At 70.4% G+C, this 52,094-nt stretch carries 46 protein-coding genes; 22 read left to right on the plus strand and 24 right to left on the minus strand.

Features of this window, described 5'->3' with window-relative positions:
- The coding region (locus ACWDX9_RS20035) for a cation diffusion facilitator family transporter (RefSeq protein WP_449955891.1) at nucleotides 1–981 on the plus strand (981 nt) is incomplete at its 5' end.
- Between the two features lie 54 nt (nucleotides 982–1,035).
- Nucleotides 1,036–1,425, plus strand: coding sequence for an ArsR/SmtB family transcription factor (locus tag ACWDX9_RS20040; protein WP_449955894.1), 390 nt, complete (start codon nucleotides 1,036–1,038; stop codon nucleotides 1,423–1,425).
- Between the two features lie 139 nt (nucleotides 1,426–1,564).
- On the opposite strand, the gene ACWDX9_RS20045 is transcribed toward ACWDX9_RS20040, so the two are convergent.
- Nucleotides 1,565–3,103 (minus strand): pectate lyase family protein, encoded by a 1,539-nt coding sequence (locus ACWDX9_RS20045; protein WP_449955896.1) that lies wholly within the window; start codon nucleotides 3,101–3,103, stop codon nucleotides 1,565–1,567.
- Between the two features lie 668 nt (nucleotides 3,104–3,771).
- Here ACWDX9_RS20045 and ACWDX9_RS20050 point away from each other — a divergent pair.
- The gene (locus ACWDX9_RS20050; RefSeq protein WP_449955899.1) at nucleotides 3,772–4,644 is read left to right on the plus strand and encodes an alpha/beta hydrolase; all 873 of its coding nucleotides are present in this window, start codon (nucleotides 3,772–3,774) and stop codon (nucleotides 4,642–4,644) included.
- A 191-nt stretch (nucleotides 4,645–4,835) separates the two neighbouring features.
- On the opposite strand, the gene cysC is transcribed toward ACWDX9_RS20050, so the two are convergent.
- The gene (cysC, locus tag ACWDX9_RS20055; RefSeq protein ID WP_449955902.1) at nucleotides 4,836–6,671 is read right to left on the minus strand and encodes an adenylyl-sulfate kinase; all 1,836 of its coding nucleotides are present in this window, start codon (nucleotides 6,669–6,671) and stop codon (nucleotides 4,836–4,838) included.
- A gap of 8 nt (nucleotides 6,672–6,679) precedes the next feature.
- Nucleotides 6,680–7,570 carry a sulfate adenylyltransferase subunit CysD gene (gene cysD / locus ACWDX9_RS20060; protein WP_449955905.1) on the minus strand — a complete coding sequence of 297 codons (891 nt, stop codon included), beginning with the start codon at nucleotides 7,568–7,570 and terminating at the stop codon, nucleotides 6,680–6,682.
- Nucleotides 7,571–7,737: 167 nt separating this feature from the next.
- Between cysD and ACWDX9_RS20065 the strand changes: the two genes are divergently transcribed.
- The gene (locus ACWDX9_RS20065; protein ID WP_449955907.1) at nucleotides 7,738–8,316 is read left to right on the plus strand and encodes an N-acetyltransferase family protein; all 579 of its coding nucleotides are present in this window, start codon (nucleotides 7,738–7,740) and stop codon (nucleotides 8,314–8,316) included.
- Nucleotides 8,317–8,328: 12 nt separating this feature from the next.
- Here the strand turns inward: ACWDX9_RS20065 and ACWDX9_RS20070 are convergent, their stop codons facing one another.
- Genes ACWDX9_RS20070 through ACWDX9_RS20110 form a run of 9 tightly spaced genes read right to left on the minus strand, consistent with a single transcriptional unit; the run spans nucleotide 8,329 to nucleotide 21,137 of the window.
- Nucleotides 8,329–8,934, minus strand: a complete 606-nt coding sequence (locus tag ACWDX9_RS20070; protein ID WP_449955909.1) for a CGNR zinc finger domain-containing protein — start codon at nucleotides 8,932–8,934, stop codon at nucleotides 8,329–8,331.
- A 55-nt stretch (nucleotides 8,935–8,989) separates the two neighbouring features.
- Nucleotides 8,990–10,417 (minus strand): MFS transporter, encoded by a 1,428-nt coding sequence (locus ACWDX9_RS20075; RefSeq protein WP_449955912.1) that lies wholly within the window; start codon nucleotides 10,415–10,417, stop codon nucleotides 8,990–8,992.
- A 1-nt stretch (nucleotide 10,418) separates the two neighbouring features.
- The gene (locus ACWDX9_RS20080; RefSeq protein WP_449955915.1) at nucleotides 10,419–11,633 is read right to left on the minus strand and encodes an aspartate kinase; all 1,215 of its coding nucleotides are present in this window, start codon (nucleotides 11,631–11,633) and stop codon (nucleotides 10,419–10,421) included.
- Between the two features lie 51 nt (nucleotides 11,634–11,684).
- Nucleotides 11,685–12,635 carry an acyl-CoA dehydrogenase family protein gene (locus ACWDX9_RS20085; RefSeq protein WP_449955918.1) on the minus strand — a complete coding sequence of 317 codons (951 nt, stop codon included), beginning with the start codon at nucleotides 12,633–12,635 and terminating at the stop codon, nucleotides 11,685–11,687.
- The gene (locus ACWDX9_RS20090) at nucleotides 12,632–13,768 is read right to left on the minus strand and encodes an acyl-CoA dehydrogenase family protein (RefSeq protein ID WP_449955921.1); all 1,137 of its coding nucleotides are present in this window, start codon (nucleotides 13,766–13,768) and stop codon (nucleotides 12,632–12,634) included. The genes ACWDX9_RS20085 and ACWDX9_RS20090 overlap by 4 nt, the downstream gene beginning before the upstream one ends.
- On the minus strand, nucleotides 13,765–14,562 hold the full coding sequence (locus ACWDX9_RS20095) for a thioesterase domain-containing protein (RefSeq protein WP_449955924.1): 798 nt from the start codon (nucleotides 14,560–14,562) through the stop codon (nucleotides 13,765–13,767). The genes ACWDX9_RS20090 and ACWDX9_RS20095 overlap by 4 nt, the downstream gene beginning before the upstream one ends.
- Nucleotides 14,562–17,855 (minus strand): non-ribosomal peptide synthetase, encoded by a 3,294-nt coding sequence (locus ACWDX9_RS20100; protein WP_449955927.1) that lies wholly within the window; start codon nucleotides 17,853–17,855, stop codon nucleotides 14,562–14,564. The genes ACWDX9_RS20095 and ACWDX9_RS20100 overlap by 1 nt, the downstream gene beginning before the upstream one ends.
- A gap of 17 nt (nucleotides 17,856–17,872) precedes the next feature.
- Nucleotides 17,873–18,049 carry an MbtH family protein gene (locus tag ACWDX9_RS20105; protein WP_449955929.1) on the minus strand — a complete coding sequence of 59 codons (177 nt, stop codon included), beginning with the start codon at nucleotides 18,047–18,049 and terminating at the stop codon, nucleotides 17,873–17,875.
- Nucleotides 18,050–18,053: 4 nt separating this feature from the next.
- Entirely contained in the window at nucleotides 18,054–21,137 is a 3,084-nt protein-coding gene (locus ACWDX9_RS20110; protein WP_449955931.1) for an amino acid adenylation domain-containing protein, read from the minus strand.
- Nucleotides 21,138–21,926: 789 nt separating this feature from the next.
- Here ACWDX9_RS20110 and ACWDX9_RS20115 point away from each other — a divergent pair.
- The 4 genes from ACWDX9_RS20115 to ACWDX9_RS20130 are packed head-to-tail and all read left to right on the plus strand — an operon-like array spanning nucleotide 21,927 to nucleotide 25,120.
- A complete protein-coding gene (locus tag ACWDX9_RS20115; protein WP_449955934.1) occupies nucleotides 21,927–23,072 on the plus strand; it encodes an argininosuccinate synthase domain-containing protein in 1,146 nt (381 codons plus the stop codon).
- Nucleotides 23,073–23,105: 33 nt separating this feature from the next.
- The gene (locus ACWDX9_RS20120) at nucleotides 23,106–24,089 is read left to right on the plus strand and encodes an aldo/keto reductase (RefSeq protein WP_449955937.1); all 984 of its coding nucleotides are present in this window, start codon (nucleotides 23,106–23,108) and stop codon (nucleotides 24,087–24,089) included.
- Nucleotides 24,086–24,817 (plus strand): sulfotransferase-like domain-containing protein, encoded by a 732-nt coding sequence (locus tag ACWDX9_RS20125; protein ID WP_449955940.1) that lies wholly within the window; start codon nucleotides 24,086–24,088, stop codon nucleotides 24,815–24,817. The genes ACWDX9_RS20120 and ACWDX9_RS20125 overlap by 4 nt, the downstream gene beginning before the upstream one ends.
- A gap of 51 nt (nucleotides 24,818–24,868) precedes the next feature.
- A complete protein-coding gene (locus tag ACWDX9_RS20130) occupies nucleotides 24,869–25,120 on the plus strand; it encodes an SDR family oxidoreductase (RefSeq protein ID WP_449955943.1) in 252 nt (83 codons plus the stop codon).
- A gap of 55 nt (nucleotides 25,121–25,175) precedes the next feature.
- Here the strand turns inward: ACWDX9_RS20130 and ACWDX9_RS20135 are convergent, their stop codons facing one another.
- Entirely contained in the window at nucleotides 25,176–26,078 is a 903-nt protein-coding gene (locus ACWDX9_RS20135) for a helix-turn-helix domain-containing protein (RefSeq protein ID WP_449955946.1), read from the minus strand.
- Nucleotides 26,079–26,180: 102 nt separating this feature from the next.
- Between ACWDX9_RS20135 and ACWDX9_RS20140 the strand changes: the two genes are divergently transcribed.
- From ACWDX9_RS20140 to ACWDX9_RS20150, 3 genes are all read left to right on the plus strand, one after another.
- Nucleotides 26,181–26,972 (plus strand): phytanoyl-CoA dioxygenase family protein, encoded by a 792-nt coding sequence (locus ACWDX9_RS20140; protein WP_449955949.1) that lies wholly within the window; start codon nucleotides 26,181–26,183, stop codon nucleotides 26,970–26,972.
- A 102-nt stretch (nucleotides 26,973–27,074) separates the two neighbouring features.
- Entirely contained in the window at nucleotides 27,075–28,175 is a 1,101-nt protein-coding gene (locus tag ACWDX9_RS20145; protein ID WP_449955952.1) for a hypothetical protein, read from the plus strand.
- 123 nt (nucleotides 28,176–28,298) lie between these two features.
- A complete protein-coding gene (locus ACWDX9_RS20150; protein WP_449955954.1) occupies nucleotides 28,299–29,309 on the plus strand; it encodes an STM4015 family protein in 1,011 nt (336 codons plus the stop codon).
- 29 nt (nucleotides 29,310–29,338) lie between these two features.
- Here the strand turns inward: ACWDX9_RS20150 and ACWDX9_RS20155 are convergent, their stop codons facing one another.
- On the minus strand, nucleotides 29,339–30,253 hold the full coding sequence (locus tag ACWDX9_RS20155; protein ID WP_449955957.1) for an ADP-ribosylglycohydrolase family protein: 915 nt from the start codon (nucleotides 30,251–30,253) through the stop codon (nucleotides 29,339–29,341).
- Between the two features lie 228 nt (nucleotides 30,254–30,481).
- On the opposite strand from ACWDX9_RS20155, the gene ACWDX9_RS20160 reads away from it, so the two are divergent.
- The 6 genes from ACWDX9_RS20160 (at nucleotide 30,482) to ACWDX9_RS20185 (ending at nucleotide 37,639) form a co-directional block, all read left to right on the plus strand.
- A complete protein-coding gene (locus ACWDX9_RS20160) occupies nucleotides 30,482–31,822 on the plus strand; it encodes a cation:dicarboxylate symporter family transporter (protein ID WP_449956015.1) in 1,341 nt (446 codons plus the stop codon).
- Complete coding sequence (locus ACWDX9_RS20165) at nucleotides 31,819–32,718, plus strand: LysR family transcriptional regulator (RefSeq protein ID WP_449955960.1); 900 nt, start codon at nucleotides 31,819–31,821, stop codon at nucleotides 32,716–32,718. The genes ACWDX9_RS20160 and ACWDX9_RS20165 overlap by 4 nt, the downstream gene beginning before the upstream one ends.
- A complete protein-coding gene (locus tag ACWDX9_RS20170) occupies nucleotides 32,715–33,941 on the plus strand; it encodes an alkaline phosphatase family protein (protein ID WP_449955963.1) in 1,227 nt (408 codons plus the stop codon). The genes ACWDX9_RS20165 and ACWDX9_RS20170 overlap by 4 nt, the downstream gene beginning before the upstream one ends.
- 205 nt (nucleotides 33,942–34,146) lie before the next feature.
- Complete coding sequence (locus ACWDX9_RS20175; protein WP_449955966.1) at nucleotides 34,147–34,707, plus strand: ABC transporter ATP-binding protein; 561 nt, start codon at nucleotides 34,147–34,149, stop codon at nucleotides 34,705–34,707.
- On the plus strand, nucleotides 34,704–37,019 hold the full coding sequence (locus tag ACWDX9_RS20180) for a YhgE/Pip family protein (RefSeq protein WP_449955969.1): 2,316 nt from the start codon (nucleotides 34,704–34,706) through the stop codon (nucleotides 37,017–37,019). Before ACWDX9_RS20175 ends, ACWDX9_RS20180 begins: the two co-directional genes overlap by 4 nt.
- Entirely contained in the window at nucleotides 37,016–37,639 is a 624-nt protein-coding gene (locus ACWDX9_RS20185; RefSeq protein ID WP_449955972.1) for a TetR/AcrR family transcriptional regulator, read from the plus strand. The genes ACWDX9_RS20180 and ACWDX9_RS20185 overlap by 4 nt, the downstream gene beginning before the upstream one ends.
- A 180-nt stretch (nucleotides 37,640–37,819) precedes the next feature.
- On the opposite strand, the gene ACWDX9_RS20190 is transcribed toward ACWDX9_RS20185, so the two are convergent.
- From ACWDX9_RS20190 to ACWDX9_RS20225, 8 genes are all read right to left on the minus strand, one after another.
- Entirely contained in the window at nucleotides 37,820–38,392 is a 573-nt protein-coding gene (locus tag ACWDX9_RS20190; protein ID WP_449955975.1) for a cysteine hydrolase, read from the minus strand.
- A gap of 95 nt (nucleotides 38,393–38,487) precedes the next feature.
- On the minus strand, nucleotides 38,488–39,384 hold the full coding sequence (locus ACWDX9_RS20195) for a DUF4097 family beta strand repeat-containing protein (protein ID WP_449955978.1): 897 nt from the start codon (nucleotides 39,382–39,384) through the stop codon (nucleotides 38,488–38,490).
- A gap of 34 nt (nucleotides 39,385–39,418) precedes the next feature.
- A complete protein-coding gene (locus tag ACWDX9_RS20200) occupies nucleotides 39,419–39,940 on the minus strand; it encodes a histidine kinase (protein ID WP_449955981.1) in 522 nt (173 codons plus the stop codon).
- A 46-nt stretch (nucleotides 39,941–39,986) separates the two neighbouring features.
- Nucleotides 39,987–41,483, minus strand: a complete 1,497-nt coding sequence (locus ACWDX9_RS20205) for an acyl-CoA synthetase (protein WP_449955984.1) — start codon at nucleotides 41,481–41,483, stop codon at nucleotides 39,987–39,989.
- A 14-nt stretch (nucleotides 41,484–41,497) separates the two neighbouring features.
- Nucleotides 41,498–41,953, minus strand: a complete 456-nt coding sequence (locus tag ACWDX9_RS20210) for a MaoC family dehydratase (protein ID WP_350735003.1) — start codon at nucleotides 41,951–41,953, stop codon at nucleotides 41,498–41,500.
- Nucleotides 41,950–42,822, minus strand: coding sequence for an amidohydrolase family protein (locus ACWDX9_RS20215; protein WP_449955986.1), 873 nt, complete (start codon nucleotides 42,820–42,822; stop codon nucleotides 41,950–41,952). The genes ACWDX9_RS20210 and ACWDX9_RS20215 overlap by 4 nt, the downstream gene beginning before the upstream one ends.
- Nucleotides 42,819–43,730, minus strand: a complete 912-nt coding sequence (locus ACWDX9_RS20220; RefSeq protein ID WP_449955989.1) for an SDR family oxidoreductase — start codon at nucleotides 43,728–43,730, stop codon at nucleotides 42,819–42,821. The genes ACWDX9_RS20215 and ACWDX9_RS20220 overlap by 4 nt, the downstream gene beginning before the upstream one ends.
- A gap of 442 nt (nucleotides 43,731–44,172) precedes the next feature.
- The gene (locus ACWDX9_RS20225) at nucleotides 44,173–44,352 is read right to left on the minus strand and encodes a hypothetical protein (protein WP_449955992.1); all 180 of its coding nucleotides are present in this window, start codon (nucleotides 44,350–44,352) and stop codon (nucleotides 44,173–44,175) included.
- 368 nt (nucleotides 44,353–44,720) lie between these two features.
- Here ACWDX9_RS20225 and ACWDX9_RS20230 point away from each other — a divergent pair, with 368 nt between their 5' ends.
- From ACWDX9_RS20230 to ACWDX9_RS20240, 3 genes are all read left to right on the plus strand, one after another.
- Nucleotides 44,721–45,179, plus strand: coding sequence for a MarR family winged helix-turn-helix transcriptional regulator (locus ACWDX9_RS20230; protein ID WP_449955995.1), 459 nt, complete (start codon nucleotides 44,721–44,723; stop codon nucleotides 45,177–45,179).
- Between the two features lie 110 nt (nucleotides 45,180–45,289).
- The gene (locus ACWDX9_RS20235; protein WP_449955998.1) at nucleotides 45,290–46,810 is read left to right on the plus strand and encodes an alpha/beta hydrolase family protein; all 1,521 of its coding nucleotides are present in this window, start codon (nucleotides 45,290–45,292) and stop codon (nucleotides 46,808–46,810) included.
- Between the two features lie 108 nt (nucleotides 46,811–46,918).
- Nucleotides 46,919–47,473, plus strand: coding sequence for a hypothetical protein (locus tag ACWDX9_RS20240; RefSeq protein WP_449956001.1), 555 nt, complete (start codon nucleotides 46,919–46,921; stop codon nucleotides 47,471–47,473).
- A gap of 393 nt (nucleotides 47,474–47,866) precedes the next feature.
- On the opposite strand, the gene ACWDX9_RS20245 is transcribed toward ACWDX9_RS20240, so the two are convergent.
- Nucleotides 47,867–48,844, minus strand: a complete 978-nt coding sequence (locus ACWDX9_RS20245; RefSeq protein ID WP_449956004.1) for a helix-turn-helix domain-containing protein — start codon at nucleotides 48,842–48,844, stop codon at nucleotides 47,867–47,869.
- Between the two features lie 96 nt (nucleotides 48,845–48,940).
- Between ACWDX9_RS20245 and ACWDX9_RS20250 the strand changes: the two genes are divergently transcribed.
- Nucleotides 48,941–50,017: a saccharopine dehydrogenase family protein gene (locus tag ACWDX9_RS20250; protein ID WP_449956007.1), complete on the plus strand. Its 1,077-nt coding sequence runs from the start codon at nucleotides 48,941–48,943 to the stop codon at nucleotides 50,015–50,017.
- 465 nt (nucleotides 50,018–50,482) lie between these two features.
- Here the strand turns inward: ACWDX9_RS20250 and ACWDX9_RS20255 are convergent, their stop codons facing one another.
- Complete coding sequence (locus ACWDX9_RS20255; protein ID WP_449956010.1) at nucleotides 50,483–51,262, minus strand: hypothetical protein; 780 nt, start codon at nucleotides 51,260–51,262, stop codon at nucleotides 50,483–50,485.
- A 254-nt stretch (nucleotides 51,263–51,516) separates the two neighbouring features.
- Between ACWDX9_RS20255 and ACWDX9_RS20260 the strand changes: the two genes are divergently transcribed.
- Nucleotides 51,517–51,921: a hypothetical protein gene (locus tag ACWDX9_RS20260; protein ID WP_449956013.1), complete on the plus strand. Its 405-nt coding sequence runs from the start codon at nucleotides 51,517–51,519 to the stop codon at nucleotides 51,919–51,921.
- The last annotated feature ends 173 nt before the right edge of the window (nucleotides 51,922–52,094 follow it).

The raw sequence follows: 52,094 nt of genomic DNA on the forward strand, positions 1-52,094 counted from the left end.
CAGTCGCTGGCGCTGATCTCCGATGCCGGCCACATGCTCACCGACGCGATGGCGATCGTGCTGGCCCTGATCGCGATGCGCATCGCGGCCCGCCCGCCGCGCGGCGGCTTCACCTACGGGCTGAAGCGCGCCGAGATCATCTCAGCCCAGGTCAACGGCATCACCCTGCTCCTGCTCGCGGCCTACTTCAGCTTCGAGGGCATCCGCCGTCTGATCGAGCCGCCCCAGGTCGAGGGCTTGTTCGTGGTGTTCACCGGACTGGCCGGCATCGTCGTCAACGTCGCCGCCACCTGGCTCCTGTCCAAGGCCAACCGCTCCAGCCTCAACGTCGAAGGCGCCTTCCAGCACATCCTCAACGACCTGTACGCCTTCATCGCCACCACCCTGGCCGGCCTGGTCGTCTGGCTCACCGACTGGACCCGCGCCGACGCCATCGCCGCCCTGATCGTCGCCGCCCTCATGCTCAAAGCCGGATGGGGCCTGGTCCGCGACGCCGGACGGGTGTTCATGGAAGCCGCCCCGGCCGACATGAACCCCACCGAGGTCGGCCGCCAGATCGCCGCCCTCGACACCATCGTCGAGGTACACGACCTCCACATCTGGGAGGTCACCTCCGGATACGCCGCCCTGTCGGCGCACGTGCTGGTCACCCCGGGGGCCGACTGCCACGCCGCACGTCTTGCAGTTGAGAGCCTGCTGCAGGACCGGCACGGCATCGAGCACACCACCTTGCAGGTCGACCATGCCTCGCCCGACAGCCACGCCTTCGACGACGACGGTGCCCTACGTCGGCTCGTACAGCACTGCGCCGACCCGCACGGCCCCACCCATCACTCCCTCCGACCTGATGAGACGGCCGGTGGCGACAGTGGCACGGCCGAGCCCGCGACGCCGGCTTCCTCCTGTCATGACCCCGAAGGTCCGGACATGAACTCACGACCGCCCCACGCAGTGTCACCTGCTCGAACATGGCGTCATTGACATTTGCCGCAATGCCGACAGACTATTCATGTGAACGGTTCTTCAGATGATGGCGTGTTGGCAATAGACGGTTGCACGGTCAAGGTGGTCGACGGTGAACGGGTGGCCGCCGTATACGAGCGGATGCCGGCCGCCGAGGACCTCACTGACACCGCGGACATCTTCGGGCTGCTGTCGGATCCGAACCGGTTGAGGCTGCTGGTGGCGCTGCTGGACGGCGAGTTGTGCGTGTGCGATCTGGCCGCGGTGACCGGCCAGAGCGAGTCGGCCGTCTCCCATGCGTTGCGGTTGTTGCGCGCGCACCGCATCGTGGCCGCCCGCCGTGCCGGCCGGATGGCCTACTACCGGCTGGAAGACCCGCACGTACGGATGCTGCTCGACCTGGCGCTCGCCCACACCGAGCACACTGACGCCATCCACCCCGAACGCGACGGGAACGCGTGATCGGCACCGGAGCGACAACCACTCCGTGCCGGATCGAACCCGCGACCTGCTGCACCAGCCGGCACCTTCGCAAGGAGACGGGGCGGGGTCGTCCGTCTGACGGCCCCGCCTTCGTCCCCGGGCGGACGGAGCGGAGCCGCTACCCCGCGTAGGTCTCGAACTCGGCGACCTTCGGCGTGCCCGCCGAGCTGGTGATCCTCAAAGTGATCTTGCTGAGCGAGGTCGGCGTGAAGGTGATGGCGCCCGCGCCGCTGCCGGACTTCAGGACCGCTCCGGTGCCGGCGTTGATGAGCTGCCAGGCTCCGATGCCGCCTTCGGAGCCGGACGCCTCACGGATGACGACCCTGGAGACCGTGGTGGCGGAGCCCCACTTGATCGAGATGTCACCGGTCGAGCCGGCCGGTGACCAGAAGGTGCTCATGTTGCCGTCCCGCACGTTGCCGTAGCTGGTCCCGTCGGCCTTGCTGGAGCCGTCGGAGCCGGCTCCAAGGCTGAGGTTGGTCCCGCCGGGCGGAGGGGTGGGTGACGGCGTGGGGCTGACGGTCGGCGTCGGTGTGGCCGTCGGTGTCTGCGGCGTGCAGCTGCCGTTCGACTCCTGCAGACCCTTGTTGGCGCCGGCCGTCTGGAGGACGAGGCTCGGCACGCAGCTCGCTCCGTCGAGGCTGTAGGAGTAGGGGATGCTGACGGTGGTGTTGGATTGCGGGTTGGGTCCGGCGGGGTTGTTCTCGCTGCCCGGGGCGGACCAGGTCACGTTGTCGAAGATGTTGCCGCCGACCTGCCAGTAGCCGGCCTCGCTGGTGTAGAAGGTGCCCAGGACGTCTTTGGAGTTCTTGAAGTAGTTGTTCTCCACTTTGGCGCGAGCGCCGGCCCGGGAGTTGATGCCTGACTCGTGGAGGCTCACGTAGGAGTTGTTGTAGATGTGGGCGATGCCACCACGCAGCAGGGGCGTGCGGGAGTCGATGTTCTCGTACAGGTTGTGGTGGAAGGTGATGTAGCCGTTCGAGCGGTCGCTCTCGCTGGATCCGATGAGCCCGCCGCGGCCGGAGTTGCGCAGGATGCTGTAGGACAGGGTCACGTACTGGGTGTCGTTCTTCATGTCGAAGAGGCCGTCGAAGCCCTCTGCCTCCCCGCCCGAGGCCTCCAGGGTGACGTGATCGACCCAGACGTTGCGGACGCTGCTCTCCATGCCGATGGCGTCACCGCCGTTGGACGTGGGCGAGCCCGACTTCTTGACGTTGCGGACGGTCACGTTGCGGATGATGATGTTGCGGGCTTCGCGGATGTGGATGCCCAGCTGGTCGAAGACGGCCCCGCTGCCGACCCCGATGATCGTGACGTTGCTGATCTGCTTGAGTTCGATCACGTCGGCGGCGGTGTTGCAGCTTCCGCCCGAGACCTTGGTGGTGTTGCCGTGGTTGATGGTCCCTGAGACCTCGATGATGATCGGGGTGCTGCTGCTGGCCCGGTTGCACAGGGCCGCATGAATCGCGGTCCCCGTGGTGGCCCTCACCGTCTGCCCGCCTGCGCCACCGGTGGTTCCGCCGTTGACGCTCGCGTAGCCGCTGGCGCCGCCGGCCGCCGCTGATGCCTGCAGCATGGGTAAGGCCACACCGGCCGCGGCCGCGATGGCCACCGCGGCCAGCACCGCCTGGAGTCGTAACGCGACTGCTCGTCTCATCCTCGTTCCACCTTCTCCTTCGAACAACGGGTGCGATCTTCTCTGCGCGGTCGCCGCCGCGGCATCGGGCTTGTTGCAGGGTCAGGTCGGCCGCTGGGGTCCGGCTCCGGCCTCCGAGCTGGGATGACCCACACCGTAGGAAAGCGCTTTCCGGGTGTCAATGCGGCGTGAAACTTTCAAATCGCCACCCGGTGGCGCCTCACGAAACTCTCGGTTGGCTGCGTCTGGCGACGGCGTGAAGAACCGGAACCGCCCTACGTCGCCCCAAGACGCGGACACCGGTGACCGCCGTCGCTCCCGCGGTCACCGTACGGGCACCAGCGTCGCCGCGCAGGTGAACGGGGCCCGATCGTGGACGAGCCGTCCGCTGGCGGGATGGCGCTGCGGCAACGCCTCCAGCTCAGCCCGAGACGTATGCGCGGCGTCGCTCCCTGCTACGCTGCCAGGCATGATCCAGAAGTTCATCCGGCTTCGTAACAGCTGAAGCGGTCCGCCAGTTGAGGCGATCCCGCAGATAGGCGCTGTGGCACAAGCGGCGCACCCACGGGTTTCGCCCGCAGGCTTCATTTCAAGGCTTGTCCTGCCGTGTTCTCGCCCGGCAGCCGCACGCCGCCTTCGGCAAATGCAGGCATGTTCACCGTGCCTTCCATCGAAACGGACTGTTCTTCATGAGATCAAACTCCAACCGCTCGTCGTCGCCTACGTTCGTGCTGGTCCACGGCTCCGGCTCCAGTTCTTTCATGTGGGCTCCCGTCCAGCGCGAGCTGGCGTTGCGCGGTCACCGCAGCTTCGCCGTCGATCTGCCGGGGCATGGCCTCGACGCGCAGTACCCGCTCGCCTACCAGGCCCCCCAGGACCTCGGCACGTGGGCGGTCGAACCGTCCACGCTGGCCGGGGTCACCCTGCAGCACAACGTCGACACGGTCGTCGACGTGGTCCGACGCGTGGCGGAGCACGGGCCCGTGGTGCTGGTGGGGGCCAGCCTCGGCGGCGTGACCATCACCGGCGTGGGCAACGCGATCCCCGAGCTGGTGAACCGGCTCGTCTACATCTCCGCCTGGTCGTGCGTGCGGCGCTCCAACCCGATCGAGTACATGCAGGAGCCCGAGTTCGCCGACAACCTGATGGGCCCGCTGGCCGCGTTCAACGTCGGCGACCCCGCTCAGCTCGGTGTCGGCCGGGCCAACTACCGCACCGCGGACGTGAAACTGCTCGACGCGCTCAAGGCCGCGACCATGGCGGACGTCAGCGACGAGCGGTTCCGTGCTTTCCTCAACATCCTGCAGCCGGACGAATCGATCGCGGTGATGACGGCCGACGCCCGCGTCCAGGCCGGCACCTGGGGCACGATCGCCCGCACCTACATCCGCCTCACCGGCGACCGGTCCCTCCCGATCGCCATGCAGGACCGGCTGATCGCCGAAGCGGACGCCCTGACGCCCGGCAACCCGTACGAGGTGCACACGCTGGACACGTCACACGTGGGGTTCCTGTTCAGGGCCGATGAGGTGGCCGCCATTCTGGACAAGGCCGCAATCTAGCAGGGCCGGGGACGGCTTGGGGATCGGGTGAAATGCCGGGGGTTCTCCTGATTCCCAGGCCCGGAGGGCGGCGGCTCGTTACCGACCAACGTGCGAATCGAGGGGCGTCGTCGTCGCGTCCCCACGGGAGCACGCTCGTAGGGCCGAAGGGCTCTGAAGGTGCCTGTGGCGGCTGAGCTGCCCGAGCAGGCTCAATCGCGCAGAAGAGCGCACAGCTCGTCTGTCGCGTCATCGAGCGAACCGGAGCCGTCGACCACCAGGTCGGCGTACTCCGGCGGCTCGTAGGCCTGGCCGAGGCCGGTCAGGTTGGGCAGCGTGCCGGCCTTCGCCTGGGCGTACAGGCCCTTCGGGTCCCGGCGCGCGCACACCTCGGCCGGGGTGTCCACCCAGACCTCCGCGAAGTCGCCCGGCTGGAACAGGCTCTTGGCCACCGCCCGGTCCGTCCGGAACGGCGAGACCAGCGCGACGATCACGATCAGCCCGGCGTCCAGCAGGATGCGGGTCAGCTCGGCGACGCGGCGCACGTTCTCCGCGCGATCCTCCGGGGTGAACCCGAGGTCCTTGTTCAGCCCGCTTCGGACGTTGTCGCCGTCGAGCACGTACGTGTGCAGTCCCATGGCGTGGAGCCGCCGCTCCAGCGCGTTGGCGATCGTCGACTTGCCGGCGCCCGGCAGGCCGGTCAGCCACAGCACCTTGGCCCGCTGCCCCTTCAGCCGCTGCCTGGCGTCGCGGTCGACGGTGTAGGCGTGTGGAACGACGTTGCGGCCCCGCCGCAGCGCGTGCCGGACCATGCCGGCCGCCACGGTCTCCTTGCTGACCCGGTCCACGAGCAGGAAGCTGCCCGTGTCCCGGCACGTCCGGTAGCCGTCCAGGCAGATCGGGGTGTCGGTGGTCAGCTCGACCGTGCCGATGTCGTTGAGGCCGAGTGTACGCGCGGCGAACTGCTTGCCGGACACCACGTCCATCCGGCCGCGCACGGTCGTGACCACGGCGGGCACGGCCCGGGACCCGGCCAGCAGCAGGTAGGAGCGGCCGTGCCGGGCCGGCTCCTCGGCGGTCCAGACCAGCGTGGCCGAGTACGCCGTGGCAGGGGAGAGCCCGTCGCCGAGGGCGGCCGGCGTGGTCAGCAGGTCACCGCGACAGACGTCGACGTCGCCGGCCAGCGTCACCGTCACCGGGGTGCCGGGGGCGGCCCGGTCGAGGTCGCCGCCGCCGGGGCCGAGCACCCGGTCGATCCTCGACTCCATGTCGCTGCCGGCGACCGCGACGGTGTCGCCCGGTCGGACCGGGCCGCCGACCACCGTGCCCGCGAAACCGCGGAAGTCGTCCGCCCGGATCACGTACTGGACGGGCAGCCGGTAGCCGTCGGCGCCGTCCGGTCGCGGCCGGTCGGGCGGCTCCCAGGCGGACAGCGCGCCGAGCAGCGTCGGCCCGTCGTACCAGGGGAGGTTCGGTGACGGGTCGACGACGTTGTCCCCATCGAGTGCGCTGGCCGGGATCACGCTCGCCGCCATGTCGAGGCCGTTCGCCGCCGACAGCACCTCGCTCGCGAGCTGCTCGAACGCCGCCCGGTCGTAGCCCACCGCGTCGAGCTTGTTGACCACCGCGATGACGGCCCGCACGCCCATCAGCGCGCAGATCGCCAGGTGCCGATGGGTCTGCTCGCGGACGCCTTTGGTGGCGTCGACGAGTAACACGGCGACGTCCGCGGTGGACGCCGCGACCGCCATGTTGCGCGTGTACTGCTCGTGTCCCGGCGCGTCGGCGATGATCACCCGGCGCCCGGACGGCAGGTCCAGGAAGAGGTGGGCGACGTCGATGGTGATGCCCTGCTCGTGCTCCGCCTCCAACCCGTCGGTCAGCAGCGAATAGTCGACCGCTCCGGGCGGAATCGTGGAACCGCCGCGCCTGGTCCGCCGCGCGTAGTCGAGCCGGTCCTCGGTGGCGCTGCCGGTGTTGGCGAGCAGCCGACCGATGAGGGTGGACTTGCCGTCGTCGACCGAGCCACAGGCGACCACTCGAAGCACCGAAATCATCAGAAGTACCCCTCCGACTTCTTGCTCTCAATGGATGTGCCGCCCTCGCCGTCGATGAGCCGGCCGGCGCGTTCGGACCTCCGGTCGAGCCGCATCTCGTCGATGACCTCGTCGAGGTTCTCGGCCTTCGACTCGACGGCCGCGGTCAGCGGGTAGCAGCCGAGGGTGCGGAAGCGTACCTGGCGCAGCAGCGGCCGCTCGCCGGGCGACAGCGGGAAGCGATCGTCGTCCACCATGATCAGCGAGCCGTTCCGCTCGACGACCGGGCGTGGTGCGCTGAAGTACAGCGGCACCACGGGGATGCCCTCCCGCCTGATGTAGCGCCAGACGTCCAGCTCCGTCCAGTTCGACAGCGGGAACACCCGCATCGACTGGCCGTCGGCCAGCTCGGTGTTCGCCCACCACCAGAACTCCGGACGCTGCGAGCGCGGCTCCCAGCGATGGCCGGGCTCGCGCAGCGAGAAGATCCTTTCCTTCGCCCGCGACCGCTCCTCGTCCCGCCGCGCGCCGCCGATCGCCGCGTCGAACCCGCTGTCGTCGAGCGCCTGGCGCAGCGCGACGGTCTTCATGATCCGCGTGTACTCGTGCGCGCCGTGGGTGAACGGCGTCACCCGCTCCGGGTTGGTGTGCACCCGCAGGTCGAGCTCCAGCCGCCTGGCCGTGTCATCCCGGAAGGCGATCATCTCGCGGAACTTCCAGCGGGTGTCGATGTGCAGCACGGGAAACGGCATCCGGCCGGGCGCGAACGCCTTGGTCGCCAGGTGCAGCAGCACCGAGGAGTCCTTGCCGATCGAATACAGCAACACCGGCCGGCGAAAGGCTCCGGCGACCTCGCGCAGCACGTGGATCGCCTCGGCTTCGAGCATGTCCAGGACGTCTTCTTCGGCCACGTATCGGCCCTCCGTCGTCGCTAACCGTTCTTCGGTGGGCCGGCCGCCGGTCGTGGTGTCGAGCGACCTCAAGGGCGGCCGGCGGATCGGTCTCCGCGGCCATGCTCTTCTATAGTAACCTATAAAAGCGTTATACAGGTTATTGGAGCCAGATCGGCGGTGCGGCGATGAATACCCTGACGGTCAAAGAGCTGTCCGAGAAGACCTGGGACAACTTCGAGGCGGTTCTCGGGACGAACGGAGGCGCCCGCGGGTGCTGGTGCATGCACTGGCGGCTGTCCATCGCGGAGTGGACGGAAGGAAAGGGCGAGGGAAACAAGCAGGCCATGAGGCGCCTCGCCCGGCGCGAGCCGGTGCCCGGCGTCGTCGTCTACGAGAACGACACGCCGGTGGCATGGTGCTCACTCGGGCCGCGTTCGTCGTTTCCGAGGCTTGAGCGTTCGCCGCTGCTCGCGAACATCGACGACGAGCCGGTCTGCGCGATCACGTGCGTCTTCGTGCGGAGAAAGCACCGCGGCTCCGGGCTGCTGCCGAAGATTCTCGAAGCCGTCTGCGAGTACGCGGCCTCCGCGGGTTACCCGACCGCCGAGGGCTATCCGATCGAACCTCGCGACGGGAAACGCGCGGGCGCGGACACGGCGATGACCGGGATGGCCAGCGCCTTCCTCGGCGCCGGATTCTCCGAGGTGGCCCGCCCGCGTGGCGATCGGCCGATCATGCGACGCAAGCTCCACGCCGCCGGATGACGCGAGAAGCGATCAGTGGTGCGTTCGGCCCTGCCGGTGGCGGCGCGCCTTCTCGCGATTGCCGCAGATGTTCATGCTGCACCAGCGGCGGCGTCCGCCCCGCGAGGAATCCAGGAACAGCCAACCGCATCTCCCGCAGGCCCTGATCCGCTCGCGCGGAAGGGTGAACAGCGCCTGGACCACCAGCAAGGACAGGGCCGCGGGAATCGCTCCCGGCGCCGTCCAGTCCACGGTGAAGCGGTCGAGCGCGGCATCGATCTGCTGAACGTGCTCGGCCCGCACGCCCGTACCGGCCCGTTCGAGCAGCGCGCCGAAAGGTTCGGCCGGCACCGCCTCGCCGTGCGCGACCGCGCTGAACACGGCCCACGCCTGTTCGCGAACGGCCTGAACCTCCGGCACGAGGCCGCTCGCGGACGCCTCCGTCAAGGACGGCACCTCCTCGAACAGCCCCGCGGACGCGCACCACGTCAAGACGTCCGAGGGTGCTTTCAGCAGCTCGCCGTCCTCGGCCGGATGTGTGCGATCGAAGACGGTGTTCGTGAGGTCCAGGACCGGGTGGCCGCCGATGAAGTGGGCGTCCTGCCAGGGTGACCGGGCCTTGGGAGCAAAAGTAACCATTATAAGGAGTATATATGGTTCTCGCCCGCAGGCCAGGGCACACCGGGAGCCCGATCTACGTGACCTCTCCCTTGAAGCGTCTCCGGAGAAGGACGGTCGTGATGACCGCCGCGACCGCGAACCCGACCGAGCACCAGAGAGACCAGCGCCAGCCCGCGAGGACGGCATCGGATCCACCGGTGACCCTGGCGAAGTGGGCCGCCACCGACGTCACGACTCCGACGCCCACGGCCAGCCCCAACTGCTGGGAGACGTTGATCAGAGCGCCGGCCGTGGCCCGCCGTCCCTCGTCGGCGCCGTTCGTGCCGGCGATGCTGGTCGTGATCAGCGCGAGGATGTGGCCGAAGGCGTTCACGGAGGTGCCGATCAGGACGAGAGCGAGTCCGTAACCTTCCGGCAGGCCCACCATGATCAGGATGCCGAACGTCTCGATGACGATTCCGCAAAGGAGAACGCGGTAAAGCCCGAAGCGCTCGACAAGTCTGCCCGCGTAGATTCCGGTGACGATCGCGATCGCGCCCGAGACCGCGAACGTCAAGCCGGTCATGAGCGCGCCCAGACCGAGATGCGTCTGAAGGTAGAGGGTGAGAATGAACAGCATTCCGCCGTAGGAGCAGATCAGCAGGACGTTGACCAGGTTGGCCGCGCCGATGGCGGACGTGCGGAAGATGGAGATCGGCACGAGGGCGTTGTCCTTCCGCGACTCCACCCAGACGAACAGGGCCACGGCAGGCACCGCGATCCCGGCGGAGAGCAGGATCGGAGCCGACAGCCAGCCGTACTTCTCCCCGTCGGTGAGGGCGAACACCAGCGCGACCATGCCCGTGGTCGCCAAGGCGACCCCGATGAGATCGAGATGGCGGGACGCGTGCGTATCCCGGCTCTCATCGAGATAGGCCCTCGCGAGCAGCCCGGCGACCAGGACGACGGGTACGTTGATCAGGAAGACGGACCGCCAACCGGCGTACTCGGTGAGAACACCCCCGAGCACCATGCCGGAGACGAACCCCGCCGACAGCGCCGACCCGTAGATGCCGAGAGCGCGTTCGCGTTGCGCTCCTTCCGGGACGGCCGCCTGGAGCAGCCCCAGACCCGCCGGGGCGATGAACGCGGCGGCGACCCCCTGCAGGGCGCGGCCCGCGATGAGAGCCGCCGGCGACCAGGCGAGGCCCGCAAGGAGCGAAGCGAGAACGAAGCCGGCCATGCTCCAGATGAACACCCGCTTTCTCCCGAACAGATCGGCGATCCTTCCCCCGAGGAGGAGGAAGGCGCAGAAGGCGAGGGGATAGGCGGAAAGAACCCAGGCGATGCCGCCTCCGGTGAAGTGCATGCCCTCGCGAATGCTCGGGGCGGCGACGTTGATGATCGAATAGTCGAGGGCGACCAGGAACTGGGTGCCGCAGATGACGGTGAGCTGCCAGAACTGCCGGGACTGGAATCCGCTCTCCACCCTTCCGGTCGCGTGCGACGATGCTTGGCTCATTTCACATCCCTTTCGCGGGAGTCGGGTCGAGGAACAGCCGGTGAAGGTGCGTCACCGCGTCGAGCACGTCGTGCTCGGCGCAGGTGATGGAGATCCGCCGGGCATGGACGCTCATGTCCCGCACCGCGACGCCGTGGGCCTTGAGCGTGTCGAGAAGGAGCCCCACCTGGGGATGGCGGGTACGGAACCCGCGGCCCACCAACGACACCTTCCCCACGGGCCCGGACCAGTGGCACCCGATGAACGCGTCGCGCAGGTCGGCGAGCACCCCGTCGACCTGGTCCCGGTCGGCGGCGTTCACGACGAACCGCAGCGAACAAGGGGTGTCGGCGAAGCCGAGCAGGTCCACGAGCAGCAGCGGATCGGCCAGCGCGGCGGCGATCGCGGTCAGGGCAGTGGGGTCGACTCCGTCGAGCCGGCAGCGGAGCTGACCGGTCCGGTGGGCGACGCCGACGGCGGTGAACCGCTCGCCGTCGAGCGGGGCGGCCGAGCGCAGGCCGGTCACCCAGGTGCCGGCCGTCTCGGTCGTGCTGGATCGGACGTGAACGGGGACGCGATGGGTGCTGGCGTACTCCACGCTGGAATGCGCGAGCACCGTGGCGCCGCCGGCGGCCAGCTCGGCCATGTCCTCGTAGGAGAGGTGGTCCAGCTTGCGGGCGTCGGCGATGAGTCGCGGATCGGCGGTGAACACGCCCTCGACGTCGGTGAATATCTCGCACGCCTCGGCCCGCAGCGCCGCGGCCAGGGCCACGGCGGTGGTGTCGGAGCCGCCTCGGCTCAGCGTGGTGAGCTCGCCGCTGTCCGCGGCGATGCCCTGGAAACCGGTCACCACGGGGACATGGCCGGTCGCGACGCATTCGCGGATCCGCACCGGGTCGACGCTGACGATGCGCGCGCACCCGTGCACTCCGTCGGTGATGATGCCGCCGTCGCGGGCGCTGAACGAGCGGGCAGGCACGCCCAGTTCGTGCAGCGCCAGGGCGAGCGCGGCCGCGGAGGCCTGCTCACCGGTGCTGAGCAGGAGGTCCAGCTCCCGGGCGTGTGGCGTGGCCGTGAGGTTACGCGCCAGGTCGAGCATGGTGTCGGTGGCACCGCCCATCGCGGAGACCACGGCGACCACGGACCCGTCCGCGGCGGCTATGCGCTTGGCCGCGTGACTGATCTTGCTCACGTCACCCAGTGATGTTCCGCCGTACTTCTGTATCACCAGGTCCATCGGTCTACTCCTGCGCCACGTCGTCTTCCGCAGGCTTCCCGGCCGCCGTCATCACGTCCTCCGGCTTTCGCGGCGCAGCTGGGACGGCGTGCCGAGCCGCACCGACTCGGCCGCCGCCCGCCTGTAGTACAACTGCGCGTCGTTGTCGGACCGCATGCCGGCGGCACCGTGGATCTGCATGGTCCGCGTCGTGACGGTGCGGGCCAGATCCGAGGCCGCCGCGAGGTTGGCCGCCGCGTGCGCGGCCGCGTCGCGGTCGTGCACCAGCAGGCGCGTCGCGTCGATGTGCATCGACAGCTCGCTCAGCCGGAACGCCAGTCCCTGGAACTTGCCGATGGGCTGGCCGAACTGGCGGCGCGTCTTGGCGTGGTCGACGGCGTGATCGAGCGCCGCCTGGGCCAGGCCCACCAGGTACGCCGCCTGGCGCACCCGCGCGCCGGCCAGCGCCGCCTCCCACTCGGTGGCGGAGCCGGCCCGCGCGGCCACGGGCGTGCCCGCGAACTCGACCTCGTACGCCTCGCCGCGGCTCGTCTCCTCGTACCGCCGCATCGTGATGGACGGATGGCCAGCACGTACGAGCGCCAGGCGCAGCCCGGCGACGTCGTCGACGCCGCCCACGACGAAGTGGTCCACTTCCGCCGCGAACCCGACGAAGGCCCGCCGCGCGGAGATCACCCCGTCCTGATCGGACCACGGCTCGGCCGCGACCGCCAGCGCCACCGGCGCCTGGCCGAGGTCGTGGTCCCGCAGCAGCTCCCGAGCGGTGAGGGTGTCGAGCAGCGGCCCCTGATACAGCACCGAGCCGAGCAGTTCGGCCAGCCGTACGGTGTCGGAGGCGCGGAGCGCGCCGAGCCCGACCAGCCCCTCCCACACCATCGCGCGGATCTCGCGACTGTCGTCGCCGCCGCCCTCGGCGCGTGGCCGATCGGCCATCCGTCGCACCAGCGGCGCCAGATCCTCGTCGAAGAAGTCGGCGATCGCCGTGGTCTCCACTGCGGTCATGACGGCAACCCCAATTTCGATGTGGCGACAAAGAACAGCATGATCTCCGAAGAACCCTGGGCGAGCGTGAGCCCGGGAGCCTCCCGGAGCGCGGCGTCGAAGACGCCTTCGGCGATCGCGTCGGGATCGCGTGCGTCCAGCAGCGCCCGCGGCCCGAGCAGCTCGACCGCCGCCACCGACACTTCCTTGGCCGTCTCCGACGTGTACCACTTGGCGGTCGCCGAGTGCACCTCGTCGGGCCGCCTGTCGTGCAGGTTGGCCACGCACCGCCAGGCCAGCAGCCGCGCCGCGCGTACCCGCGTCTCCAATTGCACCAGCCGCTGCTCGCACCCGGGCGGCGCGTGCTCGCGCAGCGCGGCCAGCGTGCGTTCCGCCTTGGCGGAGTGGTCCAGCCCGGTGCGCTCCAGCGGAAGCACCTTGCCCAGCACCTGCCACCCGTCGTCGACCTCGCCGAGCACGTCCTCGCGCCCGACCCGGATCCCGTCGAGCGTCACCAGGTCGAACCGCTCCTCGGACAGGTTCCACACCGGCTCGATGACCACGCCTATGCTCTGCAGCGGGACCAGGAACAGCGTGATCCCGAAGAAGTTCACCGGGCCGGTCGAGGTGCGGGCCGCGCACAGCGCGAAATCGCTGTGCTGCGCCTTCATGTTGTAGATCTTCCGGCCGTACAGGCGCCAGCCGTCGCCGTCCGGCTCGGCGCGCGTGGCCAGCGACGCCAGGTCGGATCCGACGTCCGGCTCGCTGAACAGCACGTTGGCCGTGATCTCGCCGCGCGCGAGGCCCGGCAGGAGCCGTTCCTTCTGCTCCTGCGTGCCGAACAGGTGGATGGCCATCCCGACGATGTCGATGCCCAGGGAGTGCACGTTGTCGGGCACGCCGTGGCGGATCATCTCCTCGGTGAGGATCGCCTTCTCGACGATCGTGGCGTCAGCTCCGCCGTAACGCTCGGGCCAGTTGACCGCGAGCCAGCCGAGCTTGCCCAGCCGCTGGTGCACGTCGAGCAGCCCGCTCTCCTGTCCGTACGGCATCCGCCGGGACCGTGCGATCTCGGCGCGCACCGCGTCCTCGCACAGCAGCCTGCAGACCTCTTCCCGGAAGCCGTCCTGCTCCGGCGTGAAGGCCGGCATCATCGGACACTCACCTCGCTCAGTCTGTCGCGCATCGCTTCCGCCAGCGCTTCGATGTGTGGGGATTGCAGCATGGTGTAGTGGTCGCCCCGCACCACCTGGATCTCATCGGCGTAGGCACGCCATCGGTCGAGCCTTCCTGGCTCCGAGTCCTCGGCGGACAGCAGCACCACCCGGCTGTCCACCCGCGACGGACAGAACGCCAGGAGCGCGCGCACGTTCGCGGCGAACACCGGGAACCGCTCGGCCAGCTCGGCCTCGCCCGGCTCGGCGCCCATCGCCGCGACGTCGGCGGCGAACCACGCGCTCAGCTCGTCGTCGCCGGGACGGGGTGGCGCGTCGTCCGGGATGGCGGTGTCGAGCACGAACGTCACCGCGACGTCGCCGTCCTGGCGCGCCATTTCGAGCGCCACCGCCCCGCCGACCGACCAGCCGCCCACGTGCAGCGGCCCGTCCGGTTGGACCTCGCGGACCGCGGCCAGATAGGTGGCCGCGAGGCCGGGCAGCCGCCGTTCCCCGATCGTGGCGCCGTGCAGGCCCGGATCCTCCAGCGCGTAAACGGGCCGGTCGTCGCCCAGCAGCGCGGCCAGCGCGGCGTAGGGCGCCACCGATCCGCCCGCCGCGTGCACGAGGAACAGCGGGGGCTTCGCGCCCGCGGGGCTGAGCGGCACCAGCGGGGACATCGTCCGCCCCTCCGGCGGGGCGGAAGCGAGGGCTTCCTCCCGTTTGTGCCGTAACCGGAGTTGCAGCAGCGCGCGTCGTTTCTCCTCCAGCGTGGAGGGAGGCGAACCGGCCATCAGCCCGACTCCTTCAGCAGCCGATCGAGCTCGTCCTCGGGCAGGTCGGCGACCTGGGCCTCCAGCCGCGCCAGCTCGTCCTCGCCCAGCAGCGCGCGCTGCGCATCGTCGATCTGGGCGGCGAACTGGCTGAGCAGCGGATAGCTGAACAGCCGCCGCGGGTCGAGCGTCACCTGGAACGTGTCGCGCACCCGCGAGATCATCTGCGTCACCTGCAGGGAGTTGCCGCCGAGGACGAAGAAGTTGTCCTGCGCGCCGATGCGGCCGGCGTCGAGGCTCAGCAGGCCCTGCCAGATCTCGGCCAGCCGGCGCTGCGTCTCGGTGGTCAGCTCGACCTGTCCCGCCTCGCCGTCGGGGCGAGGATCGGGCAACCGCGCGTGGTCCACCTTTCCGGTCGAGGTCAGCGGGAGCTGCTCCAGCTGTACGTAGTCGGTGGGCACCATGTGCAGGGGCAGCCGCCCGGCCAGGTGTTCGCGCAGCGCGTCCGGCTCGAACTCGCCGACCACGTACGCGGCCAGCCAGGCCGATGTCGTGCCCGCGTCGCGCACCATCACGACGCACTGCTGCACGCCGCTGAAGCTCTCGATGGCGTGCTCGATCTCGCCGAGCTCCACGCGCAGCCCGCGCAGCTTCACCTGGCGGTCGACCCGGCCCAGGAACTCCAGATCGCCGTCGGCGTTCCAGCGCACCAGGTCGCCGGTGGCGTACATGCGCTCGCCCGGGGTGACCGCGAACGGGTCGGGCAGGAACTTCTCGGCGGTCTGGTCGGGCCGGCCGAGGTAGCCGATGGCCAGACCGGCGCCCGCCATGAACAGCTCCCCGGGAACGCCGACCGGCACCGGCCGCAGCCCCTTGTCCAGGACGTAGGCCCGCTGATTGGCCATCGCCCGGCCGATCGGCGGCGGCCCGTCCAGCGGCTCCGGCGGGCACAGGTAGTCCACGCACGTCACCGTGACCTCCGTCGGCCCGTATCCGTTGTGGAACTCGCGCCCCGGCTTGCGCCACCGGTTGACCAGATCGGGGCCGAACGGCTCCATGCCGATGAAGCACACCCGCAGATCGTCCAGGGCGGACGGATCGAGCAGCCCCAGCACGGCGGGCGGGATGTCCACCATCGTCACCCGCTCGCGGGCCAGCAGCCGCTGCAACGGTTCGGGGTCGAGCAGCTCGGAGCGCGGCGCGCCGACGATGGTCCCGCCGGCGGTCAGCGTCGAGAACACGTCCGACACGCTCACGTCGAAGGCGGGGTTGGAGAACTGCAGGATCCGGTCGTCCGGCGTCACCGAGAACATCCGCCGGAAGGTGGTGCAGAAGTTCACCACCGCCCGGTGGGGGACCATGACCCCCTTGGGGGTGCCGGTCGAGCCCGAGGTGTAGATGACGTACGCCGTGTCCTCCCGCGCCACGCGCACCGAAGGCGGCGAAGCCGGCCGCCCGTCGAGCGCGTCCGTGTCCAGCAGGATCCGCCCCACGTCCGCGGGCACGCGGTCGGCGAGATCCGACGTCGTCACCACCGCCGCCACCTCGGCGTCGCCGAGCTGGTAGGCCAGCCGCTCCGGCGGATACTGCGGGTCGAGCGGCAGCCACGCCCCGCCCGCCTTGAGCACGCCGAGTTCGGCGGCCGGCAGATCGAAGCCGCGATCGAGCAGTACCCCGACCACGCGCCCGGGCGTCACCTTGAACTCCTCGACGAGCGCGTGCGCCAGCCGGCTGGACCGCTCGTCCAGCTGCGCGTAGGTCAGGTCCTCGTCCGCGAAACGCATCGCGACCGCGTCGGGCGTCTCGGCCACGCGCGCCGCGAACAGCTCGTGCAGCAGGCGCTCGTCGTGCTCGCCGGGCGGGGAATTCCATTCGGTGAGTACGCGCAGATATTCGCTGCTGGGCATGATGTCCAGCGCGTCCACCCGGGCGTCCGGCCTGGACAGCGCGTCGGCCATGACCGTGGCGAAGTGTTCCACCAGCCGCTCGACCCGTTCGTGGTCGAACAGCTCGGAGGAGTACTCGATCCACACGCCCAGCCCGCCGTCCGGCAGGTCGTTGATCTGGAACGTGAGGTCGAACCGGGTCGTGCCCGGTTGCGGCGTCAGCATCTCGATCTCCACGCCGGGCAGGCGCCAGCGCGCGATCATCGGCTCGGGCAGCAGCGTGAACAGGTGCGCGACCAGCGGGTTCCGTCCGGGCAGCCGCTCCGGTTTGAGCTCCTCCACCATGCGGCCGAACGGCACGTCCTGGCGGGCCATCGCCTCCAGGATGGTGTCGTTGGTGGCGTGCGCCAGGTCGCGGAACACGGGATTGCCCTCGAGGTCGCCGCGGACGGCCACCGTGTTGGCGAAGAACCCCATCATGGGCTCGGTTTCCGAGCGCGTCCGGCCGGACAGGACCGACCCGAGCGCGATGTCGTGCTGGCCGGTGTAGCGGTTCAGCACGATCTGGTACCCGGCCATCGTCAGGGCGAGCAGGGAGACGTTCTCGGCCCGCGCCAGATCGCGGATCCCCCGTGCGAGGTCCTCGGGCAGGCGGGTCTCGTAGATACGGCCGGCCCCGGTGGGCGCCGACGGGCGCTGCCGGTCGGCGCGCAGCTCCAGCGGCTCCATCCCGTCCAGCGCGGAGCGCCAGTGTTCGACCTGCTTGGCCGGTTCCTCGCTGAGCAGCCAGAGCCGCTGCCACGCCGCGAAGTCGGCGGGCTGAAGGGCCAGCGGGGGGAACTCCGCGCCGCTCGGATCGGTGTAACGGGCCGTCAGCTCCTCGGCGAACTGGCGCGAGGACCATCCGTCGATGACGATGTGATGCCAGACGATGGACAGCACGTGATCCTCGGGGCCCAGGCGCAGCAGCGCGAACCGGTACGGCGGGCTGTTGCGCAGGTCGAACTCCTCGCGCACCTGCCCGTCGATCCAGTCCTGGACGGACGCCTCGGTCCCGTCGGTCACCGGCAGGTCCCACGTCTCGGGCGGCGGATCGACGGTCTGGAAGGGCACTCCGTGCTCGTCGCCGAACCGGGTGCGCAGGCTCTCGTGCCGCGCGACTATCCCGCGCAGCGCCTCGGAGAGAGCGGCCACGTCGAGCGGCCCGCGCACGCGCATGGCGAAGGGCACGTTGTAGACCGGTGCGCCCGCGACCATCTGGTGCAGGAACCACAGGAACCGCTGCTGCTCGGCGATGGCCATCTTGCCCGTACGCGGGACGGCGACGATCCGCTCCCGCTCGGCCTTCTCCGCCACGCGCTGGCGGACCTTCATCTCCAGCAACGCGCGCCTGATGTCGGCGACGTTGCGTTCCTTCGGGGCAGACATGATCTCGGGTTCCTCCTTCACCGTCGCACGCTCAGCGGGCGCAGATCGGTCCACACCTGCGCGATGTGGGCCAGGCAATCGCTCCTGCCGCCCTCGGCTCCGGCCTCGCGCCAGCCGGTCGGAATCTCCCGGCCGGCGGGCCAGATCGAGTACTGGTCCTCGTGGTTGATCACCACGACGAATTTCTCTTCCATTCGCTTACCTTTCTTGAGGTACGAAGGCGGGAATGTCGGTCAGCTCGCTGAGGTAGCGGTCGAGCGTCCTGAGCCCGTCCGCCGTCGGCCGCGCCAGCGAGACCGCGTGCCGGCTGAACCGCCGGGCGTCGAAGTGCCGGGAGCTGTCGGTGAACAGCCGGTCGAACTCGACCGGCGCCGCGTCACAGTCGCCGGCCGGAGGCGGCAGCAGCAGGCGCAGCCCGGCGAGCCTCTCGTCGGGCTCGGCGACGGCCTCCAGGCGATCGTGAAACTGCGCGTAGCCGACCCGGTCGAGCCCGCACCGGTCGGCGAGCACGCCGAACGCCTCGGCGAAGCGCAGCCTCGCCGGCCACAGCACGTGCATCGCGCCGTCGGGCACCTTGATGTCGCCGGTCGCGGCGCGTGCCACGAACTGGCCGACGACGTCCACCGGCGTCACGTCGGTCTCGGCTTCGGTCGGGAACACGCATCCGGTGCGCGCGCACGCGTACAACAGGTTGTGTGCCAGCGAATCCGGGTTGGCCACGCCTATCGACTGGTGCGGCCAGATCTCGCCGAGGCGGTACACCACCGAGCTGACGCCCTGCCGGTGCGCGTCGGCGAGCAGGCTCTCCGCGACGTACTTCGATCGGTTGTAGCCGTCCGCGGCGACCTGGTCCGTCTCCGGGATCTGGTCCTCGGTGATGCGCGGGCCGGCCGGCCCGGCGGGCGGGAAGATGCTCAGGGTGGACAGGGCGTGCACGCGGGCGCCGCCTGAGGCGAGTTTGATGAGCTCCTGCACGCCGAGCACATTGGCCGGGCGGTGGTCCAGATAGCCGGACAGGAAGTTCACCGCGCCCGCGGCGTTGACGACCCCGGACACGGCCGACGCGATCGCGTCGAATCGCCGCTGCGGCAGGCCGAGCAGCTCGCTGCCCAGGTCGCCGGGGACGACCTCGACCCGTCCCGTCTTGAGCGCCATGGGGAGCAGCTGCCAGGCGGAGGTCAGCCCGTACTGATCGAGGACCTCGGTCAGCCGCCGGGCGCCGTCAGGGGGGTCGGAGCACCGCACCAGGCAGATCAGCTCGGCGTTGGAGTGCATCAGCAACTCGGCGAAGATGTGCGCCCCGACGAACCCGGTCGCGCCGGTGAGCAGCAGTGTCTGCGGCGGGCGCCACGCCAGGTCGTGCTTGATGTAGGCCAGTTCGGCACTGTCGTCGTCGATGCCCTTGGTCAGCCGCGCCGCCTGCGCGCGCACGGTCGAGGCGACGAGCAGATCCCTGGGACGCACCGGCCTGGCCAGCCGCCGGCTGACCGCGGTGGTGAGCCGGTAGGCGATCAGCGAGGTGCCCCCGTAGTCGGAGAACGGGACGACCACCGAGACCTGTTCCTGCTCGAGGACTTCGCGCCATGCCGAGCAGACCAGCTCCTCCATCGGGTTCGCCGGCGGTTCGACGTGCTCTTCCGGGTCCGCCTGCCACGCGGACTCGGCCACGATGAGCGCGGCCAGTGCCTTGCGGTCCGCTTTGCCATTGCGATTGAGTGGAAGCGCTTCCAGTACCACGATTTTATGAGGGACCTGCTCGGTCGGCAGCTTCTCCGCCGCGTACCCGCGAAGCTCCTCCGCGGACGGCGAGTCGTCCGGCGAGCGCGGCGTGACGCAGCAGACCAGAGTGGATCGGGGCGCCTCCCCGAGCACGACCGCCACCGCGCTGCCCACGAGCGGATGCTCGGCCAGGGCCGAGGCGACGTCGCCGAGCTCCACCCGCACCCCGCCGAGCTTGACCTGCTCGTCGAGCCGGCCGATGAAGTACAGCAGCCCGTCCTCGCCGACCCGTGCCAGGTCACCTGTCCGGTAGAGCTTCTCGCCCGGGATCTGGGGGAACGGGTTGGCCACGAACACCCGCGCGGTGCGCTCGGGATCGTCGAGGTAACCCGCGCCGATGCACTCACCGCCGAGATACAGCTCGCCGGGTGTGTTCACGGGGACGGGCCTGAGGTCGTCGTCGAGCACGATCGCGGCGGTGTTGTCGATGGCGCGACCGAGGGGGATCCGGTCCAGGTCGGCGTCCGTGACCTCGTGGAACACCGACCCGATCGAACACTCCGTCGGCCCGAACGTGTTGGTGACCTCGAGCTCGGGCAGCAGCGCGCGCAGCCGGTGCACCACGCCGGCGCCGGCCGCCTCCCCACCGATCAGCATGCGCCGCAGGCTCGACGTCGCCTCCCGCAGGTCCTCGCGCGCCTCCAGCAGCGACACGAACGCCGCCAGCACGGACGGCACGAAGTCGGTCATCGTGACGCCGTGGCGGCCGATGGTCATCGCGGTCTCCTCAAGGTCGAGGATCCCGTCGCGGTGCGGCAGCACGACCTGACCACCGGACACCAGCGGCCACAGGACCTGCCACATCGAGGAGTCGAACGTGGACCGGCTGTTCTGCAGCGTCACGTGATCGGCCCCGTCACCGAACCGGCGCGACATCGTGGTCAACCTGTTGACCAGGCCGCGGTGGTGGTTGAGCGCGCATTTGGGCGTGCCGGTGGAGCCGGAGGTGTAGAACCCGTAAATCAGGTCTTCTGGCCGAGGTTCACGGCCGGCCGGCGGGGGCGTGCGGTCAGCCGGATCGTACGGCCGCTCCGCGCAGTCGACGATCACTGTCGGGAGGGTCGTACTCAGTTCGGCGACGGTCTCCGCGGTCGCCGGCGACGCCACGATGGCGGGCGGCGACAGCTCGGCCATGATCGCGTTGAGCCGGTCGATCGGCCAGGCCGGATCCAGCGGCACGAAGGCCGAGCCTGTCTTCAGCACCCCGAAGAGCGAGATCGGGAATTCGGGCCCGTCCGCGGCCAGCACGGGTATCAATTGCCGGGCCGGAACGCCGTTGCCGATCAGTCGATTGGCCGTCACGTCGGCCGCGGCATCGAGATCGGCATAGCTCATCGTGGTGTCCCGGTAGCGGACGGCGGGACGGTCCGGTGCGTTCTCTTTTTGTGCGCGGAACAGATCAAGGACCGTGCTTTTCCGGGGGAACGCATTCCGCGGCCCCAGGGATAAGTGAATGGCGGTCAGGGCTTGTTCGCTCAGGTGCGTCTGCTGATGGCGTGGCATCGTGCTCCCATAGTCGCGACCGGCAACAGATCCTCGGTGAAGGTAGATCGGTCACTATTCAGGTCTGTGAGTTTCAGGTAGCCAGGGCCGGCCCGCGGGGGATTTTTCGGCGGCCGTTAACAGGTGGCTACGTATCACGCAAATTGCCGAATGCACGCTGAAATGTCGTCGCATTACCGCGTCAGCGGCTTCGCCGGAATCGGCCGGTTGATCAGGCGCGGCTCAGTCGTGGCGACGCGCCCGGCAGACCGCGGCCCGTGCCGCACCGGGGCCGGCACGCCTTCCGGTGATGGCTCCGGAAAGCGGCGACTCCTCCGCGATCAGCGCGACAACGTGCCGGAATATGGGGGATGAGCTGGGGAATCGTGAAGTTGAGTGGACACGTGTTCCTCCCTCCGCCGGACGTGAGTAACCGGTATTAGGCATCTAATGGGTTACTGCTCATACTGGAACACGTGGCGAGGATTCGCAACCCCGGGCGCCGCCACGGCCGGCGCAACCCGCCGCGCAGGGTGTTATGGCCTGCGGAAATGAGAGATTGCCCGAGAGGCATACCCGGCCTTACCCGGGCCGGCGCCCGCCAATCCACGGAAGCGTTCTCCGCGACAGGCTGTTCAACTCGATGAACATTCTCGGAGGACATATCCGCTGGCCGCATCGGTATGACAGGTCAATTTCTAGATCATTGGCGTGCTGGGTGTGAATGCGCGCCGTCCGTGGGTAGGGTCGGTGGCGGTCGGCGTATAGAGTGCCGACCTCGCCCCCGTCCACCAGCGTAAGGGGAAGGCTGTGCGGCAGGCCAATGGCAACGCACGCGTCGGATTATTCCAATCGGGCGGGCTTTCCGCCCTCGCCGTCGGAGTCTGGCTTCGCGAACGGTCCACTCCGGCGAGGCACTATATCGCCGACATTGGTCAATCGGAGCGCGCGGAGATGGACGCGCTTGCCTCTTCGCTGCGAAGATCCGGGGACGAAGTGGTCGTCATGGATCTACGATCATCGATCGCCGCCGTGGCGTCGGATCTGCTGCGGTACCGGGCCCGCCACGACGGCGGCTACTGGAACACGACCGGTGCGGCGCGCTTCGTGCTCGTCAGCGAGCTCACGCCGCGGATGCGGGCCGACGGATGCCGGACGTTCACGCACGGCTGTGTCGGCGGGGGCAACGACCAGCGCCGCTTCGCGCGCTACGGCGCCCACGTCGCACCGGAGCTGTCCCTCATCGAGCCGTGGACGAATCCGCAGGCGCTCGAACGGTTCCCCGATCGCGAGGCCATGCTCGCGGCCGTCGCCGAGCACGGGCTGCATCTCGACCCGGGCAGCAGCGCCGAGCGGTCCACCGATGCCAACCTCGCCGGCATCTCGCATGAGTCGGCCGAGCTGGAAGACCTCGAAACCCCGGTCACCCGGCTCCAGCCGCGGTGGAGCAACTGGCCCGGGCAGAGCCCGGCCGAGCCCGAGACCGTCACGGTCACCTTCCTCGACGGACGGGTCGCCGACGTCAACGGCAGCGGCCCCGACCCGGTCGAGTGGATGACGCTGGCCAACGAGATCGGCGCGCGGCACGGCGTCTGGCTCCGCGACGTGGTCGAGCGGCGCATCATCGGCACGGTCTGCCGGGGCATCTACGAGGCGCCCGGCCTGGAGCTGCTCGAACGCGCGTGGACCCGCATCCTGCAGGCCAGCCTCGATGCGGCGGGCCGCGAACTCTACGATCGGCTGGCCGCCGTCCTGGGCGCCGCCATGTATGAGGCGCGCTGGCTCGAACCCGCCGCGCATGCCGCGCGAGACGGGATCGACCGGCTCGTCGGCGAGGTCGGCGGCAGCGTGACCCTGTCCGTCCACCGGGGCCTCGTCCAGGTCGAGCGGATGAAGGCCGCCGGCCCCGTGGTGCAGCAGACGCGGTTCGGCTCGGGCGGCAACCGCTGGAGCTAGGAAGTCGCCGTTCAGGCGTGAAAGGAGGAAGTGATGCGTGAGCGTCGATTCGGCCGGTTGGGCTGGATGGTCGGCGACGTGGGTTACGGGATGTGGGGCATAGCCGGCGGCGAGGGCGGATGGACCGGCGCCGACGACGAGACCGGCGACACCGCGCTGGACGAGGCCGTCCGGCTCGGGTGCGACTACTTCGACACCGCGTGGATCTACGGCCGCGGACACAGCGAAAGGATGCTCGGGCAGCTGGTCAAGCGGCACCCGGATCGCCGCCTCCACATCGCGACCAAGCCCCCGCCGAAGGATCGCGCCTGGCCGTCCACCCGCGACTCCAAACTGTCCGAGGTGTACCCGCCGGACCATCTCTGGGAATACCTGCACCGCAGCCTCGAAGCGCTGGGCACGCCGTCCGTCGACCTGTTCCAGTTCCATGTCTGGGAGGACGACTGGGCGCACGACCCGGCCTGGCAGGACGCCGTCATCCAGATGAAGGAACGCGGGCTGATCAAAGGCGTCGGCATCAGCGTCAACCGATGGGAACCCTGGAACGTCCTGCGGACCCTGAACACCGGACTGATCGACGCGGTGCAGGTCATCTACAACATCTTCGACCAGGCCCCCGAGGACGAACTGTTCCCGGCATGCCGCGAGCTGGACGTCGCGGTGATCGCACGGGTGCCCTTCGACGAAGGCACCCTCACCGGCACCCTCACCCGCCAGTCCCGCTGGCCCGAAGGCGACTGGCGCAACACCTACTTCGTCCCCGAAAACCTCGTCGCGAGCGTGGAGCGCGCCGAACGGCTGGCGCGGATCGTGCCCGAGGGCATGACCATGCCCGAACTCGCCCTGCGCTTCATCCTCCAGAACCCCGACGTCGCCACCGTGATCCCCGGCATGCGCGACCTCACGCACGTACGGACCAACATCGCCACCAGCGACGCCGAACCACTGAGCGAAGAGCTGATGGCGCAGTTGCGCGAACACCGCTGGGACCGCCGGCCCACGGCGTGGTCGCAATGAGCGCCGCGCCGAAGCCCATCCTGCTGTGGGCCGTGCCCCGGTCGCGTTCCACCGCGTTCCTGCGCATCATGCTCGAGCGCGGCGATCTCGAGGTGATCCACGAGCCGTTCTCGTACCTGCAGGTGGACGGTCACTTCGAGCTCACGGGCCGGCGCGTCACGTCGGCGATCGAGCTGCTCGACGCGATGCTCGAGGTCAACGCCAATGGGCGCCGGGTGTTCGCCAAGGACACCTCCGACTACACGTACGCGCCGCTGCTCGAAGACGAGCGCCTGTTCAGCGAGGTCATCAACACGTTCATGATCCGGGAGCCGCGGAGCGCGATAGCCTCGCACTACGCCGTCAACCCCGAGGCCACCCAGGACGAGTACGGGTTCGAATACCTGCACGCCATCTTCGACGCCGTGCGGTCGGCCACCGGCGAGGTCCCCCTGGTGATCGACGGCGACGATCTCGTGGCCGATCCGGAGGCGACGGTCCGGGCCTACTGCGAGCGGGTCGGGCTCGAGTTCATGCCCGAGGCGATGCGCTGGGATCCCGGTCAGCAGACGAACTGGCAGCGTACGGACCGGTGGCACGCGGAGGTGGCCGAGAGCAGCGGGCTGGTGGCCAAGACGCCCGGGCGGCGCGAGACGCCCGACACCAACGAGCACCTGCGCCGCATCGCCGAGCACCACCAACCGTTCTACGACGCGCTCGCCCGCCACCGCCTCTGTCCGCGCCGATAGCGTCGTCCGGTACGGGCCGCCCGCGGGTGCCAGGGCGTCAAGGCGGAGGAGATGCCCCGGCAGGAGGCCATCACCATGGCCGGCGACCCGAACGCGATGGCCAGGTCCGAGGCGGAGTCCTCCTCCGGCCACCACATGATGGCGATGCTGGACGCCTGCGGCGCCGGCCGAACCGGCACGCCCGCCGAGATCGCCGAAGTGGTGGCGTTCCTGACCGGACCGGGGTCGCTCTACATCACCGGCACCGACATCCTCATCGACGGCGGCCAGGCCGCCTGGCTGCGCTGGCACCGGCGAGGTTAGCCGCCCTCGCCGATCGGGTGACGCCACGGTCCAGGTGGCGGGGCCTCCTTGGGGGTCAGGAACTCGGCCGCTCGGCCGGGCCGCCGAGCTGAGCATGCGCGGCTGATCGGCTGCGTCGCCGGTACTCGGTGGGGGTCAGCCCGACCAGCGCCCGGAAGCGGCGGGCGAAGTACGTCGGGTCGTCCCAGCCGACGGCGGCGCCGACCCGGGCGGTCGGCAGGGTCGAGTGTGCCAGCAACGTGGCGGCGCGCTCGGCCCGCAGCCGGGCCAGGAAGCCGAGCGGCGTCAGCCCGACGTACTGCCTGAACAGCCGTCCGAGATACGCGGGATCCAGGTTGACCGACCGGGCGAGCTCATCCAGCCGCCACGGATCGGCGGGCGCTGCCTCAAGGCGGGCGATGACGGCGGCGACGGCGGGGTGGACGGTGGACTCGAGCGGCTGCCACTCGGGGTCGCGGCCGTCGGCCAGGATGCCGAGCACGGTGACCAGGCGGCCCAGCACCCGGCCCGGCCGGCGCCGATCGGCGGCGAGGTCCCGTTCGAGCAGGCCGATCTCCGCGATGGCCTCTTCGGCGGCGGCCGGATCGACGGTCGTGACCGCCACGCCGTGCGTGCCGGCGGCCACCGGGTCGGTCCACAACATCCGGCGCAGCATCGGGATGTCGTACAGCGCCGCCAGTTCGCCCCGTAGCGCCTGGGCGGACAGGCAGCAGTTCGCGACGGTCAGGTCGGCGCAGTCGCGGAACCCGTGCCACGCGCCGGGGCGGAGCACGACGACCTGCCCGCGCCGCAGCGGGTGCTCGCCCCCGCTGGTCATGTGCCGGCCGTGGCCGGGTCCGATCACGGCGATCTCGAGGAAGTCGTGCGCGTGCGGCTCGATGTCGGGGTTCAGGTGGTGGACACCTGCCAGGACCGGGCCTCCGGCGAACAGCGCGTGCTCGTGCAGCATGGCAGGCATGTCGGGATCGTACGACTAATCGCCGGGATCGGCCTAGCCCGTGGCGGCACGTCTCGACGAGGCTTGCGGTATCCCAACAGCAAGAAACCCTGGAGGTCAGCGATGGCAACGACCACGACCGAGCAGTTCGTCAGCGACGTCGGCGCCGATGGCCGGGTGCCGGACGAGCTGGTGGCGGCCTACCGCGAAAACGGTTTCGTCCGAGTAAGGGGCGTGCTCGAGCCCGGCCAGGTCGAGCGCTTCCGTGCCGGTGCCGAGGCGTTCCTGGAGGCGCACCGCGCGGAGAGCCTGGAGAAGCAGGGTACCTTCAGCCAGCTGGTCAACGTCTGGCAACGCGACCAGACGCTGCGGGAGCTCACGTTCGACCGGCGGATCGGCCGGATCGCCGAACAGCTCGCCGGGTTCTCGCTGCGGCTCTGGCACGACCAGATGCTGGTCAAGGAGCCGCACAACAACGCGGCCACGGAGTTCCACCAGGATCGTCCGTACTGGCCGCACGCGGGGGACCGGCTCCCGCTGTCGGCGTGGATAGCGCTGGTGGACGTTCCTCCGGAGCGGGGCTGCATGACCTTCCTGCCCGGCACCCAGGATCGCGACGGCCTGCGTCCGCAGGACCTCCACGAGGAGGAGGACCTGTTCGAGGCGGACCCGTCCCTGCGCTGGATCCCTCGAGTCACCGTGCCGCTCCGCGCGGGCGACTGCACCTTCCACAGCGGCTACACCGGCCACATGGCGCTGCCCAACCGTACCGACCAGGCCCGGCTCGCGCACGTCACCATCTACATGGACGAGGCGACCCACTACAGCGGGGCCGGGCACGTCGTGACCGATCCACTCGGACTCGCCGCGGGCGAGCGGTTGGACGGCGAGGCCTTCCCCCGCCCCTGGGCTTAGCCGACCGCCAGGAGAGGCAGCGGCCCCCCCGCGAAAATCGGGAGGGCCGCTGCGCCTGAGCCCGGGATTGCGCTTTGGTCGCCGGGCGTCACACTGGGCGTCATGATGCGATCTTGCGCGGTCACGGTCCTCCTGGGACTGGTGGCCGGTACCGCACTGATCTCCTTCATCGTGTGGCCGGGCTGGGCGACGGTGCTGCCGTTCGCCATGATCATCGGTCTCGGCCGGCTCCTGCCGCCGATCTGGAAGTGGTGGCGGATACGCAAGCTCGCCGCCACGGCCGGCTCCCTGCGCGCCCCGTCGCAAGCCGACCCCGAGCGCTACCTGCCTCAGCTGGCCTCCGCCCTGGACCAGCACGCCAGGGCCCTGCTCGGCACGGGCCGGGTCGAACAGGCGCTGAAGGCGAGCGCCGAACGGATCGGGCATCATCGCAGCCTGCTGGACGGCGACCCCGACCGCCGCCGCGAGCGTCTCGACGACTTCGCCGCGGCACTCGACGCGCACCTGGGCATGCTCCAGCTGGCCGGACGGCCCCAGGAGGCCCTTGAGGTGAACGCCGAGGCTCTGCGGATCCGCAGGGAGGGCCTCGGGCAGTGGCGCGGCGGTCCCGACTACGAGCGTGACGTGGCCATGACCCTCGCCACCCGCGCAAGCCTGCTCAGTGTCGCCGCGCGGCACGACGAGGCCCTGGCGGCGAGCCAGGAGGCCCTGACGGCGTTACGTACGATCAGCGCGCGCGACGACCACCGCTACCTGCCCGCCCTGGCCGGCGTCCTGGACCTCCGCGCCACCTGCGAGCTTGCCGCGGGCCGAGAGCAGGACGCACTCGCGGACGCGCGGGAGGCGGTCGAGTGCTGCGAGCGGCTGATCAACCTGTATCGCGGTGAGTATCTTCACCTCCTGGCACGCGTCACCGGCACCCACGCGAAGATTCTTTGCCGGACGGATCCTGACGAAGCGATCTCCAGCAGTGGGCGGATGGTCCAGGTGACGCAGTCAGCGGCCAGGCAGGACGCCCTGGCCTACACCCCGGCGCTGCTTGCGGCGCTCACGGCACACGCGCTCGTGCTGAGCGCCGCCGGCCGGACGCGCGACGGCCGCCGCATCGCGCGCAAGGCGCTTTCCCTGTCCCGCCGCGCGGTCCCAGAGCTGCTCGTTCAGACCCGCCGGCAGCTGGCCGGCTCTGGTGCAGCCATTCGCTGACACGGCGCCCGGCGAGACAACGAGAAGATCAACGTCGAGTCAGGCGGCAAGGCCGATCGATAGGGTCGCCCCGGCCGGCCGCCGACGGAGCGGCGGCCCGACAGTCCTGGGACAGGAGCGCCAATGAGCTGGACCTACGCGGGGCACTACCGGAATCACCCGGACGGCGCCGAGTCTCCCACCGCCTTCGCCGGTCGCGCCGTCGTCGATTTCGGGGGCGACGAACCAGATGGCCCGCAGTCCGGCGAAGCCGTGGCCTGGAGGATCAGCATCGGCCCCCAGGCGGATGACGATTCAGGCGAAGAATGGGAAGTGCTGGCCGAGTTCGAAGGCGATCGCACCCATCCGATCTTCCGGGCGGTTTTCGAGGGTTTCCTCGACACGGTGCCGCCCGCCTCCGTCGAGGCGCTGGTGGTCGGGCGCTGGGGGCCTGAGCTGGAGGAGGACGAGGCGCCGATCCAGGTGCTGTGCGAGGCGGCCGAACGGTTGACCGGGCTGAAGGCGATGTTCGTCGGCGAGCAGGCCGGCCTCGACCAGTGGTACGACGCCCACGTGGAGGAGCTGCTCGCCGCCTATCCGCGCCTTGAGACGCTACGGGTGCGCGGCGGAATGGGCGACAGCACCGGCCTTCGCCATCCGCTCACGCATGCGTCACTGCGACATCTGGCGATCGAGTCCGGCGCCCTGTCCCGCGAAACGGTCGTCGCGATCGCGGAGTCGGACCTTCCGGCTCTGGAGCACCTCGAGCTGTGGCTGGGCGACGAGCTCCACGACGGGCCGACGATCGCCGATCTCGCGCCGATCCTCTCGGGCGCGCGGTGGCCGCGGCTGCGGTCTCTGGGCCTGCGCAACGCCGAACTCGCAGATGAGATAGCCGCGGCGGTGGCGACGGCGCCGGTGGTGGCCAGGTTGGAAGCGCTGGACCTGTCGCTGGGCACGCTCGGCGACACCGGCGCGGAGGCGCTACTGACCGGTCAGCCGCTGACACACCTGCACAGACTCGACCTGCACCATCATTTCCTGTCCCCGACGGCGCAGGCCCGCCTGATCAGTGAACTGCCCGGCATCGTCGACGTCTCCGACGGGCAGGGCGGTGACGCACCGCACCGGTACACAGCGGGCAATCGCCTATGAGATGGACCTGGCCGAGATACAGCGGCTGATCATCGGCCGCGCGCCTCACGTGGAGATGGGCTGGGGGCGCCTGCCCAGTCCGGTAGCGGCTCACATCGCCTTCTCCACTCCTGCGGCAGGTGAGCGTTCTCGGCGACCGCGACGATGCCGCCGACGATCGCGCAGGTGGTGTCGACGTCCCCACCGGCCGCCGCGGTGGTCCACATGGCCGCTTCGAAGTCATGGCGTTCGCGAGCAGCCACCCAGAGGGTGAACGGGACCGTGTCGTGAGCGCTGACCTGCCGCCCGTTCCCGAGCATCCGGGCGGCGAGTACGGGGTCGCTGATGGTGAGGAGCTGCCGCGCCTCGGCGATACCGTCGTGGACCATGCCCGCGGGCACGTGCTCTCTGACCCGATCGAGGAAACGCCCGGCGGGGAGGCCGGGTTCGTTGACGGTCACGGCCGTGGCCACGGCAATGGCGACGGCGCCGGCCACTGCTTCCGGATGAGTGTGGGTGACCTGTGCCGACAGGACGGCCTGTCGAACCACCTGTGGCAGGTCGCCGGCGAACCAGGCGCCGAGCGGCGCCACGCGCATCGCGGCACCGTTGCCCCACGAGCCCTTGCCGTCGAAGAGCTCCGCGGAAAGCGTCCGCCAGTCGCCTCCTTCGCGGACCAGCCGAAGCATCCGGTTCGTCGCCGGGCCGTATCCGCGGTCGAAGTCATGACGGGCGGCGAAGCTCGCGGCGAGCCTGTCCTGGTCGATGGCGCCGTGATCGGCCAGGACGCGATAGATGGAGCACGCCATCTCGGTGTCATCCGTCCACTGCCACGGGCTGGGTGGAAGGAGGCGGGAGGAGAGCGCGTGGTGGTTGGCGGGAACGAAGAACTGGGAACCGAAGGCGTCGCCGAGGGCCAAGCCGAGGAGAGAGGCGGTGGCCCGCGCAAGGAGTTGGACTGACATCACTCACATTGTGGGGTAAGCCAGCTCTCTCTACGCCGGGGGCTTCCCCGGCCGCGTAAACGCTGATCGGCCTACCCGATGAGGGCCATCGGACGGTGGCCGGCCTGTCGTCGCAGATTCGCCCGGCCGGGTGGCCGTCGTTCACCTTCCTCTCCGTGTCGCCGCCCACGATGTCCGGGTGGGCGGAGCGAGGCATGCGCTCGCCTCATCAGGTGGAGGTGGAAAATCATGGCTTCAGTCGTTGTCGAGAGTGCTCAGCGCGTGCGCAGGCCCTGGTACCGGCAGTTGTACACGTGGGTGTTCGCCGGAATGGCCGCAGGCGTGATCGTCGGCCTGGTGGCGCCTGGCTTCGCGACGTCGTTGGAGGTTCTGGGGGACACGTTCGTCGGGCTGTTGACGATGCTGCTGGGACCGATCGTCTTCTGCATGGTCGTCAGCGGTATCGCAGCCGTGGATCGGCTCCGGCATGTCGGCGCGATCGCGTTGCGGTCGATCGCGTACTTCGAGATCGTGACCACGCTGGCGCTGCTGCTCGGGCTCCTCGCCGTGAACCTGGTGCGCCCGGGTGCCGGCCTGGCGGTGGACCCCGCTCAGCTTCAGCTCACTGACGAGGTGAGCGCGCGGGTTGACGCAGCGTCGGAGATGTCGTGGTCCGACTACGTGCTGCAGATCTTCCCGAAGAACATCGTGGCGAGCTTCGCCGAAGGCGCGATTCTTCAGATTCTGTTCTTCGCCGTTCTGTTCGGCGTAGCCCTGGCCGTCCTCGGCGATCGGGCTCGGCCCGTGGCCCGGGCGGTCGATCGGATCGGCGAGGTCCTGTTCACGATCGTACGACTCGTGACGTATGCCGCCCCCGTCGGCGTGTTCGGGGCGATGGCGTACACCGTGGGCCACTTCGGGGTGGCGACCATCGGCGCGCTGCTGAAGCTGGTCGGCACCTTCTACGGCACATCGATCGTGTTCGTGGTCGTCGTCCTCGGCGGCATCCTGCTGCTGGTACGGCTGAACCCGCTGCACACTTTCCGGTACTTCAAAGACGAGATCCTGCTGGCGCTGGGCGCGTCCTCCTCGGAAGCCGCGATCCCCGGTATCGTCGCCAAACTCACCCGCCTCGGCGTCGACAAGGGGACGGCAGGCATCACCGTCAGCGCGGGCTATTCGTTCAACCTCGACGGCACGTGCATCTATCTCACGCTGACCAGCATGTTCATCGCACAGGCGCTGGGGATTGACCTCGATCTCGGCCGGCAGCTGCTGCTCCTCGCGGTGATGTTGTTGTCGTCGAAGGGAACCGCGGGCGTCACCGGAGGCGGTTTCGTGATGCTCTCCACGACGGTGTCGGCGACGTCCGTCATCCCGGTCTCGGGTGTCATGCTCGTCTTCGGGATCGACCGATTCATGTCCGAGTGCCGCGCCGTCGTGAACTCGCTCGGCAACGCGGTGGCAGGTCTGGTGATCGCGCGCTGGCAGGGCGAGATCTCGTCGTCGGCCGCCAACGCCATCATGTCCGGGAGGTCCACGCCGCCCGTCCCGCTGACATCCGAGCCGGAGAAGGTCAGTGGCCGATGACCGGCAAACTCAGCCTCCAACGGGTTCAGGTGTTCGTGGCGATCGCCGATCACCGCGGTGTCTCGGCGGCCGCGAGAGCGCTCGGCGTCGCGCAGTCGACCGTCTCGTCCCACCTTCAGCAGCTCGAAGGCGAGGTCGGTGCGGTGCTCGTCGACCGTTCCGCGCCGTCGCTCAGGCTCACCGAGGCCGGTGAGAAGCTCCTTGAGTACGGCCGCGATCTGCTCTCCCTCGCGGACGAGGCGCTGGATCAGGTCACGCGTGTACGACGAGCGCCGGTCGCCGGTGTCCTGGCCATCGGAGGCACGACCACGGCGACGGAGCGCCTGCTTCCACGGCTCCTGCGTGCCTTCCTGGACCGCTACCCGGACGTCGAGCTGGAACTCCACGTCGCGAACTCCTCGCTCATCACCCAGAAGGTGCTCTCCGGCGAACTGCCTCTCGCGCTCGTCGCCGCTCAGAGCGAACAGCCCTCTCTCAGCGCGACAGCAGCGGGAAGCGAGGAGCAGGTGGTCATCGTGGCCGGCGATCACCCGCTCGCCGGGCAGCGGGTGGAGCCGCGCCTGTTGCGCGGCACCCGCATCCTGCTCCGAGAAGAGGGGTCCACCACGCGCCAGTACCAGGTTGACATGGCGCAGAGGTGGGGAATCCCACGCACCCACGCCGGCACGATCGCCGGTACGAGCGCGATCGTCGCCGCGGTGGCCCAGGGTCTCGGCCTGGCCTGCCTGCCCAGGGCCGTCGCCGAGGAGGCCCTGCTGCTCGGCCGGGTCGCCGAGGTCCATCTCGACCCGGCGCCCCCCGAACGCCCGATCCAGCTGATCAGGCCGGCGGCACGACCGCCGACGCTGGTCGAAGAGCTCTTCATCGAAAGCGTCCGTGAAGAAAGGACACCGTGACCACCATCACCGTGAACGATCGCCCGTACACCGTCCCGGGTCACCCCGTCGTCGTCATCACCGTCGACGGCGGTGACCCGCGATACTTCCGGGACGGGCTGATCCGCGGCATCATGCCCCGTCTCCAGCGGATGCTCGACGACGGCGGCGTCTTCTCCGTCGGAGCGTCAGAGATGCCGAGCCTGACCAACCCGAACAACATCTCCATCGTCACCGGCGTCCCGCCTGCCATCCACGGCATCCCCGGGAACTACTGCCGGCTGCCCGACGGCTCACTGGAACTGCTCAATGATCCTCGATTTCTTCGCGCGCCGAGCATCCACGCCGAGTTCGCCGCCCGCGGGATCCCGACCCTGGCCGTCACGACCAAGGACAAGCTCCGGCTCCTGCTCGGAAACGGCGGCGTGCCGAGCGTCAGCGTCGAACGCGCAACAGGTGCCGCACTGCCCGAGTACGGGATCGACGACATCGAGGAGCTCGTCGGAACACCTGCTCCCGACGTCTACGACCCCTCCGCCAGCCACTACGCGATGCGCATCGGCCTCGCCGTGCTTCAGCGGGTTCCCGGGCTGCGCCTCATCTATGTCTCCCTCACCGACCGGGTCCAGCATGCGGCAGCACCCGGGGACGAACTCGCCGACCGGTTCTTCGTCGAGTTCGACGCCTTGCTCGGCGCGTACCTGGACGCCGGGTGCACCGTGGGGATCACCGCCGATCATGGAATGAACGCCAAGCACCACGACGCCGGCACCGCTCGGGTGCACTATCTCGGGGACCTCCTCACCGAAGCGGGCGTCCCGTTCGAGGAGATCGTGCTGCCCATCACCGACCCCTACCCCAAGCACCACGGGGCGCTCGGGGGCTTCGCCTGGCTGCATCTGGCTCCCGAGCATCGCGGGGCCGCTGTGCGTGCCCTCGCGGCGCTGCCCGGTATCGAAGAGGTCTGGGAACGTGAGGACGCGGCGACGATCTACGAGCTTCCGGCGGACCGCATCGGCGACATCGGCCTCGCGGCCGCGGCCGACACCGCGCTCGGCCGCCATGCGGTCGATCACGATCTCTCGCAGCTCCATGGAGGTCTCCGATCCCACGGCAGCAGGCACGAGCAGCTCGTTCCGCTGATCCTCAGCCGCCCCGTCAGGGGGCCGCTGGCGAAGCGGCTGCACGCCGGTGTGCTGAGGAATCGTGACATCCACGATCTGACGCTCAACAACACCGCGTAGACGGCGCGGTCCGTTTCTTAAGATCGTCACTTACGTGACCGGGGTCGGCCGTCCGAAGCATCGGGGACGGCCGACCCTGCCCGTTCTGATGCCGGGGTGGGGCGACGCCGGCCGGAGGTGACGAATGCCACCGCGCCTCCATGGGTGCGGCCGCGCGAACCGGCCCTATCTTTGTACTGACTGGTCAGTATAAAGAACGGGAGTCATGATGATCGTTGCGGAAGGGTTGGCGATCGAGGGGGTGTACCCGGAGGTCTCGCTGAAGGCCGGGGCCGGCACACTCACGGTGGTCGCGGGTTCGGCGGGAAGCGGGCGGACGAGCCTCCTGTTGACGCTGGCCGGCCGGATGAAGCCCACCAAAGGCGGACTGAACGTCGCCGGGCACGCCGGGCGCCGCGCCATCCGCAAAGCCGTGGCGTTGGCGCTGATCGACGGGGTGACGGATCTGGACCGGTCGCTGACGGTCGGGGAGCACCTGCGGGAGCGGCGGCGCCGGCCGTACCAGGAGATTCTTGAGCGGGTCGGGCTGGCGGGCCGGGAGCGAACGCTGGTGCGGGAGCTGGATCGCGAGCAACGCGTGCGGCTGGGCCTCGCGCTGGCGCTGCTGGACGAACCCGAGGTGATCGTCGCCGACAACGTGGACGCGGGCCTGCCGGCCGACCGGCAGCAGGCGCTGTGGAACCTGCTGCGGAGCCTCGACCGCACGGTGGTGGCCTCGTGCGTGACGCCGCCCGCCCGCTTCGACCAGCTGGTGGAGCTGTCATGAAGAGCATGTTGCGGTCGCGGCTGACGAGAGCGGCGCTGGCGGCGGTGGTGGTGCTGCCGCTCCTGTACGCGGGCCTGTACCTGTGGTCGTTCTGGGACCCGCAGGGCAATCTGGACCGCGTGCCGGTCGCTCTGGTCGTGGAGGACCAGCCTGCCCGAGCCGCGGGCAAGACCCTGCACGCGGGCCGCGACCTGGCCGGCGAGCTGCGGAAGCGCGACGTCTTCGGCTGGCACGAGACCACCGCGAGGCAGGCGGCCGACGGGGTCGCGGACGGCACGTTCTACCTGTCGCTGACCGTGCCCGCCGACTTCAGCGCCAAGCTGGCCTCACCCGCCGACGACGCTGCCGCACCGAGCCCGGCGCGGCTCGGGCTGCGCGTGGACACGGGCCGCAGCTACATCATGGGCAGCATCTCGGACGCGGTGTTCAACGAGGTACGGGCGGCGGCCGAGCGCACCGCGATCCACGACTACTTCGACAACGTCTTCGTCTCGATCGGCGACATCCACGACAAGACGGCGGAGGCCGCCGAGGGCGCGGACAAGCTGCACGACGGCGTCGTGCGGCTCGGTGACGGCGTCTCCCGGCTCAGCGACGGCCTGGGCACGGCCGAGAGCGGCGCCCGGCAGCTCTCCGCCGGCCTGAGCACCGCCAACACCGCCACAGGCAGGCTGCGTGACGGCTCGGCCCAGGTCACGCAGGGCCTCACGCAGGCGCAGCAGGCCATCGGGCAACTGCGCGACGGCCTGAACCAGCTCCACGAGAAAGGAACCACTCCGCTCAGTTCCGGAGCGAAGGAGGCATACCAGCAGGTTCACGCTCAGACCCGCACGGTCAACCAGCTCGCCGACACGTACGTCCCCGTGCTGGACGAATGGGGCCCCAAGATCTCCAGGGCCGCCGAGGCGGTCGCCGACGCTGCCGACAAGGTCGCCGACGGCGGGTCGTCAACGGGCGCGGCACAGTCGAGCGCGGCGAACACCCACGCGGGAAGCGCGGCCGACAGCGCCAGGGAGGCGAGCTCGCAGGCGCAGGCCGCGCTCGACCGCCTCGGCGCGGACGCCGACCCCGAGGTCCGCGGCCTGCTCCGGAACGCGGCAGCCGCCGCGCGCCGGGCCGCCACTCAGGCGGGCCAGGCCCAGGACGCCGCCCGGACGAGCGCCGGCAGCGGCGCGGGAACCGGGATCGACGGCGTCGCGGACCTGAGGAACCAGGCGCGGGAGCTGGCCGAGCAGGCTCGCAGGATCGCGGCTGTGGCACCTCGGCTCGGGTCCAAGCTGGACCAGGCCAGAAGCCGGCTCAATGCCCTGGACACGGGCCTGGGCAAGCTGGCCGATGGCGCCGCGAAGGTGAACTCCGGCCTCGGCACGGCCGCGACCGGTGCGAACCGGCTCTACCAGGGTGCGACCAAGCTGACCGACGGCTCGCGCCAGGTCACGAACGGCATCGGACGCCTGGGCGGCGGGCTGGTCAGGCTGAGCGACGGCGCGAGCGAACTGAGCACCGGCGTGGACCGGCTCCACGACGGCGCGGGCCAGGCTGACAAGGGCGCGGCCAAGCTCGCCGCGGGATCGAAGGAGCTGGCAGGCGGGCTCGGCGACGGCGCCGCCCGGATCCCCGACTACGACGGCAAGCAGCGCGACGACCGCGCGGACGTGATGAGCGACCCGGTCCGGCTGGCCAGGACCGTCGACAACGAGGTGCCCAACTACGGCACCGGCTTCGCGCCGTTCTTCCTGCCGCTGGCGCTCTGGGTCGGTGCGATGATCGCGTACATGGTGCTGAAGCCGCTGAACCAGCGGCGGCTGGCGGGCACGACGGGCGCGGTGCGGATCGCGCTGGCGGGCTGGCTGCCGGCGGTGGTGCTCGGGGCGGCGCAGGTGGGCGTGCTGGTGGCGGTTCTGCGGCTCGGGCTCGGGCTGGAGGCTGCGAGCTGGGCCGGGCTCGCCGGGCTGCTGCTGCTCGCGACCGCCGCGTTCATGGCGGTCGTGCAGGCGGTGAACGCGCTGCTCGGCCCGCCCGGACGGGTGGTCGCGCTGGCGCTGCTGATGCTGCAGCTCACCTCGGCGGCCGGTACGTATCCCATCGAGACGTCGCCCGGGTTCTTCCAGACGATCTCGCCGTGGCTGCCGATGAGCTGGGTGGTGTCGGCGCTGCGCAGGGTGATCAGCGGTGGCGATCTCACCGTGGTGTGGCAGGCTTGCGGGGTGCTGTCGGCTTTCCTCGTACTCGGGCTCGCGCTCACCACGCTCGCCGTGGAGCGCGGCCGCACCTGGTCCGTCAAACGCCTGCACCCGGAGCTGGCGCTGTGAGCGAGCGGAGCGAGCGAACCAATGGGCACAGCAGCGAGCGCACCGCCAGGCGCGGGAGCAGGCAGGACACCCGGCGGAAGGTGTTCAGGGCGGCTGTGGAGCTGATCGCCGAGCACGGGTACGCGGCCACCACGGTCGACGCCATCGCCGAGCGGGCCGGGGTGGCCAAGGGCACCGTGTTCTACAACTTCGGCAGCAAGGAGGGACTGTTCGAGGCGCTGCTGGAGCACTCGATCGACCTGCTCGCCGAGGCGCTGGCCAATTCCGACACGGGGGAGAGCGCGCTGGACGCGCTCGACTCGGTGGTGCTCGGCCAGCTCAGGTTCTTCGAGGAGCACGGGGCCTTCGCCCGGGTGCTGCTGGCCGAGATGTGGCGGACGGCGTGGCAGGAGGCGGTGGGGCGGCTGCGCCAGAGCGCGCTCGGCGTGTACGCGGACGTGCTGCGCAGGGCCGCCGCGAACGGCGAGGTCCGGGCCGACCTGGACGTGGAGACGGCGGCGACGGCCGTGTTCGGCATGGTGCTGACGGTCGCCATCGAGCGCCGCGCCCTGTATCCGGACCGGCCGCTGGAGCGCACTCACGCGACCCTGGTCGAGCTCCTGCACGGCCGCATCAAGTAGTCCGTACCTGGCGAATACACTTGCGCCGAGTTCGCGTCCCGGCCTCGCGAGCGTCCCAAGGCCGGCCCGGTCGCTCAGGGATTCGGCCCTCGGGCGCGGGGCCGGCCGCTCGGGGATTCGGGCTTTCCGGCGCGGGGCCAGTCGCCCAGGGATTCGGGCTTCGGGCGCAGGGCCGGCCGCTCAGAGATTCCGGCCCTCGGGGACTGCCGGCAAGGCCGGGATGTCCGCAACCGAGATGATCTGTCTTACGCCGATGAAGCTCCCCGCGACGAACACTCCCGCGTCGTGGGCGTGACGCCCGCGGTGGCTGGCGGAGGCGTCTTCGATCAGCCACGGCGTCAGGTTGAGCTCGAACGCCCCGAGCGCGGTCGCCAGCACGCAGTTTTCCGTGGCGATCCCGCACAGGTAGATGTCCCGCCACCCGCGTCCGGTGATCAGCGCCGCTCCGCCGGGGTCGGCGAACAGGTTGTACCCCTTCTTGTCGATGACGGCCGTCGCCTGCCGCGCGTGCGCCCGCAGCTCGTCGACGATCTCGATCTGCGGCGGCTCCATGCATGCTGTCCAGCCGAGCAGCCGCTCGTACGGCGAGCCGGGATGGTTGACGTAGCGGGTGAACACCACGTCGTTCCCCGCCGACCGCCACCGGGCGACAAGGTCCGCGATGACGGGGACGATATGGGCAGAAACATCGCGAACGAAGTAGTTCTGCATGTCGATGACCACGAGCACGGACTCGCCGGAACGTACCGTCACGCTCCTAGGTTCGGACGTGATGCCCCGGACGCGCCATCACCCGCGCGGCTCGACGGCAGTGTCGTACTCGCCGCCCTTCATCGGGACGCGGCCCGTCAGGCGCGCCGGATCGTGATGTCGCCGTCGTGGCTGCGGGCGCGGATCTCGACCGTCTCGTCGAACCCGTCCGGGCCCTCGCGGGCGTCGAGGGAGTTGAGCAACCTGCCGTTGGCCGTGCTCACGTCGAGGAACGCCGCCGTGCCCTGCCGGATGCCGACCTCGAGGTCGCCGGTCGTGCTCGTCAGGACGACCGAGCCGCGCGCGACCTCGCCGATCCGCACGCTGCCGTGCACGTTCTTCGCCTCGACGCCGCCGTGGGCGCGCTCGACCTGCATGTCGCCGCTGGTGCCGATCAGCCGCAGGCCGCCCGTCACCTCGCCGATGTAGCACTCCCCGTCGTCGTTCCTGATCGACGCGGGGCCGTCCACCTCCTGGATCCTGATCTCGCCGGAGGCGCTGGAGACCTCGGCCCGGCCGGTCGCGCGCTCGACGCCGATCTCGCCGCTGTCGCTGGTCAGCTGGATCGCGCCGGCCTCGTCGAGCCGGATGTCGCCGTGGTCCGTCTGCAGCCGGCAGTCTCCCAGCCGGCCGGTGCAGTGGAACTCACCCGACGTCGTCGAGCCCTGTACGTGCGAGCCCGACGGCAGCTCGATCGTCACGCGTACCGACTCCCCCCAGTCGCCGAACAGGCCGGCCAGCGCTGACAGACCCCACCCCTGGCGCCGCGGGCCTGCTCCGGCGCCCGCAAGGGACTGGGCGGGCTCCTGCTGTGCGCTTCTGACGACCAGCTTGCCGGCCGCGTAGCCGATCTGGACCGCGGCCGCCCCTCCCTCACCGTCGTCGGGCCGGGCGTCGACCACCGTGGTGGCACGGTCGCTCGCGATGATCCTGACCTCGGCGCCGGGCAGGTCGATGCTGACCGAGATCGGCTCGGGTGTGTCGAATGTCGGCATGAAATCCCTCCTCGTGGTTGCGTACGTCCGGGCCTCAGCCGACCCAGCCGGTGTAGCTGCGCCCGCTCGCCGAGCCGCGCCCCGCCGTCCGGCGGCCGCCGGGCTCCAACGTGGCCGCGACGGCACGCACCAGCCAGGTGTTGACCGACAGGCCCTCCCGGCGGGCGGCCTCCTCGACCTGGACCTTCAGGTGCTCAGGGAGCCTGAGGCTGAAGCGGGCCGTGCCGCCTTCCTGGATCTCCACGGGCTGGACACCCGCGCCGGACGGCCCGCCGCCGTCATCGGGCGCGTCCGGCGCGGACGGGTGCTGCGCCGGGGATCGGGTCAGGACGAAGTCGGGATCGCCGCGGCGCAGGCGGACCTCCACCGAACCCGGCGCCAGCTCGCGCGTGATCTCGTCGGCGGCCGCCGACAGGACCTCCAGCAGGATCAGCCGGACGGATGACTCGAGAGGTGAGACAAGTCGCTCGGCGAGGGCGCGCGCGTCCTCGCCGCCTGCTTCCGCGGCGATCGCGAGGTCCCTGTGTAGCCTGTCGACGTACGGCTTGAGATCCATGGCGCCATTATGGCGCCAAAATGACGCCAACGCCAGCGTCGCCGCGTCACGTCGGACTGGGAGCGCTGCCGAGGGTGTCGCGCAGCCGGCTCTTCTGGATCTTGTTCGAGCCGGTGCGGGGCAGGTCGTCCACGATGTCGAGGTACACGGGGAGTTTGTACTTGGCCAGCCGATCGGCCAGGAACGCCCGCAGTTCGCCGATGGTCAGACCGCGCCCGGGGGCGGTGATCACGAATGCCCGGCCGACCTCTCCCCACGTGGCGTCCGGCACGCTGATCACCGCGACCTCGGCGACCGCGGGGTGCTCGTAGACGGCCGCCTCGACCTCGGCCGGGTAGACGTTCTCGCCGCCGGAGATGTACATGTCCTTGACCCGGTCGACGATGTGGAAGTGCCCGTCGGGGTCCACGTACGCGATGTCGCCGGAGTGGAACCACCGGCCCTCGGAGAAGGCCCGCGCGGTGGCGGCGGGGTCGTCCCAGTAGCCGGGGGTCACGTTCGGGCCCTGGATGATCACTTCACCGGGTTCGCCGGGGGCGGCGTCGGTCAGGTCGGGGCGGACACAGCGGACATTGGTGAAGAAGACCGGGACCCCGGCGGATCCGGCCTTGCGTTCGCTCTCGCCCGCCTCCAGGAACGTGGCGCCCGGCGCCGTCTCGGTGAGGCCGTAACCCTGGCAGAAGGTCAGGCCGCGTTCCTGGTAGGTGTGGATCAGAGCGGGTGGGACCGACGCGCCGCCCGCCATCAGGCAGCGTACGGACGACAGGTCGGCGCCCGCCCAGCGGGGCGACCGCGCGAGCGCGGCGAACATCGTGGTCACGCCGAACATCCAGGTGACGCGATGCCCGGCGATGAGGTCGAAGCAGGCGTCCACGTTCCAAGACGGCATGATGACCGAGCAGCCGCCCTTGAGGAACGTGGGCAGCAGGCACTGGTTGAGCGCCGCCACGTGGAACAGCGGCGCGCTGACCAGCATCACCTCGTCGGCGGCGACGTCCACCCCGACCAGGAGGTTGTAGCAGTTCCAGACCAGGTTGCCGTGGGTCAGCGTGGCGCCCTTGGGGCGGCCCGTGGTGCCGGAGGTGTACAGGACGCAGGCCGCGTCGTCGAGGCCGACCGGCACGTCGATGGGCGTGGGGTCGCCGGCGGCGAGCCACTCCTCGTAGTCCGGGCCCAGCGCCACCACCGTGCGTACGGCCTGCCCGAAGGCGTGCTCGGGAGCGTGGACCAGCACCGTCGCCCCGCTGTGGGCCAGCAGGTGGTCGATCTCCGGCGCGGCGAGCCGGAAGTTCAGCGGCACGAAGATGCCGCCGAGCACGTGCGTGGCGAACATCGTCTCCACGAACGCCGGGTGGTTCTGCCCCAGGTAGGCCACCCGGTCCCCTTTGCGCACCCCGGCCGCGCGCAACTGCCCGGCCAGCCGGGTGATGCGGTCGAACACCTCCGCGTACGTCGTCGCGCGGTCGCGGAAGACGAAGGCGGTGCGGTCCGGCGACATCGCGGCCCGCCTGGCCGGCCACCCGCCGAGCCCTGCGTTCAACACCGTCCCGTCACCTCTCAGGCGTAGTGGCGGTAGACGGCACGGGCGACGCAGGCGGGCTTGCCGACGCCGTCGATCTCGACGGCGAAGTCGCAGAGCATCTGGACGCCGTCGCCGGGTACGTCCTCGACCTCGGCGACCTTCGCGGCCAGGCGGACCTTGGCGCCCACGCGCACCGGGGCGGGGAAGCGGACCTTCTCCAGCCCGTAGTTGATGCTCATCTTCACGCCCTGGATGCCGAGCACCTCGTTGAACAGCGGGATGACCAGGGCCAGGGTGAGATAGCCGTGGGCGATGGTGCCGCCGAAGGGGCCGTCCGCGGCCCGCCGGGTGTCCACGTGGATCCATTGGTGGTCGTTCGTGGCGTCCGCGAAGGTGTTCACCCGCTCCTGGGTGATCTCCAGCCAGGAGCTGTGGCCCAGGTCGCGGCCGGCCAGGGCCTTGATCTCCGCGAGTCCGTCAACCGTGATCATGAGGTCTCCTTGTCGAGGCCGAGCAGGCGGGCGGCGTTGTCCTTGAGGATCTTGGGGCGGACCTCGGGCTTGATGTCGAGCTTGGCGAAGTCGGCCAGCCAGCGGTCCGGGGTGATGATGGGATAGTCGGAGCCGAAGAGCACCTTGTCCTTGAGCAGGCTGTTGGCGTACCGGACGAGCTGGGGCGGGAAGTACTTCGGCGACCATCCGGACAGGTCGATGTGGACGTACGGCTTGTGCGTGGCGACGGCGAGCGCCTCGTCCTGCCAGGGGAACGACGGGTGCGCCAGGATGACGCGCAGCTCGGGGAAGTCCACGGCCACGTCGTCGACCAGCATCGGGTTGGAGTACTTGAGCCGGATGCCGCCCCCGCCGGGCACGCCCGCGCCGATGCCGGTCTGCCCGGTGTGGAAGAGGGCGGGCACGCCGAGCTCCTCGATGACCTCGTACAGGGGATAGGCCATCGGGTCGTTCGGGGCGAACCCCTGGATGCTGGGGTGGAACTTGAAGCCGCGCACCCCGTGCCGCTCCACCAGGCGTCGGGCCTCACGCGCCCCCGCCCTGCCCTTGTGCGGGTCGACGCTGGCGAAGGGGATCAGCACGTCGGCGTGTTCGGCGCAGCTCTCGGCGATCTCCTCGTTGGCGATGCGCGGGTGGCCGGTGGCGTGCTCGGCGTCCACGGTGAACACGACCGCGGCCATCTTCCGTTCCCGGTAGTAGGCCGCCATCTGGGGGACGGCAGGGCGCTCGTGCGAGCCGAAGTACTGCTCGGACGCGCCGAACAGCGCCGGGCTCAGCGAGCCGTGGCCGTCCTTGGAGATCTCGGCATGGGTGTGGACGTCGATCGCGACCAGCTCGTCGAGGTTCACCGTCCGGCTCCCTTGGGGGCGGGGATGCCGTAGGTCTCGGGTTCGGCGCCGACGCCCGTGTGCCAGTGCCCGGCGATCGCCTCGGCGCTCCAGCCGCCGTCGGCGTACGCCACCGCCTTCTCCTTCGGGTGCGCCCACAGGGCCAGCCGGTCCCCGCCGACGCCGATCGCCTGCCCGGTGACGCCCTTGGAGTCGTCCGAGGCCAGGTACGTGATCAGCCCGGTCACGTCCTCGACCGTGCCCAGCCCTTCGTCCCTGCGCAGCCAGCCGGGCAACGGCTCCCCGGTGCGCTCGGACTCCTCGATGGCCGGTGCGAACGCCGGGATGGTCTTGGTCATCTCGGTGGCCGCGACCGGGATGACCGCGTTGACCGTGATGTCGGCCTTGGCCAGCTCCATCGCCCACGTCCGGGCCATCGCGACGATGCCGGCCTTGGCCGCGGCGTAGTTGGTCTGGCCGAAGTTGCCGCGCTGGCCGGCCGGCGAGCCGACGAGGATCAGCCGCCCGCCCGTGCCCTGCTCGCGCATCCGCACCGCCGCCGCGCGGGCGCAGGTGAACGTGCCCCGCAGGTGCACGTTCACGACGTCGTCGAAGTCCTCGTCGGACATCTTCCACAGCACCCGGTCGCGCAGGATGCCCGCGTTCGTGATCAGCGCGTCGAGGCGGCCGAGCTCCCGTACGCTCGCCCCGATCAGGTGGTCGGCCGCCGCCGTACCGCCGACCGTGGCAGCCACGCCGACGGCCCGGCCGCCCGCCGCGGTGATCTTCGCCACCGCGGCGTCCACCGCCTCCTGATCGACGTCGTTCACCACCACCGCGGCGCCCGCGGCGGACAGGGCCTCGGCGTAGGCCAGGCCGAGGCCGCGCCCGCTGCCGGTGACGATCGCCACTTTGCCGGTCAGATCCATGTGGGACACCTCTCAGAACGTGATCACGGGGTCGATCGCCTTGCCTCGTGCGGCGCGATCGATGTCGTCGAACGGGCATTGGCCGACCAGTTCCACACCGGCAACCGGTCGGCTTCTCCTCCGGCGGTCGGTCGGCTTCCGTACCGGTGGTCGGTCGGCTTCCGTGCCCTCGGTCGGTCGGCTTCTGCACCGGTGGTTGGCCAGCTTCTGCACCGGTGGTTGGCCGGCTTCCGCACCGGCGGCTGACCGGCTTCCGCACGGGCGGCTAGCCGGCTTCCGCACCGGCAGCCGGCCGGCACGGACGAGCGGGACCACAGCGGGAATCGCGGCCCGCGTCTCGGCCGCACCGGGCGTCGGGGGAACCCGCCGGCACCGAGGATCCGGAAGAGCCAGCCAGCACCCAGGAGTTGGGGGAGCCGGCCGGCGTCGAGGTTCAGGCCGGTCACGCGCCCGCCCCGGGCAGCATGGCGTCCACGTCGAAGGCCGGCTCGGTGCCGGACCTCACGCGCCTGCCCCGGCAGCGTGACGTCGAGGTCGAGGACCGGCTCGGTGCCGACGACGGTGCGCCGACCAGGACGAACGTGCCCCGAGCGGCCGTCACGGTCTCGTCCGCCGCGGGCACGGTGGGGCCACCTGGCCACCACGCTGGCCACCTGGCCAGCGGACGGGTCGATCACGTCGGTACGGCCGCCTTTGGCCGCGTCGACACCGGCCACGTCCGCCACGGCCACGGCCGTCCCTGGCCGCCTCGTGCCCCTGGCCTTCCTCGGGCTCGGGCTCGGGTTCGCTCATGGTCGCGCTTCTCCCTCACGGATACCGCCCGTGGCAGGGCCTCGGAGTGACCCCGGCCACACGACGGAAAGGCCGGGTACGCCGAGGACCAGCCGCCTTCAATTGACAGGAAACCTGTCGATGGGCAGTCTTGTTGCCAACAGGTTTCCTGTCAATGGCCTAGCCTGGATCTCCCCGACGACGACTCAGGAGCAGGTGATGACCGCAACAGCGGAACAGCAGGCGGGAACGGCTGCGGACAAGACGCCGCCGTCGCTGCTCTACATGGTCAAACAGGTGGAGCTCGTCGTCCGCGCACGCCTCGACGACCTGGTGCGGCCGGCCGGCATCACGGTGACGCAGTACACCGCGCTCACCGTGCTGGAGCGGCACGACGGGCTGTCGGCCGCGCAGCTGGCCCGCGACTCGTTCGTCACCGCCCAGTCCGTGGCCGACCTGGTGCGCGCCCTGGAGGAACGCGGGCTCATCCGGCGCGAGCGCAACCCGGCCAACCGCCGTGAGCTGCACATCCTCCTCACCGACGCGGGGCGCGAACTCCTGGCCCGCCTCGCCGAGCCCGTACGCGAGCTCGAGGAGCTCATGATCGCCGACCTGTCCACGCGCCAGGTCCGCCAGCTCCGCCACGCCCTCTCCAAGGCGTGGCGGGCCCTTTTGTGAAGCTCTTCGACGACGGTCACCCGGCGGCGACGGCGTCAACCGTAGGTCTGACCTGAAACCCAGACCTCAGGTGGACGCGGAGGGACGCGTCCCTCCTCAACAATGGCCGGGTGACGTTGGGCATGTCCTTCCCGGAGATCGTCGTGGTGCTGGGCGCCGCGCTGCTGGTGCTCGCTCCCCGGCTCCCGTCGTCCCGTGCCCGCCGGCCGGTCACGATGGGCGCGGCGGCGGTTGTTCTGCTTTCCGCGACGGCGCTGGTCCTGGCCGGGGTTCGCTGGCAGTTCGTCCTGGTTCTCGCGGGCGCGGCCATTCTGCTGTCGTTCAGCCTTCCCGTGCTCCTGGGCCGGGCCGCGTGGCGGGCTCCGTGGTGGCTGGCATTGCCGGGCTGGGCTGCGTGTGTCGGCCTCCTCGCCGCAGGTCCAGTGGCGGTGTGGGCGTTTCCGGTGCCCGATTTCCCCGAGCCGTCGGGCCGGTTCCCGGTCGGCACCCTCGTGCTGGAGTGGACCGATCCGGCGCGTCCGGAGCCCGCGACGCCCGACCCGGATGACCGGCGCACGGTGGTCGTCCAGTTCTGGTACCCGGCGCAGGGGAGTGCCACGGGCACCGCGCGGTCTGTGTATCTCGGCCGTACAGAGCGGGAGGCGCGCGTCGTCTCCGGCGCCGCGGCGGACTACCTCGGGGTGCCCGGCTTCCTGCTCGACGGCGCCTCGACCGCCCGCACCCGCTCGGTGCCGGGTGCCGCCGTGGCCGAGACGGGAGGACGGTTCCCCGTGGTGCTGTTCTCGCCGGGGCTCGGGGGGGTGCGCACCCAGAACACCGCGTGGGCGGAGGAGCTGGCCAGTCTCGGCTACGTCGTGGTAGCCCTCGACCACCCGTACGACTCTGCCGCCGTCGTCCTCGCCGACGGCCGGACGATCCGCACCCGGGTCGCCGCGACCGGCGACGAGCGCGAGGACGAGCGGCGGGCAGCCGGCTGGACGGCGGTGCGCGCCGCCGACCTCAGCTTCGTCCTGACCCAGCTGGGCCGCCTCGACCGAGGCGAGATCGCGGGCCTGTTGACCGGCAGCCTCGATGGAGGTGAGATCGCAGGCAGCTTGACCGGCAGCCTCGACCAAGGTGGGATCGCAGGCGCGTTGACCGGTCGCCTCGACACGGCTCGGGCAGCGGTGACCGGCCACTCGATCGGCGGGGCCGCCGCGTTGCTGGCGGCCCGTCAGGACTCCCGGTTCGCGGCGGTCATCGACCTGGACGGCGCTCCCCACGACCCCGAGCCGCGGCCCTTCCACCAGCCGGTGCTCGCGCTCACCCACCCGGTGGAGCCGGCGGACAACCCGACCTACATTCCCCGCCTCACGCAGGTGCTCGACCTCAGCACCGCCACGAGCTACCGGCTCACCGTCCCGGGGACGGCGCACCTGACGTTCACAGACGCGCCGCTCTACCTTCCGCCTGTGCCCGCACTGGCCGGATCACTGGGCCGTACAGCCGGGCTACGCCTCACAGCCGCCACCAGCGCCGAGTTCCTCGACGCGACCTTACGCGGCAAACCGGGCGATCTCACCGCGCAGCTGTCACCGTACGGCGACCTCACCGTCCACCACGCGGACAGCGAGGTACGATCCGGCGGATAAACGGGCAGCGTTGGACCGACTACCTCGCGGACAGCGAGGTACAAACCGGCGGGTGAACGGGCAACACTGGACCGAGCTCCACGTGGGCAGCGAGGTACGATCCGGCGGGTGAACGGGCAGCGTTGGATCGACTACCTCTACGAGCGGCACCCGCCGGTCCGGCTGCACGCGTGGGCGCGCGAGCTGGCCTACTTCCGCTTCTGCCGCGCGTACGGCGGGCACGCCAACGACGGCGACCAACTGCTGGCCGGGCTGCGCATCGAGAGGCAGGACGACCTCGTGCGGACGCTGTCCGCGCTCGGCGTGCCCGTGACGTGGCTCGGCCCCGGCGACCCGCGGCCGGTTCCCGGCGTCGCCCACACCGCGGCCGAGTTCGCCCGTTTCCCGGTCGCCATGCCGCGCTTCCCCGGGATCGTGCAGCCGGGGCACGTGGAGATCGCCGGGCAACGCGCCCACCTCTGGTCGCACGAGGATCGGCTGGACGTCAGCGTGGCCGACACCGCCGATCCCTACAGCGTCACGGAGGCCGCGGTCGCTTCGGCCAAGGCGATCGAGGCGCTGCTGGCTCCGATCGCGGACCAGGTCGTGGACCCGCCGCAGGACGACAGGAACTGCGTATGCCCCCGCCACTACCCGGACCTCTGGCCCGATCGGCAAGGGTGACGCAACGGCGAGGCACGCCCCCGCTGCCGGACCGGTCAACTGGCGATCCGGGCCGCGCCGGTGAGTCGGTTGGGTGGTGGTGGGGGTCGCGCAAGCGGGGTTGGTCGGGTGGTGGTGGGGTGGTGCTGTCGGGCCCGGTTGGGTGGTGGTGCCGGTCGTGGTGTTGGGCCCGGTCGGGTGGCGGTGCAGGTCGTGCCGCTGGGTTGGTCGGCTGGTGATGCGGGTCGCGGCGGTGGGCCGGTCGAGTGGTACGGGTGAGGGTGGTCGGGTGGTGCTGTGGGATTGGTTGGGTGGCGGTGGGGGTGGTGCTGTCGGGTCCGGTTGGATGGCGATCGGGGTCGTGGTGTCGGGTCCGGTCGATTGGTGGCGCGAGGGGTCGTGCTGTTGGGGCGGTCAGCTGGCGATGCGGGTTGTGCCCGCTCGTTCGTGGAATGTTCGGCGGTAGGTGGTGGGGGATACCCCGACGATTCGGGCGAAGTGTGCTCGTAGGCTGGCTGGTCCGCCGAAGCCGCAGCTGTCGGCGATCCATCCGATCGGCCGGTCGCTGGTTTCCAGGAACTGCTGGGCCCGGCGTACTCGCTGCTGCAGCAGCCAGCGCAGCGGCGACATCCCGAGCGCCTCGGCGAACCGGCGTTCGACGGTGCGCACGCTGACATTGGCCTGGGCGGCCAGGTCGGCGATGGACAGGGGCAGATGCAGTTGCTCGGTGGCCCAGTCCAGCAGGGTGGCCAGCCAGTCGTCGCGGACCACCGGCGAGGCGGGGCGGTGGTACTGGGCCTGCCCGCCGTCCCGGTGGGGCGGGGTGACCAGGCGGCGGGCCAGTTCGGCGGCCACGGCGGCGCCGTGGTCGACCCGTACGACGTGCATGCAGGCGTCGATCCCGGCCACCGTCCCCGCGGAGGTGATCACGTTGGTGTCCTCCACGTAGAGCACGGACGGGTCGACCCGGACGGCGGGATAGCGGCGGCTCAGCTCCTCCGCGTGCAGCCAGTGCGTGGTGGCCCGGCGCCCGTCGAGCACCCCGGCGGCGGCCAGGACGAAGGCGCCGGAACAGATGGACAGGATCCGGATTCCGCGCCGGTACGCCTCCCGGACGACGTCCACCAACTCCGCCGGAGGGTCGTCGTGCACATTCGTGCAGGCCGGGATGACGAGGGTGTCCGTCGAGTCCAGATCCCACCCGCCGCTCACCGGGGCGAGGGTGAATCCCGGGCTCAGCCGCACCGGCGCGTCACCGACCGGGACCGCCGAGAACTGGTACCACGGGTCGGCCAGGTGCGGCCGGTCGACGCCGAAGACCTGACACGGGACGGCTGCTTCGAAGATCGGCATGTCGTCGGTGACGGCCATGACGACGCGATGGGCGCGCATGTCGCGAATCTAGCGCACGTTGACGTACGCGACGGTGGCTCCCGGCGGCACCGTTCAGCAAGATCGGAGGGAGCCTGAACAGCTGAAGGAGACCTGATGACAGAGATCGACGGCCGGTCCGGTCGCGGGAGCGCGAAGCCGGTGGTGGCGGTGTTCGGCGCCTACGGGCACACTGCCCGGTTCGTGACGGCGGAGCTGCTGGAGCGCGGTTGGACGCCGGTATTGTCCGGGCGGGACGCGGTGAAGCTGGAGGCGGCGGCTGCCGCCCACCCCGGCGTGGAGTGGCGGATCGCCTCGGTCGACGACCCGGCCTCGCTCGACCGCGCGATCGCCGGCACGGCAGCGGTGATCAACTGTGCCGGGCCGTTCGGCGACACCGCGCCGCCGCTGATCGAGGCCGCGTTGCGCGCCGGGATCCACTACCTGGACGTCACCGGCGAGACCCTGGTCGCGATGAACACTTTCGACACCTACCGGGACGACCCGCGGGTGAAGGAGGCGGGCATCGTGGTGGCGCCGGTGATGGCGTTCTACGGTGCGCTCGGCGACCTGCTCGCGACCGTCGCGATGGGTGACTGGCCGGCGGCCGACGAGATCTCGATCGCGGTGGCCCTGGACAGCTGGCACCCGACGCGGGGCACCGTGCTGGCCGGGCAGCGCCGGGCCGGGCGGCGGGTGGTCTTCTCGGACCACCATCTGAAGGTGGTCGCGGGCGACGAGCCGCCGCCGAAGGGGACCTGGACGTTCGCCGAACCGTTCGGGAAGCAGGACGTCGTGGGACAGTTCTCCAACGCCGACGTGGTCACCGTCTCCCGCCACCTGGACACCCCGCGGATCGACGCCTTCCTGAACGTCGCCCCGCTGAAGGACCTCGGCGACCCGGAGACCAAGGGACCGCAGGCGGCCGACGCCGACGGGCGATCGGCCCAGGTCTTCCTGGTCGAGGTCGTCGTCCGCCGGGGGGACGAGCGGCGGCGGGTGGCGGCGTGCGGCCGTGACATCTACGCCGTCACCGCACCGATCGTGGTGGAGGCCACCGAGCGGATCCTGACCGGCCGCGGCCGGGCCATCGGGGTCGTCACCGCCGGGGAGCTCTTCGACGCCGAAGACTTCCTGCGGTCCCTCCCGCTGGACGAACTGTCACTGGACGGGCTGTCGCTGGGCGACGAGTGAAACGACCGCGAGCAGGGGGATCCGGGTTCGTGTCTCGGCTTCGAGGTCGGCCTCCTCACGGTGATGGGCAGGGGGTCTGGCTCCGCGTTCGGGCCGCTCGCGATGATGAGCGGGGGAATCGGGTTTGTGCGTCGGCTTCGGGATCGGCCCAATCCGGGTTCGTGTGTCGGCTTCGGGGGCGGCTCCCTCACGGTAACGAGCAGGGATCCGGCTTCGTCGTCGGGCTGGTCACGGTGATGAGCGGGGGATTCGGGTTCGTGTTTCGGCTTCGGGGTCGGGCCGCGCTCCTGGTGATGAGCAGGGGATCCGGGCCGGTCGTGCGAGCCTGCTCATCTCCCGCCGGTTCGGCGCCGCACGGGAAGTGGATCTCATCGCGGTCCTCTCCGACGACGTGATCATTTAACGCCGACGGCACACGGACCTGTCGCCCCCTGCTCAGCCCCAAGCGTTCGGCCATGCGGCGGCTTAGTACAGCCAGCGGTGGGAGCGGACCACGGCAGCCGCGTCGCGGTCGGCTGCCCAGGCGGCGTCGGAGACGCGTACCGCCCGGAAGGCGTCGGCCAGTTCCTCGCCCAGCGCGGACCGGACGCGCTCGTTGGTCAGCAGCGCGCCGAGCTGCTCGTCGACGGTGGTGGGCAGCCGGCGGATGCCGCGTTCGGGCCGCCGCTCGTCGGTCCAGGTGCCGGGGTCCTCCTGCACCGGTTCGGGGGGCGTGAGACCGTCCTCGATGCCGGCGAGGCCCGCGGCGATCACGGTGGCGAGCGCGAGGTAGGGGTTGGCCGAGGCGTCCGACGGCTTGAGCTCGACGTTGGCGTGCGCGGCGCCGAGCAGGGGAGTGGCCGGTACGAGCCGCAGCGCCGCCTCCCGGTTCTCCACGCCCCAGAACGTGTACGCGCCGGACCAGTAACCGGGCCGCAGCCGTTGCAGCGAGGACAGGCTGGGCGCGGTGACGGCCACGACGGCGGGCAGGTCGCGCAGCAGGCCGGCCAGGTAGGCGCCGCCCTCGGCGGTCATGCCCGCGGGCCCGTTGCCGCCGGACAGCAGGTTCGTCCCGGCGCGGTACAGCGAGGTGTGCAGATGCCAGCCGTTGCCCACCTGCCCGAGGGCGACCAACGGGGCGAAGCTCGGGGATGGTTGTGGGCGGCGCTGACGGTGGTCCTCGCGGGCGGCGCCGCCGTCGTCCTCGCCGCACGCCGCAAGCCCCGCCCCGACCGCGTTGATCGCCGATGGGTCGGCGTGCTTCAAGCCTCGTCCTGGCCGTGGTTGATCGTCGACGGATCGGCGTGCTGCAAGCTCCGCCTCGACCGTGGCTGATCGTCGACGGATCCGCGCGCTGCAAGCCCTGCCCCTACTGCGTCTGATCGCCATGGATCGGCGTGCTGTCACCGTTGGCGGCATGCCGATCCGTCGGTGATGATGATCTCTGAAGGAGGCAGCTTGCGCCGTGACATGACTCGGGCAGGTGGGGATCTCGCCGGTGAAAGGGACTTCCGGCGTCTGTGGGCGGGCACGACCGTGAGCCGGCTGGGCTCGGCGGTGAGCATGGTCGCCTTGCCCGTGGTGCCATCACCGTGCTGGACGCCTCGGCTTTCCAGGTCGCCTTGTTATCGGTGATTCAGGCGGTCACAATTGTCGTCGTCGCATTTCCCGCGGGGCGGTATATCGAATTCCGGGCCAAACGCCCGGTCATGATCTGGTCAGATATCGCCAGATGTATTTTGCTGTTCAGCATTCCGATCGCGGCGTTCTTCGGGCTGCTGACATTCGCTCACCTCTGTGTCGCCGCGCTGGGCAACGCCGCCGGCCAGATTGCCTCGTCCGGGGCGGCGCAGGCGCATCTGAAGGCTCTCGTCCCCGCCGAGCGGCTCATGAGCGCCAACAGCCGCCTGGAGTCGACCCGCTGATTGAGCGTGCTGGTCGGCCCGTCCCTGGCCGGTCCGCTCATCGGGGTCCTGTCAGCGGTCGGCGCGTTGATCGTCGACGCCGTGTCGTTCGTCGTGAGCGCCTGGTCGATCCGGTCGCTGCGCACGCCCGAGCCGCCGCCGCCCACGCCCGAGCCGCCGCCCGAGCCGCCCCC

It is taken from the genome of Nonomuraea sp. NPDC003201, from assembly GCF_053590415.1.

Coding starts and splice junctions, on each gene's coding strand:
- ACWDX9_RS20045 (WP_449955896.1), bottom strand. CDS start 3,103: ATGAGACGAGCAGTCGCGTTACGACTCCAGGCGGTGCTGGCCGCGGTG.
- ACWDX9_RS20050 (WP_449955899.1), top strand. CDS start 3,772: ATGAGATCAAACTCCAACCGCTCGTCGTCGCCTACGTTCGTGCTGGTC.
- ACWDX9_RS20065 (WP_449955907.1), top strand. CDS start 7,738: ATGAATACCCTGACGGTCAAAGAGCTGTCCGAGAAGACCTGGGACAAC.
- ACWDX9_RS20070 (WP_449955909.1), bottom strand. CDS start 8,934: ATGGTTACTTTTGCTCCCAAGGCCCGGTCACCCTGGCAGGACGCCCAC.
- ACWDX9_RS20075 (WP_449955912.1), bottom strand. CDS start 10,417: ATGAGCCAAGCATCGTCGCACGCGACCGGAAGGGTGGAGAGCGGATTC.
- ACWDX9_RS20080 (WP_449955915.1), bottom strand. CDS start 11,633: ATGGACCTGGTGATACAGAAGTACGGCGGAACATCACTGGGTGACGTG.
- ACWDX9_RS20085 (WP_449955918.1), bottom strand. CDS start 12,635: ATGACCGCAGTGGAGACCACGGCGATCGCCGACTTCTTCGACGAGGAT.
- ACWDX9_RS20090 (WP_449955921.1), bottom strand. CDS start 13,768: ATGATGCCGGCCTTCACGCCGGAGCAGGACGGCTTCCGGGAAGAGGTC.
- ACWDX9_RS20095 (WP_449955924.1), bottom strand. CDS start 14,562: ATGGCCGGTTCGCCTCCCTCCACGCTGGAGGAGAAACGACGCGCGCTG.
- ACWDX9_RS20100 (WP_449955927.1), bottom strand. CDS start 17,855: ATGTCTGCCCCGAAGGAACGCAACGTCGCCGACATCAGGCGCGCGTTG.
- ACWDX9_RS20105 (WP_449955929.1), bottom strand. CDS start 18,049: ATGGAAGAGAAATTCGTCGTGGTGATCAACCACGAGGACCAGTACTCG.
- ACWDX9_RS20110 (WP_449955931.1), bottom strand. CDS start 21,137: ATGCCACGCCATCAGCAGACGCACCTGAGCGAACAAGCCCTGACCGCC.
- ACWDX9_RS20120 (WP_449955937.1), top strand. CDS start 23,106: ATGCGTGAGCGTCGATTCGGCCGGTTGGGCTGGATGGTCGGCGACGTG.
- ACWDX9_RS20125 (WP_449955940.1), top strand. CDS start 24,086: ATGAGCGCCGCGCCGAAGCCCATCCTGCTGTGGGCCGTGCCCCGGTCG.
- ACWDX9_RS20130 (WP_449955943.1), top strand. CDS start 24,869: ATGCCCCGGCAGGAGGCCATCACCATGGCCGGCGACCCGAACGCGATG.
- ACWDX9_RS20135 (WP_449955946.1), bottom strand. CDS start 26,078: ATGCCTGCCATGCTGCACGAGCACGCGCTGTTCGCCGGAGGCCCGGTC.
- ACWDX9_RS20140 (WP_449955949.1), top strand. CDS start 26,181: ATGGCAACGACCACGACCGAGCAGTTCGTCAGCGACGTCGGCGCCGAT.
- ACWDX9_RS20145 (WP_449955952.1), top strand. CDS start 27,075: ATGATGCGATCTTGCGCGGTCACGGTCCTCCTGGGACTGGTGGCCGGT.
- ACWDX9_RS20150 (WP_449955954.1), top strand. CDS start 28,299: ATGAGCTGGACCTACGCGGGGCACTACCGGAATCACCCGGACGGCGCC.
- ACWDX9_RS20155 (WP_449955957.1), bottom strand. CDS start 30,253: ATGTCAGTCCAACTCCTTGCGCGGGCCACCGCCTCTCTCCTCGGCTTG.
- ACWDX9_RS20160 (WP_449956015.1), top strand. CDS start 30,482: ATGGCTTCAGTCGTTGTCGAGAGTGCTCAGCGCGTGCGCAGGCCCTGG.
- ACWDX9_RS20165 (WP_449955960.1), top strand. CDS start 31,819: ATGACCGGCAAACTCAGCCTCCAACGGGTTCAGGTGTTCGTGGCGATC.
- ACWDX9_RS20175 (WP_449955966.1), top strand. CDS start 34,147: ATGATGATCGTTGCGGAAGGGTTGGCGATCGAGGGGGTGTACCCGGAG.
- ACWDX9_RS20180 (WP_449955969.1), top strand. CDS start 34,704: ATGAAGAGCATGTTGCGGTCGCGGCTGACGAGAGCGGCGCTGGCGGCG.
- ACWDX9_RS20195 (WP_449955978.1), bottom strand. CDS start 39,384: ATGCCGACATTCGACACACCCGAGCCGATCTCGGTCAGCATCGACCTG.
- ACWDX9_RS20200 (WP_449955981.1), bottom strand. CDS start 39,940: ATGGATCTCAAGCCGTACGTCGACAGGCTACACAGGGACCTCGCGATC.
- ACWDX9_RS20210 (WP_350735003.1), bottom strand. CDS start 41,953: ATGATCACGGTTGACGGACTCGCGGAGATCAAGGCCCTGGCCGGCCGC.
- ACWDX9_RS20220 (WP_449955989.1), bottom strand. CDS start 43,730: ATGGATCTGACCGGCAAAGTGGCGATCGTCACCGGCAGCGGGCGCGGC.
- ACWDX9_RS20230 (WP_449955995.1), top strand. CDS start 44,721: ATGACCGCAACAGCGGAACAGCAGGCGGGAACGGCTGCGGACAAGACG.
- ACWDX9_RS20245 (WP_449956004.1), bottom strand. CDS start 48,844: ATGCGCGCCCATCGCGTCGTCATGGCCGTCACCGACGACATGCCGATC.
- ACWDX9_RS20250 (WP_449956007.1), top strand. CDS start 48,941: ATGACAGAGATCGACGGCCGGTCCGGTCGCGGGAGCGCGAAGCCGGTG.